This is a genomic window from Gammaproteobacteria bacterium, assembly GCA_028819075.1.
Taxonomy (GTDB): Bacteria; Gemmatimonadota; Gemmatimonadetes; order Longimicrobiales; family Gaopeijiaceae; genus BD2-11.
Genome location: JAPPMM010000065.1, coordinates 173014 through 230269 on the forward strand (window position 1 = coordinate 173014; position 57256 = coordinate 230269).

The window sequence follows — 57256 nt, forward strand, 5'->3', positions numbered from 1 at the left end:
CAATCCTTCCGCCAGCCCGATGGGAACGGACATTGCGGGTACCCCGGCCAGGTTGGCGGTCACGGTGAAGACATCGGACAGGTACATCTGGTAGGGATCGTGGATGCGCTCTCCCAGCTTGAAGGCGGGGGTCGGCGCAGTCGGGGTGAAGAGCACGTCCACGCCATCCCCGAATGTCCGCTTGAAATCCCGGGCGACGGCAGCCCGCGCCTCCTGCGCACGGCCGTAGTACGCGTCGTAGTAGCCTGCCGACAGCGCGTAGGTACCGAGCAGGATGCGCCGCTTGACCTCGGTGCCGAAGCCCTCGGAGCGGGAGAGTTCGTACAGTCGCTCGGTAGTATCCGCCTCCCGGCAGCGGCGCCCGAAGCGGACACCGTCGTACCGGGCCAGATTGGACGAAGCTTCGGCGGGCGCGATGATGTAGTAGGCGGGAATTGCGTATCGGGTGTGCGGCAGGGACACCTCCCGCAACTCGGCGCCCGCTCCCTCCAGGGCACCGAGGGCGTGCTCCGCCAGCCGGCGCACCACCGGGTCCAGGCCGGCGGGGAAGTACTCGCGCGGAACGCCGACGACCAGCCCGCGCACCCCCCGCTCGCAGGCCGCCGTCAGAGGCGGTACGGGGCGGTTGACCGAGGTGGCGTCGCGCGGGTCGTGGCCGCTCAGGACTTCGAGCAGGGTGGCCGCGTCGCGCACAGTGCGGCCGAGGGCGCCCACCTGGTCGAGCGAGGAGGCGAAGGCGACCAGCCCGTAGCGGCTCACCCGCCCGTAGGTGGGCTTGATGCCCACCACCCCGCAGAACGACGCCGGCTGGCGAACCGAACCACCTGTGTCCGAGCCCACCGCGACCGGCACGATGCCCGCGGCCACCGCCGCCGCCGACCCGCCGGAGCTTCCGCCGGGAACCCGTTCCGCATGCCAGGGATTGCGCGTGGGACCGAAGGCGGAGTTTTCGGTCGACGACCCCATGGCGAACTCGTCCATGTTGGTCTTGCCGACGATGACCGCGCCCGCTCCGCGAAGCCGACGGACGGCGGTGGCTTCGTACGGGGAACGGAACTCCTCCAGGATGCGGGAGCCGCAGGTGGTGGGGAAGCCGGCCGTGGCCAGGTTGTCCTTGACCGCGACCGGTATGCCCGCGAGCAGGCCGTCGCGCGGACCGCGTTGCCGATCCGCGTTCGCATCCACGGCGATGAAGGCGTTGAGCGGAGCGGGGCCCCGCTCCCACGTCCCGTGCGCCTCCAGCGCCTGCGCCGCCATCGAGCCCCAGGCGAGTTTCCCGTTCCGGACCTCCGCGGCCCTCGCCGCCACGCCGCCCGCATTCGCCTTCACGGCGAGCTCTTCCGTTCGCCGGGTGCGCCCGCCACACCTGGAAGCCGGGGGACGATGAAGAGACCATCCCGCCAGTCGGGAGCGATGCGCGCGAGCGGCCGCTCGAGAGGATCCGGCGTCGTTGCACCTTCTCCGGCCGGAGGACCGCTCCGGTCCGAGGCTTCCCCGAATGGTCGCGTGGAGCCCTCGTCCTGCGGGACGCCGGATGTGGGAGCAGGCTCCGGCGCGACCCCGCTCAACACCGCCATGTGCTCCAGGATCGAGCTCATGTCGCGCGCCATGCGCTTCGCCTCCCCCTGGTCGAGGCGGACGCGAGCGAGGGCGGCGATTCGGTGAATCTCCTCAATGGTTACGGTCACGCCCGGCTCCGTCCCATCCGGTCTGTTCACTCGAACGCCCTCTCGAGACCCGCGAAGCGCGCTACCAGTTTCTTCCTCCCCACGTCATCGAAATCCACCGTCACCCTGAGGTCCGGACCGAACCCCGAGATATCCAGGATCGATCCGAAGCCGAAGGTCCCGTGAACCACGCGTTCACCTTGCCGGTAGCGGGGAGCGTCCTGGTTCAGATCATCGTATCGGGCCGGATCCGGGTCCGCATAGGCCTGGCTCCGGTCCAGGGACTCGCCACCATGCCTGCCCTCCCGGTACGCGCCTCTCGCGCGATACCGGTGGCGGGACAACTGCAGCCGCGACGAGCGCCGGTATTCCACCAGCGTGTCGGGAATCGTGCCGAGGAACGACGAGGGCCTCGATGTCATGCCCTCGCCGGCTCGCCATCTTCGCTCCGCGTAGCTGAGATAGAGTTTCTCCTCGGCCCGCGTGATGCCCACATAGAAGAGCCTCCGTTCCTCCTCCAGTTCCTCGGGCAGTTCCAGCGCCCGCGACAGCGGAAACAGCCCCTCCTCCATTCCGGCGAGAAAGACGCACGGGAACTCGAGCCCCTTCGCGCTGTGGAGGGTCATGAGGGTGACCGCGTCGGCCCCACTGTCGTGCGCGTCGATGCCCGTGACCAGCGCCGTGTGCTGAAGGAACAGATCCAGCTCGCTGGCCTTCGCGATCTCCTCCTCTTCGCCCAGATCATGCTCCGAGGGGTCGAAGCGGAAGGCGGCGGCGATCAACTCCGTCACGTTCGCGGCCCTGTCCTCGCCCTCCGGCCCCTCTTTGCGCAGCCGCTCCCGCAGGTCCAACCCGGTGACCACCGCCTCCGTGACCTCGCCCGCATTGCGTTCCCGGGCGAGGGAGCGCCAGTCACCGATCATGCGCGCGAAGCGCCCGAGCGTGCGGGCGGTGGACGGCCGGATGCCTTCCGCCGCGCGCGCCTCCGCCGCAGCCTCGAGCAGCGACACCCCGCGTCCTCGTGCCCACGCCGTCAACCGGCTGCGCGACACCGTGCCGATTCCGCGTTTCGGATAGTTGACGACGCGGTTGAACGCCTCTTCGTCCCGGGGGTTCGAGATCAGCCGCAGATAGGCCAGCACGTCGCGGATCTCGCGCCTCTCGTAGAAGCGCACCCCTCCGACGATCTGGTAGGGGATGAAGCGCCGCATCAGCTCTTCCTCGAGCGCGCGCGACTGGGCGTTGGTGCGGTAGAGGACGGCGAAACTCCCGAACGGCCATCCGTTGGCCTGCTTCAGCGACTCGGCCTCATCGGCGATGCAGCGAGCCTCGTCGGTCTCGGTCGCGGTGTGCAGAACGCTCAGCATTTCGCCGTCCGGGCGGCGCGTATGCAGCGTCTTCGCCTTGCGGGCAACGTTGTGCGAGATCGCGGCATTGGCCGCGTGGAGGACGTGTCCGGTAGACCGGTAGTTGCGCTCCAGCCGGACGACGCGGGCGCTGGGGAAGACCGACTCGAACTGGAGGATGTTGCGGATGTCGGCCCCCCGCCATCCATAGATGCTCTGATCGTCGTCGCCCACCACCATGAGGTTGCCGTGCGCACGCGCCAGCAGGTCGAGCAGCCGGAACTGGGCATGGTTGGTGTCCTGGTACTCGTCCACCAGCATGAACGCGAAGCGGTCCGAGTACCGGTACAGGATATCGGGATACGACTCCAGCAGCTCCACCGGCTTCATCAGCAGATCGTCGAAGTCGAAGGCGTTCTGGCGCTCCAGGGCAGCCTGATACTCGGGGTACACGAGCGCCGCGGCCGCCGCCAGCGGGTCGGCACCGTCCGCGTTCTCTTCATGAAACCGCTGCGGGCCGGCAAGCACGTTCTTGGCGGCACTGATGACGCCCTGCACCGATCGCGGATTCCATCGCTCCGGGTTGACGCGGACGGCCTTCTGGGCCCGCTTGACCTGGTTCAGGCTCTGCTCGGAATCGAAGATTGTGAACGGGGCCACCCGGCCGACCTCGCCCGCGTGGATTCGCAGAAGACGAGCGCCCAGGGCGTGAAAGGTGCCGAGCCACATCCCCCGCGGCTCTTCTCCCAGGTAGTTGGCGACGCGCTCCCGCATCTCACCCGCCGCCTTGTTGGTGAAGGTGACGGCGAGGATGCGATGCGGCGGAACGCCGTGCTCGCGCACCAGATGGGCGATCCGGCAGGTAAGCGCCCGGGTTTTTCCGGTCCCTGCGCCGGCGAGCACCAGCAGAGGCCCCTCGAAGTGGAGCACGGCGGCCCGCTGCTCGGGGTTCAGCCCCTCCAGGTGATCCACCGGATCAGGCCTCGGACGGAAGTCGTATGTTGAAGGTCGCGCCTGGCTCCCACTCCGACACCAGCTCGAGCTTCCCGCGGTGCACGCCCTGCACGATGCGGCGCGCCAGCGTGAGCCCCACGCCCCAGCCGCTCGCCTTGGTGGTAACACCGGGTTCGAAGATGTCGTCGCGCACGGCGGGATCGATTCCGGGACCGGTATCCGCGATGCGCACATCCACCCATCCCGCACCCGACCCGGAGCATGTGATCGAAATCCGGCCCCCGCGCCCGGCCAGGGCGTCGAGCGAATTCTTGAGCACGTTCTCGAGAGCCCAACTGAGCAGGACATGGTGTCCCCTGACCGCGGGCAGATCGGGGGGAACTTCCATCACCAGTTCCACTTCCGACGCCAGGCTGGGGAGGCGGGAACGGAAGTAGCCCTCCAGCTCCTCCAGCACGCGGGTCAGGTCGACCCGCCCGAGGGCAGGCTCCCGGCCGATCAGTTCGAATCGGCGGGTAACGCGTTCGAGGCGCTCGACATCATCGTCGAGCTCGTGCAGGATCTCGCGCTCGGACAGCTCTCCGGGCCGCTCGGGCGCGGGCAGCTTGAGGAGTTCGACCCAGCCGTGCAGCGAAGAGATCGGTGTACCCAGCTGGTGTGCGAGTTCCCGGGCCATCACCGTCCAGGCCCGCTCTCCAGCCACTCTGCGCTGGTATCGCACCAGTCCCGCCAGCATGAGCACGACCAGCGCCAGCCCCCCCGCCTGAAGCCATGGAATCCAGCGCAGGCGCGTCAGAATCGGAGGTGGGCCGTAGTGGATGAGCTGGACTTCGGGATCGCCGACCGGGGGACTGCGCTGATCCAGGGTGTTGATGTAGCCGCGCACCCGCTCCTGCCCCTGCGCCGAGCCGAGATCCACATCGAAGGGAAGGTTCTCGACGGCCAGCACGGTGTCTCCTGGTCCGGTCATTACGAACGGCACGCCCGACTCGGTGATCAGCAGTTGAAGCCCCCTGAGCGCCTGGATGGAACTGCCTTCCTCGGGGTCGGTCAGGCCTTCCATGACCTCGGCATAGATGCGCGTGAAGATCTCGCTGTCGGCCCGCAGTGCGCGCACGATCTGCTGCGTGTAGAGCAGATACCATCCGGCCAGTGCCACGAAGAGCGCCGCGAGCCCGACGTACCAGCGCTTCGGCGACACCCGCCCGTCGCCTCCTCAGGGCAGCAGGCGACCGGCCCCGAGTCGCTCGGCCAGCGGCTCCGGCAGGGTCACGCTGCCGTCCTCATCCTGGCCGGTCTCCAGCAGGGCCACCAGCAGCCGCGGCAGAGCGAGCGCCGAACCGTTCAACGTGTGCACGAATTCCGGCTTGCGGCCGGGATGGGGCCGATACCGCAGGTTCGCGCGCCGAGCCTGGTAGTCGGTGGTAGTGCTGACGCTCGACACTTCCAGCCAGCGGCGCACGCCCGGGGCCCAGACCTCCAGATCGTAGGTCATGGACGACCAGAAGCCCAGATCGCCCGTCGCCAGGCTGAGAACCCGATAGGGAAGCCCCAAGCGCTGCAGAACCACCTCGGCTTCCGCGGTCATCTCCTCGAGTGCCTCTCGGCTGCGCTCGGGGGTCTCGTAGCGCACCAGCTCGACCTTGTCGAACTGATGCACGCGCAGCAGGCCGCGGGTATCGGCGCCCGCAGCGCCCGCTTCGCGCCGGAAGCAGGGTGAATAGGCGGTGTAGCGAAGAGGCAGTTCGTCCGCGGAGAGGATCTCGCCCCGGTGCATGTTGGTGAGCGGCACTTCGGAAGTGGGGATCAGCCAGAGGTCGTCCAGGGTCGTGACGTACGCATCCTCCTCGAACTTCGGGAGATGGCCGGTGGCGGTGAGGCTCTCGCGGGTGACCATGTAGGGCACGCGCATCTCGGTATAGCCGTGCTCGCGGACATGCAGATCGAGCATGTAGCCGATCAGCTCCCGCTGCAGGCGGGCGCCCCGGCCCGTGAGAACCGGAAATCCCGAACCCGAGATCCTTGCCCCGCGCGCGAGGTCGAGGAGCCCCAGGCCCTCCCCCAGCTCCCAGTGTGGTCTGGGCTCGAAATCGAAGTTCCGCTTCGTCCCCCATTTGCGCACAAGCGCGTTGGATTCCTCCCCCCCATCCGGTACTTCCGGCAGCGGCAGGTTGGGCATCTCCAGCAGGATATCGCGGATGTGCGCCTCCGCATCCTGCACCACTTCGCCGAGCGCGTCGATGCGGCCGCCCACCTTGCGCATTTCGTCGATCAGCCCGTCCGCCGATTCACCCTTCCGCCTCAGTTCCCCGATGCGGCGGGAAACGGTGTTGCGGTGCGCCCTGAGCTCATCGGCTTCTCCGATCGAGGACCGGCGCCGCTCGTCGAGCGCGAGCAGGTGTTCGACCAGGGCGGCCCCGCCGGCGATGCCGCGCCGCGCTATTCCGGCACGAACCAGATCCGGTCGCGCCCGAATCATCCGCAGGTCGAGCATGGCCCAGGAAGGGTTTGGGGGCAGATGGGGTTCAGGGGAAGATGTCCGGCTGCATCTTGCGGCTGTTGCAGATCCCGTTGGTGTCGAACACGAAGACCACGGTGCGTTCAACACGGTCCACGTCCAGGGGGACCATCTTCGCGTAGTGGTTGCAGAGCTGCCCGTAGTTGGAGCGCAAGCGCCGCGTGCGCACCACGTAAAGGCTCCCGAGGTTCACCGGTACCGCCTGGTCCTCGATGTACACGTCATCGTCCTCGGGGGCTTCCTCGATGTCGTCGAAGTTCTCGTCGGGCAGCTCCACCAGCGCCGCATCCGAGTCGACGCCGAAGAATCCGGGGGTCAGGAAGACGGCCCTGCCGCCTTCGATGTCCACGGCCAGGTCCCAGGCTGAGGTGGTGGCGGGGGCTTCGATGCGGACCGCGTGCCGGGCACCGAAGTCGAAGCCTGTTTCGACGTTGGGCTCGGGGCGGGAGATCGCGTACAGGCGCACCGTATCGGCGGAGGCGATCCACTCGAGCGCGAAAGGATCTCTTCCGCACGCAGCGGTGGCAATCAGCGAAGGGAGAAGGAGGATGATCCCGAGCGAACGCATGACGACTGTTTGGCAACGGAGGAAGGGCTGGCTCCCGCGAACCGACAGCCTGCTCGCGGAGCGCGCAAAGACTACCCCGACGGCTCCGGCGGGTCAACCCCGGCGCGGTGAATTCCGTTGATTTTACACTGTGCCGCGGGTAAGTTTCCGCGTGCATTCCGACCCGCATCAGCGAGCGGCGTTGACCCCCGCCGACCCCCACCTCCGGGTCGTCATCCTCGCGGGTGGCGCCGGTTCCCGGTTCTGGCCCGCCAGCACGCCCACTCGCCCCAAGCAGCTCCTGCCGCTGGCATCGAGCCGCCCCCTCGTAGCCGACACGGTCCTGCGCGCGCTGGAGCTGGTCCCGGCCGGCCGGTTGCGGATCGTCGCGGGACGGCACCTGGAGTCACCACTGACTTCCGCGCTGCCGGAGTTACCTCCCGGTTGCTTCCTCTGGGAATCGCGGCCGCGCAGCACGGCACCGGCACTCACCTGGGCGACCTGGCGCGCCTGGCGAAGCGATCCGGACGCGGTGATCGTTTCCCTGCATTCGGACCATGTCATACGTCCCGCCGCCGCGTTCCGATCGCTCGTCGCGCGCGCGTTGCGGATCGCGGCCCGAGACGATGTCCTGCTGACCGTCGGGGCCCGGCCGGATCGTCCCGATACCGGCTACGGATACCTGCAACCCGGCGACGCGCTGGACGGATCCGCCCGTGGCGGGGCAGGCGAGCCTCCCCGGCGTGTGCTGCGCTTTCACGAGAAACCCGACGCCGGGCGGGCCGCCGAGTACATTCGCCAGGGGTTCCTGTGGAACACGGGCATCTTCGTCTGGCGGGCATCGGTGTTCCTGAAGGAGCTGCGCGCGCACGCTCCCGGCATCGCCGCCCTGCTTCCGCGACTCGAGGACGGCGACGTGAACGGCTTCTTCCGCCACGCGCCTACGGTCAGCGTCGACGAGGCCGTGCTGGAACGCAGCCGCTCGTGCGCCATGCTTCCGGTATCCTTTGACTGGGATGATGTGGGCAGCTGGGAGGCGCTCGCCCGGACGCGGACGCCCGACCACCGCGGGAACACCCGGGCCGGCGATGTCGTCTGCGTTGAGAGTGACGACAACATCGTGTACAGCGAAGGCGGGCGGGTGGTGTTGTTCGGCGTCCGCGAGATGGTCGTGGTCGTCGCGGGGGACGTGACGATGGTCACGACCCGCGAGCACGCCCGCGAACTCAAGCGCCTCGTGCAGCGGCTGCCCTCCTCGTCGCGCGCCCAACGGACGTGAGCGCCCGTCTCTACCTGTTCGACGACGCCCGCGCCCGGCGCTGGGAGCCGTTTGCCCTGACACGCCCCGCAGCCGAACTGGTGCTTGGCGCGCTACGGCTCTGGGAGCGGGCAGCCCGCGCGTGGGGTGTGGAGTACGGCGGTCATCTTGCAGGCGCCCGCCTCGCCGGTTTCCGGGAAGACGAAGCGCCCGAGGCACTCGTGGCCTCCGACGTGGGGCGCGGCCTCCACCGCATCCTGATGTCCAGCCGGGCCGTGGTGCGGAGCCGGCCGCGGCAGCTGCCTCCGGTCCCCGCCGAACTGCGCATCGACGGCACGACCGTCGGGTGGAGCCTCCCTTCCGGTGCCCCGCTTCCCCAACCGCTTGACATCGCGGATCCCGCTGCCGCTCCCCGGACGAAGGCCGGAATCGAGCTGGAAGGATTCGTGCTGGAGCACGTCTGGGAGCTGGTGTCACGGATGCCCGCGCAGCTCCGTGAAGACCTCGAGGCCGGGATGTTCGCCCCTCTCGCGTCCACGCCGTCGAGCCGGGCCGGGGGGCGGCCGGTGGGGGCGCGCGAGGGTGGAATGGCGATCCCACCCTCGGGGTCCTCCCTCCCCCCCGGCGTCCACCTGCTGGGAGACGGCCTCTTCACCCTGGGCCCCGGTGCCGCCGTCGAGCCGGGCGTGATGCTGGACACGGGCCCGGGGCCTATCGTCCTCGGCGAGGGCGTGCGCGTGTGCGGGCCGGCTCGCCTGGAGGGTCCGCTGTATGTGGGACCCGGCTCGACCGTCCTCGGTGGAAGGATATGCGCTTCCTACGTGGGTCGGGCATGCAGAATCCGCGGCGACATCGAGAAGAGCGTCCTGCTCGGCTACGACAACAAGGCCCACGGCGGCTTCCTGGGCCGCTCGTACCTCGGCCGCTGGGTGAACCTGGGCGCGATGACCACGAACAGCGATCTTCGCAATGACTATCGCGACGTGAAGGTCCGTACGGGCGAAGGCGCCGTGCCATCCGGTCTGGGCAAGCTGGGCTGCCTTCTGGGCGACCACGTCAAGACCGGCATTGGAACGCTCCTGAACACCGGCGCGGTCATCGGAGCAGGCTGCAACCTGTTCGGCGCAACGGCCCCGACGAGCCATCTCCCGCCCTTTCGATGGGGCGCGGCGCCCGAAGCGCCGCTCTTTGAGCTGAACCGCTTTCTGGACACGGCGGCGCATGTCATGAGCCGCAGGGGCGTTCGGCTTGCGCCGGAGATGCAGGCCGTTCTCGAGCGTGCCTGGCTCAGCGTGGCCGGCGCCGACTAGCCGGCGGGTCCGGAGCGGTCGTGCAGATCTGCGTGCTGGGCAGCGGCAGCAAGGGCAACTCGATTCTGGTCCGCTCCGGACGTGCGGCCGTGTTGGTGGACGCCGGCTTCAGCGCGCGCGAGACCGAGCGCCGCCTGCGGCTGGTCGGGGCCGAGGCGAGTGAGCTCGCGGCCATCATTCTCACGCACGAACATGGGGATCACACCCGCGGCAGCGGAGTGCTGGCGCGACGTCACGGTATCCCCGTCTGCCTCACCGAAGCCACCCGCAAGGCGTGCGGCCGCCTGTTCCGCGGGTCGGAACAGGTTGTGGAATACCGGCCCGGGCGAGCCTTCGGCGTCGAGGACCTGCGCGTGGAACCGTTCATGACCGTACACGACGCGGCCGATCCGGTGGCCATCGCCCTGGTCGATGTCGGATCCGGCGCCCGCGTCGGGCTCGCGACCGATCTCGGCCGGTCCACCGCGATCGTACGCCACGCGCTCGCGGGCTGCGACTTCCTGGTCCTGGAAGCCAATCACGACGAGACGCTTCTCCACCAGAGTTCCTACCCCGCCGCCGTCAAGTCGCGCATCGCATCCAGCCACGGGCACCTGTCCAACCGCGCGGCCGCCCGTCTTGCCCGGGATCTCCTCCATCCCCGCCTCGCCGGCATACTGCTCGCCCACCTCTCTGCGGAGTGCAACACACCCGAGCTGGCGCGTGAAACCGTCTCTCGGGCACTGGCCAGGGCGGGATACCGGGGCTTTCTGGGCGTTGCCCGGCAGGAGGAGCCTACGGAGATGCTGTGCGTCGACACCCTGCGCCGGGAACGCGGTCCCGAGCAGCTGTCGTTTCTCTGAAGCCGTCGTTCCAGGCCCTGCCGCCGGGGCGGTTCGGCGTCACAACCCCAGCACGCGCAGGATGTCGTTGGAGAGCGCCCAGACCATGATGCCCATGAGCACCAGGAAGCCGACCCGGCTCCAGCGCAGCCGCTGCTCCAGGCTGAGCGCCCTCCCTCTGACGGCCTCGATCCCGAGAAAAACGAGATGTCCGCCGTCCAGTATCGGAATGGGAAGCAGGTTCAGGATCGCCAGATTCACCGAGAACAGAGCCATGAAGCGCAGGAAGGTCTGAATCCCCGCCTCTGCCGCTTGGCCGGACAGCGTTCCGATGGTGACGATGCTGCCCACATTGCGCGGGGAGACGCTCCCGGTCACGAGATCGCCGAGGAACGCGAGGATCATGCGGGTGGTGCCCACGGTGTCCCGATATCCGATGACCGCAGCGCGGGTCAGCGGAACGGGCACGTACACCGGATCGGCCACCGGAGCCAGAATGCCGACCTGACCTACGGTCCTGATCTCCCCGTCGGGCCCCCTTTCCTCACGCGTTGCGAGGGGCACCGCGATCTCTATCAGAGCGCCGTCGCGCGCCAGTTGAAGTTCGACCGTGCGACCGGGACGGCGCATGATCTCCTGCCGGAACAGCGCCCAGTTATCCACGGCTACACCGTCCACGGCCAGCACGCGGTCCCCCGGCTGCACGCCCGCGCCCGCCGCGGGCATCCCGAGCTCGACGTCCAGGACTTCGGCTTCGATCCAGTAGTCGAGGGCCAATGCCAGGCGCTCGCGCGCGGAAGGATCGTCGGGCACCGGCACCGAGACCGTCACGCGCGGGGACTCGGTTTCCACCGTGATCGTCTCGCCCCGTGCCGACAGGAATCCCTCACGCACATCCCCCCAGTGGACCACATCGCGGTCGCCCACCCGCGTAACGCGCGCGCCGACGGGAAGCCCCCCCAGCGGTTCCGCGCCCGGGGGCAGCAGCTCCATGTCCACGTAGCCGAGCCGGGTCTCGTCCGCCTCCACCCGGCCCCAGCCCGCGGCGATCGTAGTATACGCCGCGAAGGCGAAGATCATGTTCATGATCACGCCCGCCGACAGCACCAGCGCGCGCGCCCAGACCGGCTTGCCGTCGAAGTCCGTTGGCGCGGGTCCCCGCCGCACCTCGCCGCCACCTCCCTCCACCTGGTCCATGACCTCATCGGCCATGCCGCTCATCTTGACGTACCCGCCCAGCGGAATCGCCGAGATCACGTATTCGGTATCGCCGCGGCGAAAACCGAGAACCCGCGGCCCCAGCCCGATGGAGAAGCGCAGGACCTTTACGCCCACGGCCTTGGCCGCCCAGAAGTGGCCAAGTTCGTGGACGAGGATCAGAACGCCCAGGACAACGATTGTCGCCAGCAACGCCATCATCCCTCTCCCTGTATGCGCCCGCTCACGAGCCGCGCGCCATTACGCGACCACCGCCTCGATGGATTCCCGGGTCACGCGCCGGGCCTCGGCATCCACGCCGAGCACGTCTTCGACCGACCTGATCCTTCCTGGAGGAGTTCGCTCCAGCGCCGCTCCCACCACCACCGCCATCTCTCTGAAGGGTAGCACGCCCTCCAGGAATGCGTGCACAGCCACCTCGTTGGCCGCGTTGAAGACCGTCGGCGCCCAGCCACCGGCGCGCCCGGCCTGCACGCCCAGTTCGAACAGGGGGAACCGCGGCCGGTCCAGTTCCTCGAACGTGAGATCCGACAGGCGCGAAGGACGGAATGTTCGCAGGCGGACGTCGTCGATCCGTTCCGGATGTGTCAGCGCGTACAGGATGGGCAGTTCCATGGTGGGAAGGCCGAGTTGCGCCACGACCGAGCCGTCCGTGAATTCCACGAAGGAGTGGACGATCGATTGCGGATGAACGACCACGTCGATGCGTTCATACTCCATCCGATACAGGAAATGTGCCTCGATGACCTCCAGCGCCTTGTTCGCGAGCGTGGCCGAGTCGATGGTGATCTTGGAACCCATGTTCCAGGTGGGATGGCGCAGCGCGTCGGCGGGCGTGACGTCGTTCATTCGCGACGCGTCCCAGCGGCGAAAAGGACCGCCCGAAGCGGTCAGCACGATGCGGGCCACATGCCCGGGGTCGCTGCCGGCGAGACACTGCAGAATCGCGCTGTGTTCCGAATCGACCGGCACCAGCTCACCGCCTCCCGAACGCGCCGTTTCGTTGACGAGTTCGCCTCCGGCCACCAGCGACTCCTTGTTGGCCAGCGCGAGACGCTTGCCCGCCCGCAGCACGGCGAGGGTGGGCTCCAGGCCCGAGACTCCCACCAGGGCATTGACGACCACATCCGCGTCGCTGTTCCCCGCGAGTTCGATCAGAGCCTCGCGGCCGTAGGCGGACGACACGCCGGGGAGGTCGAGCCTCCCGGCGCCGGGGTCGGCGACCACCACCCGGCGCGGCCGATGCAGCGCCGCCTGCTCGCGAAGCACGGCTACCGAGCGGTTGGCGGCCAGCGCGACCACGCGGAAGCGCTCCGGATGCCGGCCCATGACCTCGAGCGCGCTGCGCCCGACGGATCCCGTGGATCCCAGGATCGCGACCCGGATCACGTCGACGCACCCTTCGCCTCGGGGACCGCCACCCGGCTCATGGCGACACCGAACCGGCGAGCTGAAGCGCCGCGTAGGCGAGCGGCAGCGTCACCAGCACGGCGTCGAGCCGGTCGAGCACTCCGCCGTGGCCGGGAAGCATCGACCCCGTGTCCTTGACGCCGGCTTCGCGCTTGAGCAGCGAAACGGCCAGATCCCCCGCCAGTCCGCCCGTGCCGATCAGGAGCGCGATGCCGACGAGCCAGCCCGGCCCAACCCCCAGCAGGACGAACGGCTCGGCGGCCGCCACCGCGAAGAACAGGCCCGCCGCCCCGGCGGCAAGGATTCCGGCGACGGTGCCTTCCAGCGTCTTGCCCGGGCTGACGGCCGGAAACAGGCGGCGAGTTCCCCACAGGCTGCCCGCGAAGTATGCGGCGATGTCCCCGACCCAGGTGACCGTCAGCGGGAAGAGCAGCAGCAACGGGCCTTCGAGCGGGCCGGGGGCTCTGACGGCGACCCCCGTCTCCGGCAGGTGGCGCAGCAGCACCGCGAAGCAGAGCCCGCCTCCCACATAGAGAGCCGCCGTCAGCGTCGAGCAGACGGACGCGAGCGGCTTGTCCGTCACCTTGCGCGCGCGCACGGCGGCGACAAAGAGCGCTACCGTGGCCCCCATGAGGACCGTCAGCGCGAGCGGGGCGAAACCGGTGAAGAAGGGCTCCGCCGTCGCTGCCAGGACGAGCGCTGCCGTGACGGCCATGGCCGTGCGGGTAAAGGTCCGTACACCCGTCCGCCGGGCCAGCAGGCAGAACTCGCGGGTGGCCAGCATGGCCAGCGCCGCCGCAAGCGCACCCATGAGCCACCCGCCCCGGTAGATGACCGGAAGGACGACGAGCAGCGCGACCACCGCCACCACCGCGCGGCGCGAAAGGTCGGCCATCGCCATCAGCCGGAAGTGATCCGGCCGAAGCGGCGGTCGCGGCGCTGGTAGTCCAGGACGGCCGCAAGGAGGTCGTCCCTGGAGAAATCCGGCCACAGCACGGGGGTGATGTGGATCTCCGAGTACGAAATCTGCCAAAGCATGAAGTTGGAGATTCTGCACTCCCCGGAAGTCCGGATGAGAAGGTCGGGATCGGGGATGCCGCTCGTCAGCAGCGCCCGCTCCAGGCACGCTTCGTCGATCTCCGCGGGATCCAGTTCTCCGGCCCGGGCGCGCGCGGCCAGACGGCGAACCGCGGTCAGGATGTCTTCCCTTCCGCTGTAGGAGATCATCAGATTGAGCCTGAGCGTCGTTCCGCCCTCGGTCTCCCGCATGATGCGCTCCACGGCCTCGCGCGCTGAAGGCTGCATTCTGGCCAGGGTCCCGAGCACACGTACTTCGACGCCCTTCTCGACAAGCTCCGAGCACTCCCGCTCCGCATACGCCTTCAGGAGCGACATCAGAGCCGACACCTCCTCCGACGGACGATTCCAGTTGTCGGTGGAAAACGCAAAGAGGGTGAGGATCTTGATGCCGGCGTCGACCGAAGCCTCGATGGTCGTGCGTACGGCGTTCATCCCGGCCTCGTGCCCCGTCTTGCGGGGCAGGCCCTGCCGCCGGGCCCAGCGTCCGTTGCCGTCCATGATGACGGCCACGTGACGCGGCATGGGCCCGCTCATGTCAATCCGGGCCGGCACGTTGGACTTCATGGCTAGATGGCCATGACCTCCTCCTCCTTGGCCTTCATGAGCTCGTCCAGCGAGGCCACGTAGCGGTCGGTGAGGTTCTGAATCCCGCCCATCATCTGGTGACCCTGGTCCTCGCTGATCTCGTGCTCCCTGATGCGACGCTTCACCTCGCCATTGCCCGCACGCCGGGCGTGGCGGATCGAGATCCGGGTATTCTCCGACATCTTGTGGATGATGCGCACGTATTCCCGGCGTCGTTCCTCGGTGAGTGGAGGAATCGGTACGCGTATGAGGTTGCCGTCGTTGGAGGGATTAAGCCCGAGGTTGGCGGACATGATCGCCTTCTCGACGGAGGACATCAGCGACTTGTCGTATGGCTGCACCACCAGCAGGCTCGCGTCGGCCGCAACCACCGTCGCGAGCTGATTCAGGGGCATGCTGGCCCCGTAGGCGTCGACCCGGACGCTGTCCAGCAGAGCCGGGGTCGCCTTGCCGGTTCGAACGGTTGCGAACTCGCGCCGGGCAGCATCGAGCGCGGCGTCCATGCGCTCCGTGAGTTCTTCCATGAGTCCCATGACAGCCTCCCGCGCGCGTGTGATACCGATCGGAGAGCAGATACCCGGTCAGGATACCAACGTGCCTATGCGCTCCCCTCTGATGGCGGCCCCGACCGCTCCTCTCTCGCCGAGATTGAGTACGATGATGGGCAGCTTGTTGTCCTTGCAGAGCGACACCGCCGGGGCATCCATGACCCCCAGTTCCCGCGCGATCACTTCCTGAAAGCTGATGCGCCGGATGAACTGCGCGGTCGGGTCCAGGAGAGGATCGGCGGTAAAGATTCCCGCCACCTTGGTGGCCTTGATGATCACGTCGGCTTCCATCTCGATCGCCCGCAGAGCGGCCGCGGTGTCGGTCGAAAAGTACGGGTTCCCCGTGCCTCCGGCGAAGATCACCACCCTGCCCTTCTCCAGGTGGCGAATCGCCCGGCGGCGGATGTAGGGCTCCGCGAGCTTTTCCATGCGAAAGGCGGTCAGCACGCGCGTGGTGACGTTCTTGCGCTCGAGCAGATCCTGAAGCGCCAACGCGTTGATGACGGTGGCGAGCATGCCCATGTAGTCGGCTGTGACGCGGTCCATGCCCTGACGGCTGGCCAGCGCCCCGCGCATGATGTTGCCGCCCCCGATGACGATGCCGAGGGCCACGCCCAGGTCGGCGAGCGTCCCGATCTCGTCGGTGAGCCGGTCCACGACCGGCGGAGAGATGCCGAATCCCTCCTCTCCCGCGAGCGCTTCGCCGGAGAGCTTCAGGAGAACCCGCGAGTACCGGAATTCCGACGAGCCGCTCATCGTCCCGCGGGCGTGCGCCGTCAGCCGCGCTGCCCGACCGCGAACCTCGAGAAGCGGGCGACTTCGATCCTCTCGCCGGTTTTCGCCGATACCTCGGTCACGAGCTCGCCGATGGTCCGGTCCGTGTCCTTGATGAAGGGCTGCTCCAGCAGCACCTGATCCTTGTAGAAGGCCTTCAGCTTCCCCTGGACGATCATGTCCTGAATGCGTTCCGGCTTCCCCTGGGCACGCACCTGCTCCCGGTAGACCGCCTTCTCACGCTCGACCACGTCCTGCGGCAGATCTTCCGCGCGCACGGCAATCGGGTCCTGGGAGGCGATGTGCAGGGCGATGTCCTTGGCCAGCGCCCGGAAGTCGTCCGTGTTGGCGACGAAGTCGGTCTCACAGTTGACTTCGACGATGACGCCCACCCTTCGGTCGAAGTGGACGTAGCTGCCGATGGTTCCCTGGTTCGTATCCCTGCCCGCTCGCTTGGAAACCTTCGCCGCACCCCTGGCACGGAGGAGATCGACCGCGGCCTCGAGATCGCCTCCCGTCTCTTCGAGAGCGCGCTTGCAATCCATCATGCCCCCGCCTGTACGGTCGCGCAGGGCCTTCACCATCTTTGCGGGAATCGTCATGTGGAGTATCCGCCTGGTGATCGTTTCGAGGTTACGGGACGCGGGATCCGGTGGCGACGCTTTCCCGCGACCCTCGTCCATACTTCCCTGTCCCGGCAGTCGCCGGCAGGAAGGATCAACTGGTCCGGGACGCTACCGGCTTGGGAGGCGCGCGCCGGACCCGGGACGGCTTCGGTTCGGCTTCCTGGCTGGTCGACGGCTTCGCGGGCGCTCCGCCGGAATCCGATTCGGCCGCGTCGCCCCCCGGCTTCCTGACCAGAACGCGGGCCCTCCTGACTCGCTTTTGCGAATCCCCTCGACCGGGGCTGCCCGTCTGGCGTTCCGCGATGACGCCCGGACGGGGCCGCCGGCGCGCTCGACGGCGCGGATGCTCCTCCACCGCGGCGGCCTTCTCGCCTGTCTCGGTCGAATACGTCGTGGCCTCCAGGTCCTCCACCCGACGGCGTTCATCTTCCGGCACCTCTTTGCGGGCCTGGCTGATGGCCTCGGCGATGGCGCCGCTGATCAGGCTGACCGAGCGTATCGCGTCGTCGTTCCCCGGAATCGGGTAGGTGATGAGATCCGGATCGGCGTTGGTGTCGGTGATGGCGATGATCGGGATACCAAGCCGGTGGGCCTCCCTGACCGCGATCGCCTCGCGCCGGGCATCGACGACGAAGATGGCGCCCGGGAGCCGGGCCATGTCCTTCACCCCGGAAAAGTACTTCTCCAACTTCAGCCGCTCGCGCTCGAGCAGAAGGCGTTCCTTCTTGGTGTAGAACTCGAAGGCGTTCTCCTCCTGCCCCCGCTCCAGCTCCTTCAGGCGGCGGATCTGGCGACGAATGGTCTGGAAGTTGGTGAGCATGCCGCCCAGCCAGCGCTCCGTCACGAACAGGCTGCGGGACCGGGCGGCGTCCTCTTCAATGATCCCGCGCAACTGCGGCTTGGTGCAGACGAACAGGAGGCGTTCGCCCGAAAGCACCAGTTGGCGTGCGATCTTCCGGGCCGCGATCAGCCGATCGAACGTCTTGCGCAGGTCGATGATATGGATGCCGTTCCGCTCCGTGAAGATGAAACGGCGCATCTTGGGGTTCCATCGGCGCGTCTGGTGTCCGAAGTGGACCCCGGCCTCAAGCATCTGGTTCAGAGAAACCTGCTCCATGCGTCTCCAGGCAGTCCTCGGGTTTATCGCTTGCTGAACTGGAAGCGCTTGCGGGCCTTCGGACGGCCGGGCTTCTTGCGCTCCACCTTGCGCGGATCACGTGAGAGAAACCCGCCCTGGCGAAGCGGGCCCATCGCGTCTTCGTCTTCCTCGACCAGCGCTCGGGCAACCCCCAGGCGGATGGCGTCGGCCTGACCGGTCATCCCGCCCCCGTGCACGCGCACGACGACATCGAAGCGGGCGTCGGCGTCAACGACCTGCATCGGTTCGGTGGCGCGCTTGCGATGCACCAGCCGCGGAAAATAGTCGTCCAGTTCCCGGCCGTTGATCAGCCACCTTCCGATTCCCGGTCGCAGCATGATGCGCGCTACGCTGCTCTTGCGCCGGCCTACGGCCTGAACCTGTTCTACGTATGGCAATGAACCCGTGACCTCAGAACGTGAGTTGGCCCGGACGCTGGCCATGATGAGGATGCTCGGCCCCGGCATAGACGCGCAGCCGGCGGCGTAGTCGGCGACCCAGGCGTGCTTTCGGGAGCATGCCGCGTACGGCGCGCTCGATCACCCGCTCGGGATGCCGCTCCAGCATCGTCCTGAAGGGAATATGGCGCTCGCCGCCCATGTAGCCCGAATGACGGAAGTAGGTCTTCTGCGCCGCCTTGTTGCCGGTGAGCTTCACGCGGGCGGCGTTGATCACCACCACGTTGTCCCCCGTGTCGAGATGAGGCGTGAAGATGGGCTTGTGCTTGCCGCGCAGCACGCGCGCGACCTGCGCCGCCAGACGCCCCAACGGCTGTCCCGCAGCATCAACCACCCACCACTGGTGCTCGATGTCGCTCGCCCTGGGCGTATATGTCTTCACGTACGGTTCACCCGCGATTTGCCGGGGAGACGTTCTTCCGCGGTCTCGTCCTCGTCGTCGAACCCACGGAGTGGAGTAACAAAGCAGTCAAGGGTATCAGACAGGCCGCATGGTGTCAACCAGGCCGCATGGTGTCAACCAGTACCCGCGCCCGTGTCTACCGGACAATCCCGCCGATCCTGCCCCAGCGCACGTCCCTCATCCACGCAGCCTCCCCATCGGAAGACGCGTCGAAGGAGTAGTAGACGAACCAGGGCCGCCCCCGCACCGAACCCTTGTCGACGAATCCCCAGTAGCGCGAGTCTTCGCTGTTGTCGCGGTTGTCGCCCAGGACGAAGTAACTGTCCTCCGGAATCCGGATCGGACCCCAGTTGTCCCGCGTCGGCCGGTAGGACGCCGGGTCGCGGCCGTCGGCGAGGAAACCGGCCTGCCACGCCATGTCGGGATGATACTCGTCACGCCGCGGGTCCACGTGGCGAACGTACGGCTCGTCGAGCTGCACCTCGTTCAGGTACAGCGTCTTGGCCCGCATCTCAAGGACATCCCCGGGCACCCCGACCACGCGCTTCACATAGTTCTTTCCGGGGTCGTGCGGAGGCGTGAACACGATGACGTCGCGCCGCTCGAGCTCCGCGAATGCGGGAAGGTGCAGCGCCGTCCCCGGAACCTCGGCGCCGTACACCGCCTTGTTGACCACCAGGAAATCTCCCACCAGCAAGGTGTTCTCCATGGAGGCGGTGGGAATCTTGAAGGCCTCCACCAGAAACGCTCTGATGATCAGGAAGAGCGCGAACGCAATCAGAACCGACCGGCACCACTCCCACGCCGTCCGGGCCAGCGACTTCATGGGTGCTTCCGCCGACGGTTCGGAGTCGCGTCCGCCATCCCCCGCCCCGTCACCGGTCCGCAACGGATCCTCCCGTTCTCCGTCCCGTCCCGCTGCCCGCCTCACGACTCCCGCTCCAGCCCGTACTTGTTGATCTTCTTGTAGAGGTTGGAGCGCGGCATGCCCGCCGACCGGGCGGTCTCGGTGATGTTCCAGTCGTGCTCGCGCAGCTTGTGCTCGATGAACGCCCGCTCCGCGCGGTCCTTGAAGTCGGCGAAGGAAGGCGCGGCCAGCAGTTGGTGGACGACCGCGCCCGGGCTGCCTCCGGAGAGCAGTCGGACGTCTTTCGTGCGGATCTCGTCGCCCTCCGAGAGAATCAGAAAGCGCTCCACGGCGTTGCGCAGTTGGCGCACGTTGCCCGGCCAGTCCATCGCCTTGAGCCGGTTCAGGGCACCCTCCGTGAAGTGCTTCCGGGATGCCCGCCCGGTCCGCACCATCAGCGTGGTGAAGTGCTTCACGAGCATGGGAATATCACACCGACGCTCGCGAAGCGGAGGAAGCTCGATGGGAACGACGTTGAGACGATAGTAGAGATCCTCGCGGAACCGGTCGTTCCTGATCTCTTCGGCGAGGTCCTTGTTGGTGGCCGCGATGACGCGCACGTCCACCTGCAAGGTCCGGGAGCCTCCCACGCGGACCACGACGCCCTGCTCCAGGACGCGCAGCACCTTCGCCTGGGCCGCGAAGGACATGTCTCCGATCTCGTCCAGGAAGAGCGTGCCGCCGTCCGCCTGCTCGAACTTCCCCGCGCGGTCCGCCACCGCCCCGGTGAACGACCCCTTCATGTGGCCGAAGAGCTCCGATTCGATGAGCTCCGAGGGGATCGCGGCGCAGTTCACTTCCACGAACGGCCGGTCGCGCCGGTCCGACAGCCTGTGGACCGCCCGCGCCACCAGCTCTTTTCCCGTGCCGTTCTCGCCGGTGACGAGCACGCGCGCCCGGGTCGGCGCCACCTTCTCGATACGCATCAGCATCTGATGAATCCGGGGCGAGGAACCGACGATTTCGTACCGGCTCTCCACTTCGGTCTGCAGCGATTCGACGCCGCGCTTGAGCCCGTGCATGTCGAGGGCGTTGCGCAGGGTAACGAACAGGCGCGCCGTGTCGAGGGGTTTCTCCAGGAAGTCGTACGCGCCCCTGCGCGTGGCCTCCACGGCGGTATCGATGTTCCCGTGCCCGCTGATCATGATCACCGGGGTGCGGGAGTCCAGCTTCCTCATCCTCGACAGGACTTCCAGGCCGTCCATCTCCGGCATCTTGACGTCGAGAAAGACGACATCGGGATTGTCGTCGACGAGGCGCTCGAGGCCGACGGGGCCGTTGGGGGCGATCGTCACGCGATGCGACTCGTACTCGAAGACCTGACGCAGCGCGCCGCTGACCGAGGCGTCGTCGTCGACGATCAGGATGTTTGCCATGAAGTCGGGTCAGGGGCCGAGCATCGGGGAGCCCGCGCGGATCGTGGCCATCAGGCGTTGGGCTGCGCCGGTTCCGGCGTCTCGAGCGCCGCCGAGGATACGACACTGTAGCGGGCGCCGGCGCGGGAGAGATGACTGCGCATGAGTTCCACCGACGTCACGTCGATGTGATGGCGGAAGTCCAGGTCGGCAACCAGGGCATCCAGTCCGCGGAAGGCGCCGGCGCCGGTCTCCGCCCTGGCGCGGCCCACGGTGATGTGAGGATGGAAGGCGCTCGTCTCCCGGCTGAAGCCCAGGCTGGCCAGCCCCCACTCCACATCCTGCTTCAGACAGCGCAGGGCGAGGACCGGCTCCACCCCGGCCCACAGCACCCTTGGGCGGCGAATCGTGGGAAAGGCGCCGAAGGCGCGGATCTCCATCGAGAAGGACCGGTTCTTGCCCCCGACTTCGTCGATCGCCTCCGACACGCGGGGCGTAAGGTCCGGATGTGGATTCCCGAGGAACTTGAGGGTCAGGTGATACGTTTCGGGATCCAGCCACCGCACCGGCAAGCCGGCCTCTCTGAGGGGCCGAGCGGCGGCGTACACGCCTTCCTTCGCGCCATCGGAGAGATTCAGCGCGATGAATAGTCGCATGCGGGACTCTTGAAAGGAGGGTGGTCGGGGATTGTGGCGCCGGCGCGCCGCGATACCGCGATTAATGTACCCGTACCCGCAGGACCGAATCAAGGAAATCGCCGTTCCCCGCCGGACTCGTTTCCTGCGCCTATTCCCAAATCAGGCCGCGGAGGGAATCTTTCTGGCGCATCCGCGAGCGCCGAGTTGTTGCGCGACGAATCCGTCGGCCTCCGACGCTGGCGTCCCGAAACCATGGACTATCCCCTGCCAATGACCGATCACGGCCGCAATACCTCGCTCCAGATTCGTTCGCCCGTCCCCTCCGACATCGAGATCGCGCAGGAAGCCCCGCTCACCTCCATCGCCTCCATCGCCGCGCAACTCGGCCTCGCAAGCGGGGAGCTCGAGATGCACGGGTCGCACAAGGCGAAGGTGAGGCTTTCCGTGCTCGACCGGCTCTCCGCCGTGCCGGAGGGCAAGTACATCGACGTGACGGCGATCACCCCTACGCCCCTGGGCGAGGGCAAGACCACAACCACGGTGGGACTCGCCCAGGCAATGGGCGCCCACCTCGGCAAGCGGACGATCGCGTGCATCCGCCAGCCCAGCCAGGGCCCGACCTTCGGCATCAAGGGCGGAGCGGCGGGCGGCGGCTACAGCCAGGTCATCCCGATGGAGGACTTCAACCTGCACCTCACGGGGGACATCCACGCCATCACTGCGGCCAACAACCTGCTGGCGGCGGCGATCGACATACGGATGCTGCACGAGTCCCGCCAGAGCGACGAGCTTCTCTTCGAGCGTCTCTTCCCGGTCCGCAACGGAAGGCGCTTCTTCGCCCGCGGCATGCATGTGCGCAAGGAGAAGCTCGGCATCGCCACGAGCGACCCGGACCGGATGACGCCGGAGGAGCGCAGCCGCTTCGTGCGCCTGGGAATCGATCCGGAGACCATCACCTGGCGGCGCGTGATGGATACCAACGACCGCATGCTCCGCGAGATCACGGTCGGGCAGGGTCCGGATGAATTCGGATTTACCCGCACCACCGGGTTCGACATTACGGTGGCCAGCGAGATCATGGCGATTCTCGCCCTGACCACCGACCTGGCCGACATGCGCCGAAGGCTCGGGGCCATGGTGGTCGGGGCGACGGGCGACGGCGAACCCGTGACCGCCGAGGACATCGGCGCCGCGGGCGCGCTCGCCGTCCTCATGCGCGACGCGGTTCAACCCACGTTGATGCAGACGCTCGAGGGTACTCCCGTCTTCGTCCACGCCGGACCGTTCGCCAACATCGCGCACGGCAACAGCTCCATCATTGCCGACCGCATCGCGCTCAAACTGAGCGACTACGTCATCACGGAATCGGGATTCGGGGCCGACATCGGCATGGAGAAGTTCTTCAACATCAAGTGCCGCTACTCCGGGCTGGTCCCCGACGCGGTGGTGCTGGTGGCCACCATCCGGGCCCTGAAGACGCATGGCGGCGGACCTCCCGTGGTGGCGGGACGGCCGCTCGACCGCGCATACACCGAAGAGAACCTGGAGCTGCTCTCCCGGGGAATCGCCAACATGGAGCACCACATCCGCACGGCACGCAAGTTCGGAGTTCCGGTGGTGGTGGCCGTGAACCACTTCGCCACCGACACGGATGCCGAGGTGGACCTGGTGATTCGGGCGGCGCGCGCCGCCGGGGCCGTGGACGCGGTGGTCTCGAAGCACTGGGCCCACGGGGGCGCGGGAGCGGTCGCGCTGGGCCGGGCCGTGGTGCGGGCCACCGAGCAGCCCTCCGATTTCCGCTTCCTCTATCCGCTCGACCTTCCGGTTCGGGAGAAGATCGAGATCATCGCGCGCGAGGTATACGGAGCAGACGGGGTGGAGTTCGAACCGCTGGCCAGCGACCGCATCGATCTCTTCACGCGCCAGGGCTTCTCCGACCTGCCGATCTGCATGGCCAAGACCCATCTGAGCATCAGCCACGACCCGCGCCGCAAGGGAGTGCCACGAGGATACACGCTGCCGATCCGCGACGTGCGCGCCTCCGTGGGCGCCGGGTTCCTCTATCCGCTGGTGGGTCAGATGCGCACCATGCCGGGACTCCCGACCCGTCCCTCCTTCTACGATGTCGACCTGGATCCTGACACCGGAAGGGTGATCGGCCTATTCTAGAAGGCGCGACTACCCCCGATCGGCCATCGGCGGTGCCGAGCCAAATCAGGCACGGCCGGACGTAGCGACTACGACAACCGCGACACCACCTCCCAGGAGGCCATGATGCCGGCGCACCAAAAGACGACGATCACGGCAGGAGCGGCACCGAATTTCCATTCCGACCCGCACCCGGGCACCCATGGCGGCAAGCGCCGGCGGAAGCGGCGGCCGGATTCGAAGGCATCCGCAAGGACGGCGCTCGGAGGCATGCTGCTCGCAGCCATGGCGTTCTCCTCCTCCGCACTCCAGGCCCAGGATCCGCCCTTCCGGTCCTATGGCGGCTCCAGTGTCTCATTCGATGCGCGCGTGCACGCGCAGTACGAGGCGCCGAGCACCGAGGGCGCCGTCTCGACGTTTTCCATGCGGCGCGCCTGGATCACGCTGGACGGGCGCTACAACGACTTCGTCAGCGGTCGCCTCCAGTTCGAGGCGCTGCGCGGAGGCACGGTGCTGGACGCGTGGCTCACGTTGAGCTTCTCGGAGGCCTTCGTGCTCAACATGGGTCAGTTCAAGCGCGGCATCTCGTACTTCTGGCTGGTGCCCAACTCGGACCTGCCGCTGATCGAGCGGGACGCGAGGGTATCAGGGATAGCAGAGGAGCATGCGTGCCCCGGGATTGGAGGAGTCTGCTCGTTCGGCAACCTTGCCTTCAGGCTCGGCCTGAACGGGTACGAGCCCGGGTTGCTGATGACGGGCCGCCTCGGCAGCCGCGCGAGCTACCGCGTCACGCTCACGAACGGGGAAGGCATCGACAACCGGGACGCCAACAACTGGAAGTCGACCACCACGCAGCTGTCCTTCGACCTCACCGAAGACAGCCGTTTCGCGGCCTACGCCTCATTCGACGAAACCCACTTCGACCACGGGTCGGCCTGGACCCCGGCCTACGGGCTCGAGTTCGAGGCGGGGACATGGCGCGACGGGGGCCACCTGCTGCTGGGGGCGATCCGGGGGCGGAACTGGAGGGTGTCCCAGAACACCCCGTTCACGGCGTTTCAGGCGATGGGCCTCTGGTATGCGCGGCTGCCGGAGACCGCCCGCTTCGAGGCCATCGAGCCTCTGCTGCGCCTGAGTTGGGCCAGGACCGAGGATGGCGACGGCGGGGACTTTTCCGGCTTCACGATCACCCCCGGCTTCATGCTTTATGCCTTCGGGAAGAACGGCATCTCCACCAACCTGGATATCTACCGGTCCTCGCTCGACCGCACCGAATGGTCCCTGAAGGTCCAGGCGTTCACGTACTTCTAGCCTGAAACCGAAATCTGCGGGCTCGGTGGCCGGGTCGAGCCTCGCCCCCCCCTGCCAGCCGCCTTCAGAAGCTGTCGATCGCCTGCTCGACGGTGTCACGAACCGTCATGATGCGCGTGAAACCGCTGACCTCCAGCACCTCCCGGACGTGGTCCTGCACTTGGCACAGCGCCACTCCCCCACCCTGCGCACGGGTCTTCTTGACCGCGAGGAGGAGAATGCGCAGGCCGGCGCTGCTGATGTACGACAGCTCGCCGCAATCTACGACCAGACGGCTGGAACCGCCCTCCATGGCCTTGCTCAACTCCTGTTCGAAGGAGGTCGCGTTTACCGAATCAACGCGGCCGCTTACGGCCGCGATCACGGCGTCCCCGGACTGACTGGCTGTGACTTTCACGGATTTGGATCCCCTGTCGCGCCCTGCAGCGGCTGTGTGAGGGTCAGGCAATTTCGCTTTTTATCGCGTCGATAGGATATGTCGTGCACGAGGTTCTTGGCAAGGTGGATGCCGAGCCCTCCGATGGGTCGCTCGTCCACCGGCAGCGTGAAATCCGGGAGCGGCGCGTCGGCCAGCGGATTGAACGATCGTCCGTTGTCTTCGATGCGGACTTCCAGCAGTTCGTCTCCCAGCCCGAAGTCCACGCGAATCCTCGGTTCCTCCGGCGCTTTCTCGAACCCGTACGAGATGACGTTGGTGAGGATTTCGTCCAGCGCCAGACAGAACCTCTGCACTACGAGATCGCTTACGCCGTTCGCTGTGGCGAAGCGCTCGAACACCTCCACGACCCTTCGAGGCTCGTGCTGGTCCGTCCCCACATCAATCCCAAGCGTGACATCCATGCGTCGATCCGCCGCTGTGCCCCAACGACTGCGCCATTCTCCCTTTGTTCCGCACCCGGTTCCTCCGCCGACCTGTGCCGGGCGCCGACGGCTTCCGGATTTGCCGGCCTAACAACCTATCACGGCAGGCTCGAATGCGCATCCCTCGATACCCCGGCGTCACCACCACGCGCCGGCAACGCCAAACCGGAAGCTGATCTCGAACATTTGCGAGCTCGGACAAGTGCGGATCGTTGTTGCCAACGGGCGCGCAAAGAGTAGTTTTGGGCGACGCCAACGCCCGATCAGGCTCCCGCGCCAGCCGGCCGCCGGCCCCAGCGGAATGCATCGGGATCGCTTCTCTTTCGGGAGGACGTATGAAGAAGATTCTTGTGGTGGACGACGAGCCGGATCTCGAGCTTCTCCTCAGGCAGAAGTTCCGCCGCAAGATGCGCCGGCGGGAGATCGAACTCGTCTTCGCCAGCAATGGTGTCGAAGCGCTCGACAAGCTGAACGAGCAGGACGACATCGACATGGTCCTGTCGGACATCAACATGCCGGAGATGGACGGGCTGACGCTCCTCAGCCAGATCAACTCTCTGGACCTGGACCTGCGCGCGGTGATCGTCACGGCGTACGGCGACATGGAGAACATCCGCACCGCCATGAATCGCGGCGCGTTCGACTTCCTCACCAAGCCGATCAACTTCGACGATCTCGAGACCACGATCGACAAGACGATCCGTCATCTGGAGGTGATGCGCGAAGCGCTTCGGTCCCGCGACGAGCTCGTTGCCCTGCGCCAGGAGCTGGGGGTGGCGGCTCAGATGCAGGACTCGATCCTGCCCAAGGTCTTCCCGCAGCATCCCCGTTACGGCCTGTTCGCCTGGATGACCCCGGCCAAGGAGGTGGGCGGCGACTTCTACGACTTCTTCCCGGTGGAGGATGAGGGGTTTGCCGTGGTGGTCGCGGACGTCTCCGGCAAGGGAGTTCCCGCCGCGCTGTTCATGATGGTCAGCCGGACCCTCGTCAAGGGATCCGCCCTTGGCGAACGGGAACCCGTAAAATGCATAACCGAGGTCAACCAGCTACTCTACGAACAGAACAAGGAGTCGATGTTCGTAACCATGTTCTACGCGGTGCTCGATCCGGCATCGGGGCTTCTGCAATACGTAAACGGAGGCCACAACCTCCCCTGTCTGGTCAAGCCCTCGGGCGAGGTGACATGGCTGCCGGGGGACAGCGGCATCGTTCTCGGCGTGATCGACGAATTCCCCTATCAGCAACACTCGATGCAGCTGGAGGAGGGCGATGTCGTCTTCTTCTACACGGATGGCGTGACGGAAGCGATGGACGAGGCCGGAAACCAGTTCGGGGACGATACCCTGCTGGATGTCCTGCGAAGGGCGGCCGGCGCGGACCCCGAGGACATGACGCGCCAGGTGGTCGATGCTGTCCATGAGCATGCCGGCGGCGCACCCCAGTCCGACGACCTGACCTGTCTGGCGCTCCGATACGGGGGAGACTGATGAGACGCGGGACGGGGTGCCGGCGCGCAAGGCCCGCGACCCATGCTGTGACGCCTCGCCATGCTGCCACCGCGGTCTTTCTGGGGGTCCTGGTCGGCGCTCTGGCGGGCTCGCCGCTGGCGGCCCAGTCGGAAGCGGAGGGCGTCTTCGCGGATTCGATCGTGTTCGGGCAGTCGGCCGCCTTCACCGGCCCCACGAGCGAGCTTGGTTCCAACATGAGGCTCGGGATACTCGCGGCGTTCGAGGAAGCCAACCGGCGCGGGGGCGTCCAGGGACGGATGCTTCGGCTTCGTTCGCGTGACGACGGATACGAACCGGAAGCCGCTTCCGACAACACGCACACGCTTATCGCCGAGGGAGTGTTCGGGCTGGTGGGCGCGGTGGGAACTCCCACCTCCACCGCGGCCGAACCGGTCGCGAGCGCCGCGGGCGTCCCCTACATCGGGCCGTTCACGGGCGCGGAATTCCTGCGTGAGAACCGCGACTTCGTAGTCAACCTGCGCGCATCCTACTTCCAGGAAACCGAAGAGATGGTCGAGCGCCTGACCACGGACCTCGGGTTTACGCGCTTCGCGGTCCTGTATCAGGACGACAACTACGGCAACGCCGGACTGACCGGCATGCGCCGCGCTCTGGGCAGGCGCGACATGGTCCTGGTGGCCGAGGGAGCATACGTCCGCAACACCACGGCGGTGAAGCGGGCACTTCTCGACATCCGCGAAGGCAGCCCCCAGGCCGTGATCATCATCGGCGCTTACCAACCCGCAGCCACGTTCATCAGATGGGCGCGCCGCATCGGCGTGAACGCCATCTTCGTGAACATCTCGTTCGTGGGCAGCAACGCGTTGCTCAACGAACTGGGGGCAGCGGGCGAGGGTGTCGTGGTTACCCAGGTCGTCCCGTTCCCCGGGGACACTTCCGTTCCCGTGGTGGCCCGCTACCACGAGGCGCTGGAAGTCGTGGACCCGGATGCGAGTCCCGGCTTCGTCTCGCTCGAGGGCTACCTGGCCGGACGTCTGATTGTCGAAGGGCTGGACCGGACGGGCCCGGAGCCGACCCGCGAGAGCTTCCTCGGGACGCTGCGGGAAGCAGGGCCCATCGATCTGGGCGGGTTCGAGGTGGAGTATGGCGAGCGGGACAACCAGGGCTCGGACCGCGTGTTTCTGACCCGGATCCAGGCTGGCCGTTTCCGGGCCATGGAGCGGCTCTCGCGATGACTCCTCCGGTTCAGGAGGGTCTGGACTCCAGAATCCATTCCACCTTCGAGTGGGTTCTGGCAAAACTGCCGTCCGGATGGGGGACCAGGGTCCGCAAAGCCACGGGCAACCGTTTCGGGATCGCGAGTCAGATCTGGGTGGGGCTGGGTGGGGGCGTGACCCTGACTCTGGTGGCGAGCGTGCTGGCGCTGGGTCTCATGACGATCGTCAACGCGAGCCAGCGGGATGTCACCGGCACCTATATGCCGGGGATGATCGCCGCCTTCGACGTAGCGCAAAGCAGCTCGGAACTGGTGCGTGCTTCGCCCAGGCTGATCGCGGCCGATACGCCGGAAGACCTGGCGCTGGTCGAAACCGACGTGATGCGGGAGGAGGAGTTCCTGCGAACCCGCCTTGGGGAAATGACCGGGACCGGCATGCAGGGCGCGCTGCAGGATTCGGTGGTGGTGCTTGCATCCAACCTGGTGGAAAGCATCGACCTCATCCGGGAATCGGTGGCCAGGCGCCTGACCTATCGCGCCCGGGTCGGCGACCTTGAGCGCGAAGTGCTGGAGCTCACGCTGGGAGCCGAACTCCTCCTGGTCGCCGCAATCGACGATCAGGACTTCTTCATGGCAACGGGATTGCGGGAGCTCACGGACCAGCCGGCGCCGACTTCCGCCAGGAACGCGCCCGAGCAACTGGACCAATACAGAGGGCTGCTCAATTACCAAACGAATCAGAACGCGGTTTCGTTGCTCATCCAGCGAGCCCTTACCCAGGACGACCCGGGTCTCCTGCAGACCAACCGGGAGCGGGTAACGGCCGCCATGGGCAACCTCCAGAGTGACCTGGATGACCTGTTGCCCGCGACGGCGGCCCTGCTGCGGCCTTCCTTCGAGCGTCTCGGGGATCTCTATTCGGCCGCGAACGGGATATACACCATTCGCACCCTCGAGCTGGCCGAGCTGGCCGAGTCCGAGGAGTACCTGGCCCTCAACGAAGCGACCACCAACGACCTGAACGCGCTCGTTCAACCATTGGTGGAGAACGCGGAGATCTCGACCCGGGAGGCGGCGGACCGGTCGGCCACTCTCCTGCAGATCGGCTGGTGGACGATCCTTGCGGTCAACGTCCTGGCTGTGCTGGCGGCCGTCTTCGGAGGCTGGAAGTTCTTCGGTGAGCGCCTGCTGGTCCGGCTGCGCCACCTCTCCGACGTGATGCGCCGCATGTCCAGGGGCGAACTGGAAGCGAAGCTGGAGATTGCCGGCAACGACGAGGTCACCGACATGGCGGGCGCTCTCGAGGTGTTCCGCCAGCACGCCATCGAAGTTCAGCGCCTGAACCTGGTGGAGGCGCTTGCCACCGAAGTCCAGGACAAGAACGCCGAGCTTGAGAGCACGCTCGACGAGCTGCGGCGCACGCAGGAACAGGTCATCACCCAGGAGAAGCTGGCATCGCTCGGCGCACTGACGGCGGGCGTAGCCCACGAGATCCGCAACCCGCTCAACTTCGTCAACAACTTCGCGGCGCTCTCCGTCGAGTTGATCGACGAGTTGCGGGAGGAACTCGGCATGGAAGGAGAGAGCGGCAACGGTGACGGCGCGGGACCGCTCGCCGCCGCCGGCGACGAAGAGTTGACCGAAATCGTGGACGAGATCCTGGGCGACCTCCAGCTCAACATCTCCAAGGTCAAGGAGCACGGCGACCGGGCGAACCGCATCGTCGACGGCATGCTGGCCCACTCCCGCGACGAGGCCGGCCAGATCGAGTCCATCGACATCAACCTGCTGGTGGAGGAATACACCAAGCTCGCCTACCACGGGATGCGCGGCACCGACGCCACCTTCAACGTCACCATCACCCGCGAACTCGACCCCGAGGCAGGCCGCGTCGACGGCATCGCGCGCGATCTCAGCCGGGTCATCCTGAACATCGTCACCAACGCCTGTCAGGCCACCCAGATGCGCGGCAAGGCGGAAGGCCGCGGGTACTCGCCCACCCTGCTCGTGTCCACCGAGGGACGGGGCGACACCGTGTGCATCAAGGTGCGGGACAACGGCACCGGCATGCCCGAGAGCGTCGTGCGCAAGATCTTCGACCCCTTCTTCACCACCAAGTCCGGCACCCAGGGCACCGGCCTCGGGCTGTCGATCTCGCACGAGATCGTCCGCGAGCACGAAGGGCAGCTCGCCGTGGAAACCGAAGAGGGCGAATTCACGGAGTTCACCATCATCCTCCCGCGGGTGAAAGGGAAATAGGCACCCGGCTTCGGTACTGGATGGCCTCCCCGACGTGTGAAGCACCTACGCGCTCGCTCCCGCACAGGTCGGCGATGGTGCGAGCCACGCGCAGAATCCGGTGATGGCCGCGTGCCGAGAGACCCAGATTACGCACGGCACCGCGCAGCAGCCGGCGACCTTCCGACCCCGGCAGGCACCAGCGTCGCATCTCCCTGGATCCGAGGCGACCGTTGAAGAGAGCGGTCCCGTTCCGGCTTCTGCGCTGTTGTTGCCGGCGCAGGGCGCCCGCGACCTGCGCACGTGACTCAAGGCTCGTCATCCCGGCGGTGCGCCCATGGAGTTCCTCGATCGGCACGGCCGGGATGTGCACATGGAGGTCGACGCGATCCAGCAACGGCCCGGACACCCGGTTGCGATAGCGGCGGATGGTGGCCTCGGTGCAGGAGCAGCGTCCCGATCCATCACCGTGGAACCCGCACGGACAGGGGTTCATCGCGGCGACCAGGGTGAAGCGGCAGGGATAGGTGACCGCCTGACTGGCGCGCGAGATCGTAACGGCTTCGTCCTCCAGCGGTTGCCGCAGGGCTTCGAGCACGTTCCGGCGGAACTCCGGAAGCTCGTCGAGAAAGAGAACCCCCTGATGCGCGAGGCTGACTTCGCCGGGTCGCGGCACGCGGCCGCCGCCGACCAGCCCCGCGTCGCTGATGGTGTGGTGGGGGGCACGGAACGGGCGGCGCGTCACAAGCGCCTCTCCGGGGGGCAGGCGTCCGGCCACGGAATGCACCTTCGTCGCCTCCACCGCCTCCTGCAGCTCGAGGGGCGGGAGGATTCCCGGCAGGCGCCGCGCGAGCATGGTCTTGCCCGCTCCGGGCGGCCCGGTCAGCAACAGATTGTGCCCTCCCGCGGCCGCCACCACAAGCGCGCGCTTGGCGTGGGCCTGACCCCGGACGTCGGCCAGGTCCGGCGCGTCCCCGGCGCTACCGCCCAGAAGAGCGACGCCGTCCACGGTGGCCGGGCTGATCGGGCCGCTCCCGGTCAGATGCCGGATCACCTCCGGCAGACACGACGCCCCGATCACCTCCACCGCCCCCGCCACCGCGGCCTCGCGCGCGTTCGCGGAAGGAAGCATCAGGCCCTGCATCCCGCGGCAGCCGTTTGCGATGGACAGCGCTCCGCGCACCGGGCGCAACTCGCCGTCGAGCCCTAGTTCGCCGACGAACACAAGGCCGTCGGCTTCCTCCGCCCGCAGGTGGCCGCCGACGATCAGAAGCGCGATCGCGATGGGGAGGTCGAAGGCGCTGCCGGTCTTGGGCACGTCGGCCGGCGCCAGGTTGATGGTGACCCGGCGATGCGGGACCGGGAATCCCACGCTGGCGAGCGCGGCGGTCACCCGCTCGCGGCCTTCGCGCACAGCGCCTGCCGGCAGACCGACGATCGAAAACGACGGGAGGCCGGACGTGAGGCTCGCCTCGACGCTGACCGGAAAGCTGTCGACTCCGCTCAGGGCGGCCGAACGGACCTGAGTGAACATCGCCCCCCGCTGCCATGCCTGACGTGGTGCCGGACGGCGGGGCCTTTCCCCGCGCAGGAGAAAGGTGGCGACGTTACCGGGGCGTCCCCATGGCGAAATGGGAAGACTTGGCTACCTGCCGCTACGGAGCCGGGTTGCTCAGACCGAGCGAGAGACCCAGGCGGAACGAGAGGAAGTTGGTCTCGCCCAGGCGCGGGAACATGTCGATGCCCCCTCCGGGGAGGTCCTCGATATCGACCTCGGTCAGGTACTCGGCCACCCCGTTGCGATGGTAGAAGGCCGCCATATCCAGATCCAGAAAGACCTCTCCGCGCACCAGCCTCAGGAGGATTCCCCCGCCCGCGCGCCAGGCCAGCGAGGTATCCTTGAAGTTGGTGGTCTCGCCGAAGCCGTCCTCGTCGTGCTCGTCCACGCCCTTCAGGTACGAGTGCGTGTAGAAGTGGGCTAGCCCGACATTGCCCGCCACGTAGGGCCTCGCCGGCCCGCCCGGCAGTACCCACTCCGGGCCGAGACTGAACAACAGGATGTCGTTCGCCGTCACCACGTCCAGCTGGATCCGGCACCCCACGGTCACGCTGAAGCAGGCGGGCTGGGTATTGGACCCGTAGCGGATGAAGCCGAAATCGGCGCGCAGGCCGAATCCCGCCCCTCCGGACGGGTTGTAGCGGACGTTCACACCCAGGCCCGGCGCCGTCCCCACGGCCTCGGCGAACGCTCCCTGCGGCTCGCTGATGATGCCGCCGAGGCCCAGGAACCATTGCGGGGCGGGCTCTTCGAACACCTGCGCGCGCAGGTGCCCGGTCAGGATGAGGACCGCCGCAAGCTGCACCAGAACGAAACGCATGCCGCGCATTTCACACCTCCGCGCATCAGGGACCGGTGCCCCGCCGGGGATGGTCCCGGGAGGGTTCCGGGAAACGTCCCTGCAGAAGTCGTGCCGGACGAGCGGCAACCCGCGTGCTTCAGACCTCCTTGGTCTCGCGCACCAGGTCCACCATCGAACCCTTGGCATCACCGAAGAACATCATCGTGCGGTCGAGATAGAAGAGCGGGTTGTCGATCCCGGCGAAGCCCGGGCTGAGGCTCCTCTTCATGACGATGACGTTGCGCGCCCGATCGACGTCGAGGATGGGCATGCCGGCGATCACGGAGGAGGGATCGCGCGCGTCGGGATTCACCACGTCGTTGGCTCCCACGATCAGGGCCACGTCGGTGGTGCTGAATTCGTCGTTGATCTCGTCCAGGTCGAAGAGCTGGGTGTAGGGCACGTCGGCTTCCGCAAGCAGCACGTTCATGTGCCCGGGCATGCGCCCCGCCACCGGATGAATGGCGAACTTGACGGTGACGCCGCGTTCCTGAAGCAGGTCCGAGAGCTTGCGGATGTCGTGCTGCGCCTGGGCCACCGCGAGGCCGTAGCCGGGGACCACGATCACCGACTGGGCGTACGCGAGCACCATGGCTGCCTGTTCGGCGTCCACGTCCCGTACGCTCTTCCCTTCTCCGGGAGTGATTCTGCCGCCGGTCGAATCGGCCGCGCCGAAGGCGCCGAAGGCGACGTTGGCCAGCGACCGGTTCATCGCCTTGCACATGAGGTTGGTGAGGATCAGCCCGGCGGCGCCCACCAGCGCCCCCGAGATGATCAGGATCATGTTGCCGAGCACGAATCCGGCCGCCGACGCCGCCAGCCCCGAGTACGAGTTCAGGAGCGAGATCACGACCGGCATGTCGGCCCCGCCGATGGGGGTGACCAGCAGGATCCCCAGCACGAGGGCGAGCCCGGTCAGGACCAGATACATCGTGACCGTAGCTTCGCCCGTCACCTGCATCGCGCCGATGACCAGAATCGCCGCGAAGAGCAGGGCGTTCAGGGTTCTGGAGAAGGGAAACGTGAGCGGCGCCCCTGAGATGAAGCGCTGCAGCTTGCCGAAGGCGATGAAGCTGCCCGAGAGCGTTACCGTCCCGATCAGGGTCGACAGGAGAATGGTGATCCCCGCCTCCAGGCCGAGCTCCCCGCCGCCCCGCCGGAAGAACTCGGCCGCCGCCACGACTCCGGAGGCCCCGCCGCCGAGCCCGTTGAAGATCCCCACCATTTGCGGCATGTCGGTCATCCTGACCGTGCGCGCCGCGATTGCACCCGCGAGCGATCCCAGGATGATCCCGAGGGCGATGAGCTGCCAGTTCAGGATCTCCTGCTCGACCAGGGTCGCGACGATGGCGATGAGCATGGCGAGTGCGGCCATGCGGTTGCCCTGCCGGGCAGTGGCGGGCGAGCCCAGCCGCTTGAGCCCGAACACGAAGAGGGTCGCGGAAAGAAGGTAGACGAGTTGCAGCAGGGTATCGGGGTTCACCGTGACTCCTCGGAAATCCGGGTATGCATGGGAGTTTGCCGGGTGGCGGGCGCGCAGGACCCGCCCGGGCGGTCAGGGCCCGACGCTACTTCTTCCGGCCGGGCTTGAACATCTCGAGCATGCGGTCGGTGACCATGAAGCCGCCGACCACGTTGACCATCGCCATGACGATCGCCACCACGCCGAGCACCTGCCCGGTGGTTTCGCCTGCCTGGGCGGCCACCACCAGTGCGCCGATGACGGCGATGCCGGAGATCGCGTTGGCTCCCGACATGAGCGGCGTGTGCAGCGTCGGGGGCACCTTGGTGATGACTTCGAATCCGACCATCACGGCCAGAACGAACACATAGAGACCGATCATCAACTCACCCATGGGTTCTCCGCTGGGTTGGGGGTCAACTCGACATACGCTCCAGAGCGCGGGCGTGCACGACCTCGCCGTCGTGCGTCACGCACGAACCGGAGACCACCTCGTCGTCGAAGTCGAGCTTGAGTTCCCCGTCCTCGACGATGTCCTGGAGAAAGGAGGTGACGTTGCGCGCGTACATCTGGCTGGCGTGCGTGGGCAGTTCGCTGGGAAGGTTGTCCGGGGCGGCGATGATCACCCCGTCGTGGACCACCACCTTTCCGTGCTCGCTCAACTCGCAGTTTCCGCCGGATTCGCCCGCGAGATCGATGATGACCGATCCGGGACGCATGGTCGCAACCATGGCCGAGGTGATGAGCACCGGCGCCCGCGCACCGGGGATGTTGGCGGTGGTGATGACCGCGTCCATGTCCGGCAGCCGGCCGCCGATCAGCTCGAGCTCCTGCTGGTGCTTTTCCTCCGACAGCGCGCGTGCGTAGCCGCCCTCGTCCTCGGCCGACTCGTCCAGCTCGGCCTCCAGGAACTTGGCGCCCAGGCTCTGGACCTGTTCCTTTACCGCGGGGCGGATGTCGAAGGCTTCGACCACGGCGCCCAGACGGCGAGCGGTCGCGATTGCCTGAAGGCCGGCCACGCCGGCGCCGAGAATCAGGACCTTGCCGGGGGGTATGGTGCCCGCCGCGGTCATGAACATGGGCAGGAACTTGCCCAGGTGGGTCGCCGCGAGCAGCGAAGCGCGATAGCCGGCCACCGTGGCCTGCGACGAGAGGGCATCCATCTTCTGGGCCCGGGTGATGCGGGGCACCTGGTCCATGGCCAGCGTCGTAACGCGGGCTTCCGCCAGCCGGCGTACGAGCTCCAGGTTCGCTACCGGCGAGACGAACGAGATGAGCACGATGCCTTCGGGGAGGGCGGCGACTTCGTCGGCGCTTCCGTTGGCGCCGGTGGAAGGCGGGTTGATCTTCACGACCACGTCGCTGCCTTCGAGCGCCTGGGCGGCACTCTCGCACACCGACGCGCCCGCCTCACGGAAGGCATCGTCGAGGAAGGAGGCCTCTTCCCCCGCCCCGGACTCCACCGCGACCTCGACGCCCACCTTCGCCAACGCGGCCACTTCAGCGGGAACCAGCGCCACCCGGCGCTCTCCCGCGCGGCTCTCCCGCAGTACGCAAACCCTCATCCGCCTCTCCGCTGGAATGTCAGAACGTGCCCTCTTGCGGGTCCGGAGACCCGTCCCGCCGCCGTCCCCCGGGGAAAAACCCCCCATTAGATAACGAGCCCGCGAGATGGCCGCAACGGGCGCGCGGATGCCGCCGCAGCACGGTTTCTATTTCAACCGCGCCGCCTCCAGTTCGAGCCTGCGCCACGCCAGTTCCACATGCTCGCGCCGGGTGCGCAGGTTGCCGACGGAAAGGCGGAGAACGTAGCGCCCATCGAGGACCGTATGCGACAGGAAGACGTCTCCGGAGGCGTTGACCGCGTCGAGGATGCGCTCGTTGGCCTGGTTGTTCCGATCACGTCCCATCTCCGGATCGCGGTATCGAAAGACGACCAGGCTCAGCAACGTCGAACTCATCAGTTGCCACCGGTCCGAAGCCTGCACCCACCCTGCGAACCGGCGCGCCAGGCGACAATGTTCGCGAAGCCGGTCCGCAAGCCCGTGGCCGCCGAAGTAGCGCAGCACGAACCAGAGCTTGAGCGCGCGAAAGCTGCGGCCGAGCGCCACGCCGTAGTTCATCAGGTCACGCGCCTCGTCCGCTTCGGGGGTGCGCAGGTAGGGCGGGACCAGGGAGAACGCGTCGGCGAGAGCCTCCGGACGCCGGCAATAGAGGAGCGCGCAGTCCATGGGCGTGAAGAGCCACTTGTGCGCATTGAGCACGATGGAGTCGGCGCGCTCCCACCCGGCCAGCAGCGGGCGGAGTTCCTCGACGATCGCCGCCACGCCCGCGTACGCGGCGTCGACGTGCAGCCAGATCCCGTGCTCCTCGCAGATGCGGGCGATCTCCGGCATGGGATCGATGCTCGCCGTCGAAGTCGTCCCGGCGACGGCCACCACCGCCACCGGACGCACCCCGGCGGCCAGGTCTTCCGCGATCGCGGCGCGCAGGGCTTCCGGCTTCATGCGATAGCCGTCGTCGGCGGGGAGGTGGCGCACGCCCCGGCGGCCCAGCCCGAGGGTAACGACGGCCTTGTCGATGGAGGAGTGGACGTGTTCCGAGGCGTAGATCCGCCCCGCCGGCAGTGAATGAAGCCCCTGCTCGCCCGCTTCCGGAAACGCCTGGGCACGAGCGGCGGCGAGCGCGTACAGGGAGTTGTGCGAAGCCGTGTCGTTGACGAATCCGGCGAAGCCGTCCGGCAGGCCGAGGAGCTGCCGGAGCCAGTCTGCCGTCAGGCCTTCCAGCTCGGTCGCAGCGGGAGACGTCCTCCAGATCATCGCGTTCGCGTTGACCGCCGCGGCCAGCAATTCGGCGAGAATGGCCGGGGAGGAAGCCGTATTTGCGAAGTACGCCAGGAAGCCCGGATGATTCCAGTGCGTGAGGCCCGGAACCACCCGTTCCTCGAAGTCACGCAGGATGTCGTCCAGGGACTCGCCCTCCCGCGGAGGAGAAGGCGCCAGCGAGGCACGCACCTCCCCCGGCCGCACGCGGGCCAGAACGGGATATCGTCCCGCGGAGCCAAGGTACTCCGAGATCCATTCCAGGATGCGCCCGCCCTGGACCAGGAATTCCTCGGGAGGCATGTCTCCCAGCTCCGCGACAGGCAGGGCCGGAAGGCCGGCTTCGGAAGATCGCATGGACTTCAGCCGCGGCCGCTTCCCACGATGTCGCGGAATTCGCGTCGGATCGCGCGAAGCTGCTCGGCGACCCGGGTGAGCAGTTCCTCCGTCACCGATTCCGGAACACCCGGCCCGGCAACCAGCGCCGAGACCAGACTGTCGGTGTAGCCGATGGACGCATGCGTGACGCCCTGGTCAACGAGCCGGTTCAGGCGCAGCACCTCACGCATCCCCGGCACCACGTCACGGGGCATGCGCGGTTCCGCATACAGGACCCGGATGAGGGACACGCGAAGAACCTGAAACTCCTCGATGACCTCCCCGGCCACCAACCCCCGCTCGGCCGCGAGTTCGCCGTAGAGATTCGCGGCTTCCTGCCAGACAGGCCGCACCCTGCGCCGGTACGGCCCCAGGATTTCGGGAAGGATGCTGACGAAGGTCTCGTAGAAATCGTGGAGCAGCTCGACCAGCTGTCGTGGTCGCCGTTCAAACCGCTTGGTGACCTCGGAGAGCCAGCGGGCGACGATCTTGTCGCTCCTGGCGATCACCCAGGCCTGCATTTCGACGGGGTCGAGCTGGGCGAGTGAGGGTCCCGCCCCCGGGGGCTGCATGGGGGACTCGAGTATGTTCGTGGCGGAATCGCGGATGGGGATGATGTGCCGGGGATCGGGGTGATGTGCAGGCCGTGGTCGCGAACCTGGCCAACTCCGGGCGGTCCGCACTCAATCTTGCGGGTTCGACATCGTCCGTCCAGTGCCCGCGGCCGAGACCAGCGCGCGCGGCCCCGGCTCCCACGCCACGAAGCGAATGGACATCGTCGTGCCGACCCGGGGCGTGCTCTCCGCCCACACCCGGCCACCCCAGGAGCGTACCAGCCGCTGCACGATCGCGAGGCCGAGACCCGTGCCGGTGGAGCTGGTGGAGAATCTCGGTTCGAAGATGCGACCCAGAAGCTCCGGTTCGATGCCGCGGCCGTCGTCGCTGACCTGAAGGCACACGCCCCCATCCTCGGCGGAGGCCCCGATGTGGACGTGGCCGCTGGGCTTGACGGCTTCTCGCGCGTTCTCGAGCAGGTTGATCAGGACCTCCTTGAACTCGGACTCCCGGGCGCGGACCCGGGGGAGTGCGGCCGGGAAGGCGGTATCGATGACGATTCCCTGCTCGTTGCTCTGGTAGAGCGCGAGGATCTCCTCTACCGCCCTGTCCAGGTGCATGCCTTCCAGGGGGAGTTCGCTCGCCTTCCTGGGGGAGCCGTAGCGCGAGAAGCTGCGGGCAATCTCGGCGAGCCGATCGATTTCCCGAAGGATCGACTCCACGTTGCGCTCGAGAATCTCCGAGAAATCGCGCCGACGATCGTGCCAGGCTCGACGGACGTGCTCGATGCTCAGCTTGATCGGCGTAAGCGGATTCTTGACTTCGTGGGCCACCTGACGAGCCATCTGTCCCCACGCCACGATACGCTCGCTGCGCAGCTCGTCGGTCACGTCCTCCAGGCTCAGCACGGCCCCCCGCGGGCGACCGTCGCGGGTGATGCGGCGTGCCCGCACCCGCACTCTGCGCGAAGAGTCCCGGGAACCGGGAGCGGCTGCTGCGAGTTCGGTTCCGGGCAACTCGAATTCGTGATCGGCTCCCTCGCCCCCGTCGCGGTAAAAGCGCTCCACCCAGCGCGACAGGTCGCGCGCAAGTCCCGGGGTCGCCGGCAGCGGCTCTCCCGGCCCCACCGAGGCTCCCAGCAGCGCCTGGGCCTGCGGGTTCACCAGGGTTACCGCCCCCGCCTGATCCAGGGCGATCACCCCGGTCGCCGCCTCGTCCACGATGGCCTGCGTGCGCTGCGTGGTGCGCACCAGGGCGCCGCGCGCCCGATGAAGCCGCTGCACCATTCGGTTGAAGGCCAGGAAGACGGTGCCGAACTCATCGGTGCGCGTCTCCGGCAACCGCACCCCCAGGTTCCCCTCCCCCACTCGCTCCGACGCCAGCCGCAGGGTGCGAATGGGGTTCGCCAGCCGACGACCCACCAGCAGCGCCAGCCCAAGCGACAGCGCGATCCCGGTGACGACCGCGAACGCCAGCAGCAGGATCAGATCGTTTTGCTCGAACGCCGTCGCGCCGGCATCCAGCGGGGCCGCCGAGGCCAGCACCTGTCCGGTCTGAAGTCGCCGGTACGCAAGCACGTATTCCCCGCCCCAGCGACGCACGTTGGCGTGCACGAGCACCGCTTCCCCGTCCTCGAGCGACCGATGGACCTGCGCGGGCAGCCAGGAATACTGGACGCCCAGTTCGAGGAACGCCGGCCGGGAGCTTCGGATCAGCTCGCCGTCCTGAAAGAGAAGGAGGACCGTGCCGGTGCTGGTGGGCAGCAGTCCCACCTGCCCCTGCAGGGCGAGGAAGTCCTCGGCGGCGTCCGCCACCGCTCGGTCCGCCAGCGCCTCGGCGGTTCGAACCACGGCCCGGTCCAGGGTCCTGGAGGCGATGGCGGCAAACGCGAAGGCGGGGATGAGAAAGAACAGGAACAGGGCGAACGTGACCTGCACGCGAAAGCTGCGGCCCGCCCCGGGACCCAGCCGCATCGGCGCGCGCGGGATCCCTCGGCTGCTGCACCAGCCAACGCCCCACAGACCGGCCACGATCAGCAGATCGAGCAGCAGGACGAGCACGGTTCCCGCCACGAGCACCGCCGTCCCGGGGAGTTCCACCTCGTAGTGTGCGTTGTACCATCCCTCGGGGAACAGGATGGTCTGCTCGCCCTGCCATCCCTGGGAGGTCCGCTCCCACCGCGGGGCCTCCCGCGTCGGCGACGGATCGTCCTCGTTGAGCGGCAGCAGGGTGACGGTCCCCTCGTCCGCCCGGTCCCGCCCGAACGGCACATCCGGGAGGAGGGCCGTGCTGAAGCCTCGCCGCGGGGGCACCGCGACGGTGATCACCGATCGGTCCGGCAGCATCGCGAGACCGAGGTAGTGTACATCCTCCGACTGAAGTCGCAGGACCGTGGTTCCGAGCGCGGCTTCGTCCAGATAGTCGTCCACGATCAAGGGACGGGGACCGGAGACGCCGATCCGCAAGGCGGCGCTGGGCAGTCCGCCGGGAGTCCAGCGGTCGATCCAGGCGGCGACTCCCTCCTGGGCAAGACCGCTCACGCGCCAGGTGCCGTAGAGGAGTCCGGTGCCGCGGGCTCCGCTCTCGAACAGGGAATCCGTCCTCTCGGACAAGCCCTCGAGGAGAAACTGCAGATAGGGATTGACCTGGTTCCCGAGGGTCGAAAGACGTTCCTCGGCGACCTCCCGCTGCGCCGCGACGCGCCCGCCCCAGGTGAACGGCAGCGCCGCGCTCGCGGCGAGCAGAACCGCGGCCGCCCCCGTCGCCATCGACCCGCGCCACGTGGTGGCGGGTTGTCGGCCCAGGCCGATCAGGGCCACCGGGAGCGCCCACAGGACACCAGCCCACGCGGGGGTGGGAGGCGAACCGAGGGACACGCTGTGCACCAGCAGGCCGAGCACCAGCGCCAGAAGCAGGCCGGCCGCGACCAGGGACGGTCTCCCCGACGCAGGCGCGGGCCGGGTGGCGAGTCGAAGCGCCAGCGCGGCCACGACCACCAGCACGGAGGTCAGGGCGCACTGATAGATCAGCCAGTAGCCCGTCGTACCACCCAGTTGCGATGTCGTCGGCGCGAGCGAGAACCAGTGAGTCACCGCGGCGAACCCGATGCCGGCAAGAGCCGCGCCGATCAACGGAGCGCCGCGTCCGCGGACGCCCCCGGGCAGAAGTCCCGCGATGAACGCCCCCGCCAGCCCGAGCGCCAACACGCGGCCCAGCGTTCCCCCGGTGGTCCCGGGGAGAAGGAAGCGAGCCGGCGAAAACAGGCCGGAGACGCCCAGCAGATCGCCGAAAGGCAGGACGGTCGCCAGCAGGGCCAGGGTCGCCGCGGCCAGGACGGCGTGATATGGCCTGGCCCTGAGGCCGATGAGCAGCAGCAGCCAGGCCGTCACAGCGAGCCCGGCGACCACCCGGCTCCATGCCCTCCGAACCGACTCGAACGCCTCCCCCTGCGTCACCTCCTCGGAGGAAATGGAAAAGAGCGTCCGCTCCTGCCAGTTGAAGTCGCGTATTGCGGGACCCGTCGCCTGTTCGGAGTGCGTGATCCGGATCGCCCGTCCGACATCGGACCGGAATCGGGTGGCGAAGGCGGCCTCTTCGTCGGGTACGTCGGGGGGCATGTCGCTCTGGAGCAGCGCGGCGGCCACCGCGGTCGCGCCGCTCGCGCCGATGCGTTCCGTGAAGTACAGATAGCTGTAGACCGGGCCTTGCCCGAATACGTACCGGTCCCAGCCCGAGCGGGCATCGAGGGGCACAACCCCCTGGTGATTGCCCGCCCAGGCGACCAGGTCCGTGCGCGCGTCGAATACCGCGATTGCATGCAGGTCGGCTTCGCGCCGCACGTCTTCCAGAAACGCCCAGTAGCCGGGCGAGCCCCCATCGAACTCCCGGCCGGCGACCTGAGAGGCCGCCACGGTCCCGCGGTCGATCAAGGTCTCGAAGCGCTGGTCCAGGGCCGCTTCCAGGCGGGCCTCGCGTCCGCTCCGGAAGCGATCCCAGTCGCCGGCCACCAGCGCGAAGCGCGCGGAGCCAAGCATCCCGCTCGCGATCCCGGCCAGAAGGACAAGGGCGGCGGCGAGCGTCCAGGGATTGCGACCGGACCGGCGGGACACCATCCGGAGCAGGCCTAGAACAGCCGCCAGCGCACTCGCCAGCAGCCATCCGGGCGCGGACCAGCGCGTCCACACCGCCAGCGCCGCCACGCTCAGCCACAACAGCGCGGACACGGCGGACTGTCGTGACTCGGCCCGCAGGAGGCCCCTGAGCAAGGAGGAAACGCCGTTCATCGTGGCGTCAGCGCGGGTTGCGCATCCGCTTCCCAGCCTCCGGAGGACCGGACCGCGAGGCCCGCGGCTGCTCCGCGATCGCTGCAATCGGTGACATGCGGGAATCGGTTTGCAGGATCCGTCCCCCGGCTGGGGTGTAGTCGGATGTCGTTTCGATCACTTGCGACCGAGGCTCCGTCCGTGCGACGCATTCTCTTCCCTGTACTTCTTTTCACCCTCGCCGGGTCCCCTCCATCCAGCGGCGCTTCCGCCCAGATCACCATCCTGGACCGGGGCGAGTTCGAGGTGGCCGTCAACGGCCGGGGAGTGGGGACCGAGACCTTCTCGATCCGCCAGGTGGGCACCGGGAGCGAGGCCCGGGTCATCGCCGCGGGGCAGATTCGCGCCGCCCTCCCCGACGGCGCGAACACGATGGACATGCTCATGGAGCTGACCGGCGCCGGCTGGATGCCCTCCGCCTATCAGAACAAGGTAGGAGGCGAGGGGGCCCGGGAGATCGGCTTCGAACTTCGCGGCGCCCGTTTCGAGTCGCGCGTCACATCCGATATCGGGGAGCAGGTGAAGGAGTATCGGGCCGCCCCGGGCACCAGGATCCTCGAGCGGGGCACTGCGCATCATTTTCACTTTCTTGTGCGTCCCGCGGATCCGGGTCCCCTGTCCATTCCCGTCATCGTGCCCCGGGACGGATTTCAGGCCGAGGCCCAGGTCATCCTCGCCGGAACCGCCGAGTTGCGCATCGGCGGGGAGGTGATGCCGGCGCGGCACTACCGGGTGCGAGCCGGAGAGCTGCGCTGGGAGGCATGGCATGATGCCGAGGGCAGGGTCTTGCGGGTCGTGGAGAGTTCCACGGGATACTCCGCCGTCCGCCTGACCCGCCCCGGGTCCTGAGCCGTCCGTGTCGGGTACATCCTGCGGCTCCGACGAGTGGCCGGATCCCCGGGGCATCGGCTCAGCGGTGAAACCCCATCGGACACGGGCTCGTATGTTTCGCGGCCGCAACAGGCCGAAGACCGCCATCCACGCAAGGGAGAAAGATACGGTGTTCAGGATGATCCCGATTGCCAGGTGCGCGCTGGCGCTCCTGCTGTGTTGCGCGACGTCGTCCTGGCTGCAGGCCCAGGAGGTGCCTTCCCGCCTCACGCTCGACGAAGCAATCCGCATCGCCCGGCTGCAAAACCCCGGCTTCCAGTCGGTTCGCAACGACTCGCGCGTTGCGGACTGGTCGGTTCGTTCCGCCTACGGCGACCTGCTGCCCTTCGCCAATCTGAGCTCCAGCCTCTCCTGGCAGGGAAGAGGTGAACAGCAGTTCGGAAGCCTGACGACCAGCCAGCTGGGGTTCGGCAACGAGCCCTCCTACTACTTCTCCAGCTACAACGCGGGCCTCAGCTACTCCATCGGCGCCGAGTCGCTGTTTCGCCCGGGGCGAGCAAAGGCAGCCCGAAACGCCACGGTCGCGCTCATCGACCAGGCCGAAGCCAACCTCGTTCGCGACGTCACGATCGTCTACCTGGACGTTCTGCGCCAGCAGGAGGGGTATCTGCTTGCCCAGCAGGAGCTGGAGCGCGCGCGTTTCAACCTGCGCCTGGCCGAAGGGCAGCTGGAAGTGGGCACGGCGACCCCGCGCGACGTGCGCCAGGCGGAAGTGTCGGTCGGCCGCGCCGAGGTCACCCTTCTCCAGGCCGAATTCGCGGTAAGCAATGCGCGCATCGCCCTCCTGGTCGTGCTCGGAGCGGAGGTGCCGCAGGAATTCACCGTCGTGAGCGCGTTCGAGGTACGCGAGCCGGTCTGGTCGGAAGCGGAACTGGTGGCGATGGCGCTCGAGGGCAATCCCGGGCTCATCGCCGAGCGGGCGAATGAGGCCGTTGCCGCAAGCGACGTGAAGATGGCGCGGTCCTCGTACTACCCTTCCCTGTCCCTCAGCGCGGGGCTGAGCGGGTTCACGCGCGAAGCGTCCAGCGTGGAATCAATGATCAGCCAGTCCAGGGCCCGGGTCAGTGGCCAGCAAGAGCAGTGTCGCGTGCTTAACCAGCTGTACGGCATCTTGGGCAATCCTCGGACGGAGGACTGCGACAGCATCGTCTTCACGCCCGATCAGGAAGAGGCCATCATCGCGCAGAACAACGCGTTCCCGTTCGACTTCACCCGCCAGCCGGCCCGGGCCTCCCTCACGGTGAGCGTGCCCGTGTTCCAGGGCTTCAGCCGGCAGCTGCAGGTGGAGAACGCGCGGGCCGCCCGTGAAGACGCGCGCCATCGGCTGCGAGGCGCGGAACTGGATCTGCGGGCGCAGATCGCCTCCAGTCTGGCAGCCGTGCGCACGGCGTACGAGACGGAACTCATCGAGCAGCGCAACCAGGCGGTGGCGGCGGAGCAGCTGCGCCTGGCCACCGAACAGTACCGCGTCGGTTCCGCGAGCTTTCTGGACCTTGTCGAGGCGGAGACCGTCATGGCGCAGGCCGACCGCGAACGCGTCGCCTCCATATATTCATATCACGACCTGCTCGCCAACCTGGAAGCACTTGTGGGCGCGAGGCTGCGGCCCTGACGCCCGTCGGAATGTGCGGGGAGGCGACGGGGCACAGGTGCCCAGGGTCCTGGACCGGAATTCGGGAACAACATCCAAATGACGCTTAGAGCAAAGATCGCCATCGGCGTTCTCGTGGTAACCGTCCTCGTGGTCGCCGGAGTGCTGACCACGCTGCAGACACGCAACACCGGTACTCAGGTGCGCACGGAGGAAGTAGGCCGGCGCGACCTGGAAGCGATCGTCACCGCGAGTGGCAACATCCGGGCGCGGCGAACCGTGGACATCAGCTCCGATGTCTCGGGCCGCATCGTCGAACTCAACGTCGACGAAGGCGACGATGTGCAAGAAGGACAAGTACTTCTGCGCATCGACCAGACGCAGTTCCAGGCCGCCGTGGCCCAGTGGCGGGCCGGGCTGTCCCAGCGGGAGGCGCAGGCGGCCCAGCAGAACGCCAGCCTCATCCAGGCGACGCGCGAGTACGACCGCATGCAGGGGCTCTGGACGCGCGACTCGACGCTCGTCAGCCGGCAGCAGGTCGACGACGCCGGGACGCAGGCCGAGGTCGCGCAGGCTCTCTTCACCGCCGCGGAGCACGGCGTGGACCAGGCCCGCGCAACGCTCGCCGAGGCCGAGGATCGGCTTTCCAAGACCACCATCCGGGCTCCCATCTCGGGCAGGGTCACCCGGCTCAACATCGAGCTCGGCGAGACCGCCATCGTGGGCACGATGAACAACCCGGGCAGCCTGCTGCTCACCGTCAGCGACCTGTCGGTGATCGAGGCGGTGATGCAGGTCGACGAGACCGACGTGCCAGAGATCAGCATAGGCGACAGCGCCGCGATGGAACTGGACGCGTTTCCGGACACGGAGTTCGCCGGGACCGTGACCGAAATCGGGAACTCCGCCATCCGGCCTCCCTCGAGCACGGCGGGCACGGGCCAGACCCCCACCATCGACTTCGAGGTGGTGATAACGCTGGACGACCCGCCGGTCGAGTTGCGGCCGGACCTTTCGACCACGGCCGACATCGTCACCGAGACTCGTGAGCAGGCGCTCGCGATTCCGATCATCGCCCTCACGATTCGCGACCGCTCGGAGGACGAGGCGGACGAGGACGATTCCAATGGCGACGAGGAGTTCGGCGACGGTTCGACGGAATCGGAGAACACGCGCGCGGAAGACGAGGAGGAGGAGGAGGAGGAAGAGGAAGGCGTCTTCGTGGTGCGCGACGGCGAGGCGCATTTCGTTCCGGTCGCCGTGGGGATCGCGGGACAGGAGTACTTCGAGGTGCTCTCCGGACTCTCGGAGGGCGACACGGTGGTGAGCGGCCCGTACCAGCGCATTCGCGAACTCACCGATGGCGAGGAAGTGCGGACCGACAGTGCCTCGGTTGAGCCGGACGAGCCGGCCTCGTGACCCGCGGACGGACCTGAGGCGGTCATGCAGCTCTGGGAAGGCGTACGGCTGGCGCTGGGCTACATCCGCAGCGAGAAGCTGAAGAGTTTCTTCAGCCTCCTCGGCGTCATCGTCGGCATCATGTTCCTGATCGTCGTGGTCAGCATTATCGAGGGCGTCGACCGCTACATCCGGGACGATCTGTCCTCCATGGTCTTCGGCGTAAACACGGTGTCCGTGCAGCGCAGCCGGCCGAACGTCGTGGACGGCGATCCGGTTTCCCTGCGCCGCGCCGCGCGCCGGCCCTGGATCGAACTGGGTGACGCCGAGGCCATTCGTGCACGGCTGGAGACGCCGGCCCTGGTGGGGACGGAGACCAACATCGGCGGCGAGGTCGAAGGACCGGGCGGCCGCAAGCTGGAAAACGCATGGCTCATCGCGGCCTCCCCGGAGATCTTCACCATTCGTGACTACGGAGTGGAGCTGGGCCGCCCGTTTTCGCAGGAAGAGGCGGGCCGGGGGGCGTCCGTCGCGGTTCTGGGCAAGGGTGCGGCCGAGCTGCTGTTCGAGGACGCGGATCCCCTGGGAGCAACGGTACGCATTCGCAACGCTCCCTATCGTGTCGTCGGCGTGATCGAGGAACAGGGATCCATGCTCGGCTTCTCGCGAGACAACATGATCGTCGCACCCGCCCGTTCGCCGTTGCGGCGGGTCCTGCGCCGGCGGGACTTCGTGAGCCAGGTGGTCGTCCAGACCGAGACTCCGGAATCGCTCCGGGAGGCTCAGTCCGAGCTCGAAGGGATCATGCGCGCGCGGCACGGCCTGCGGCCGAGCGAGCCCAACGACTTCGACCTGGAAACGGCCGAGGAAAGCCTGAGCTTCTGGGACACCATCTCGCGCGTGCTCTTCGTCGCGTTCCCCGGCCTCGTGGCGATCTCGCTGGTCGTGGGCGGCATAGTGATCATGAACATCATGCTGGTGTCGGTCATGGAGCGCACCCGCGAGATCGGGGTGCGCAAGGCCATCGGGGCGCGGCGCAAGGACATCCTGTTCCAGGTGCTGGTTGAAACCGCCACGCTCTCGGGGGTGGGAGCGGTGATCGGAATCGGGATCGGGATCGGGCTCACCTTCATCGTGCGCGCGGTTTCACCCCTGCCGGCGGCGGTCGCGCCCCACTGGATCGCGCTGGGTGTCGTGTTGGGGGTGTCGGTAGGCGTGATCGCCGGGGTCTACCCGGCGGCGCGGGCGTCCAAGCTCGATCCGGTCGATGCCCTGAGGTACGAGTGATGAAGGCGAACCTGAACACGCTCGGCGAGGGTATCCGGATCGCCCTGAGCGCGATCGGGGCGAGCAAGGTGCGCGCAGGGCTCACCATCCTCGGCGTAGCCATCGGGGTCGCGGTAGTGGTCACCATGGCGGCGATGATCACGGGAATCCGCAGCAGCATCTTCGAGTCCTTCGAGGCCGCGGGCCCGGAGAACTTCTTCGTCATGCCGTTCGACTTCAGCGAAATCCGTCTGACGGGGGACGGGAGCGGGCGGCCGCCCTGGTGGAACCGGCCCGATCTCACGCACGAAGAGATCCGCCGTATCGAACGTTTGCCCGCGGTGGACGAGGCGACGGTGGACTTCGACTTCAGCGTCACCATGTCGTTCGAGGGAAACCGCGTTACCAACATTCAGTCGAGCGGCAACTCGGCCGGCTGGCCCAGCTACACGGCGGGAGACTTCTCCGCGGGCCGCAACTTCGTTCCCAGCGAGGTACAGCAGGCGCGGGCGGTCGTTGTCCTTTCGCGCCCCCTGGCCGAAGAGTTGTTCGGCCAGCGCGATCCCGTTGGCAGGAGTATCCGGGTTTCCGCAAGGACGCGGGGCGTTAACCCGCTCTTTCGGGTCATCGGCGTCTTCGACCTGGAGGGCAACGTTTTCGCGGAGGTCGTCGACCACTTCGCCATCTTCCCATGGACGAGCGCCGAGAAGCGACTCAAGGCCAGGAACCCGTTTCAGAACTTCCTGTCGCTCGTGGTGGTGCCCAGCCCCGATTTCGATCGTGACGAAGCCAAGGACCAGGTCACCACCGTTCTGCGGTCCATGCGAGGGCTCGGCCCCGGTGACGACAACAACTTCGCGCTGATCGAGTCCCAGCAGATGATCGACACGTTCGATCAGCTCACCGCCGTGTTTTTCCTGGTGATGATCGCGCTCTCGTCCGTCGCCCTCATGGTGGGCGGTATCGGTGTGATCGGGATCATGATGATTTCGGTGACTGAGCGGACGCGGGAGATCGGCATCCGAAAGGCCGTCGGCGCAACCCGGAACGAGATCCTCTGGCAGTTCCTGGTGGAAGCCGCGGTGCTGACCTTCATGGGAGGCGCGATCGGGCTGGGGCTGGGAGCGGCGCTGGCGACCGGAATCGAGGCGCGGACGCCGCTCCCCGCGGCCATCCCCCTCTGGTCGGTCATCGCGGCACTGGTTTCCGCCATTGTGACAGGGATGCTGTTCGGCCTCTTCCCGGCTCTGCGCGGCGCGCGCATGACACCGGTCAGGGCGTTGGGCTTCGAGTAGAAAGACCCGAGGCCTGCCCGTCTGCGACGAGGCAGCGCACGTCCACCACCAGCCGCCGCCAACTGGGCACGCGGTCATTTCCAACGCGCAGGGCGGTCGCCCGGGTGCGTCCGCCCGCCCGCAGCCAGGGTCCCAGCCAGCCGCCGATCTCGGGAGGCAGGTAGCCCACGGGATCGCCGGCGGGCAGGTGCACCCACACCGCGCCGTGGCGGCCGTCCGCTGGATCGGGGATGAGCACCAGCGCGTCGCCCGGGTTGAGGGCGTCGAGATGCCGGTCGCGGCCCCCGAATACGGTTCCGTGAACGGTCGAGCGGAACCGCGCCGGCGGGCCCGCGGGAAGTCGTGCCTGGCTCATCGGCGATTCCCTGTTGGATGCACACCTTCAATCGAAACCCCGGGGCGGCTAAAGTTAGGCGCCGGAACCCGTCCCGCCATGAGCAGGCTGCGCCGTTTCCGATGAACCGTCCCGCCCTCTATTTCGACCACGCCGCCACAACGCCCCTGCGGCCGGAGGCGCTGGATGCCATGCGTCCCCACCTTGGCGGCGTCTTCGGCAACCCGTCGAGCGCCCACCGGTGGGGGCGGCAGGCGCGCGCGGCCCTGGACGAGGCGCGGGCGGAGTGCGCGCGCGCGGTCGGGGCCGAGCCCGCGGAGATCGCCTTCGTGCGGGGCGGCACCGAGGCCGACAACATGGCCGTGCTCGGACGGGCCGCGGTCGCGCTGGCGGCGGGAGAGCGCCCGCGCACGGTAGCGACCACGATCGAACACCCCGCGGTGCGGGAGGCGTGCGACGAGGTGGCCGCGCGCGGCGGGGAGAGCGTGCACGTCGAGGTCGACCGGGCGGGCGAACTCGACGAGGACGCGCTCGCGGGCGCCTTGTCGCGGGGGGCGTGCGTGCTCTCGGTGATGTGGGTCAACAACGAGGTCGGCACGGTGCTGCCGGTCGAGCGCGTGGCGCGCCGCGCGCGCGCTGCGGGAGTGGTGGTGCACTCCGACGCGGTGCAGGCGGTGGGCAAGGTGCCGGTGGACTTCGGCCGGGCCGGACTCGACCTGGCCTCCATGACCGCCCACAAGATCGGCGGACCCCGGGGGGTGGGGCTGCTCTACCGCCGGCGCGGCGTGGAGCTCGCGCCCCTCCTCTTCGGCGGCGGGCAGGAGCGCCGCCTGCGGCCGGGGACAGAGGACGTTGCGGGGGCGGTGGGCCTGGCGAAGGCGCTCACCCTGGCCGCGGAGGAACAGGCCGCCGAGGCGGAGCGGCTCGCGGCGGAGCGCGACCGCCTGCAGGCCGCCATCGTCGACGCGCTCCCCGCAGCGCGCGTGTTCGGCGCGGAGGGCGAGCGAGCCCCGCATCTGCTGAACGTGGGGTTCCCCGGGCTGGACGCGGCCACCCTGGTGATGGCCTTCGACCTGGCAGGGGTGGCGGTCTCCGGGGGATCGGCGTGCGCGTCCGGCAGCACCACCACAAGCCCGGTGCTGCGCGCCCTCTACGGCGACGACGCGGAGGGACTGGCTTCCGTGCGCTTCAGCCTGGGCCGCACCACCACTTCCGCAGAGGTGAGCGAGGCCGCGCGCCGGACGGTCGAGATCGTGACCCGCGCCGGCGCGCTCGCCGGCGCAGGAGCAGTCTGACGATGCCCGCCGAGCGGATCCTGGTCGCCATGTCCGGTGGGGTCGACTCGTCGGTTGCGGCCGCCCTGCTCGCCGAACAGGGCCACCAGCTCGTCGGCGCGACCATGAAGACCTTCTGCTACCAGGAGGATCCGGGACCGTCGCGCACCTGCTGCGGGCTCGACGGCATCATGGACGCGCGCCGGGTCGCCGATGCGCTGGGCATCGCCCATTACGTCTTCGACGTGGAGGAGGAGTTCACCCGCGACGTCATCGACGACTTCGTCTCGGAGTACGCGCGCGGACGCACGCCCAACCCCTGCGTCCGGTGCAATTCCAACACCAAGTTCCGGGACCTGCTCCGGCGGGGAGAGCTGCTCGGGTGCGATGCCGTCGCTTCGGGGCACTACGTGCGGGCCGGAGTGGTGGACGGGGAGGCGGCTCTCTTCCGGGGACGCGACCCGGCGAAGGATCAGTCCTACTTCCTGTGGGGCCTTCCCCGCGCGCTGCTGCCCCGGCTGAGGTTTCCGCTGGGCGAACTCACCAAGCCCGAAGTCCGCGCCCGCGCGCGCGAACTCCGCCTCGTCACCGCCGCCAAGCCCGAGTCGCAGGAGATCTGCTTCGTGCCCACCGGCGACTACCGCGATCTGCTGCGACGCAGGCTCGGCGAGCGCCACGACGCGCTCCGGGCCGGCAACCTGGTGGACACCCGCGGACGGGTCGTCGGCCGCCACCAGGGCTACGCCTCCTTCACCGTGGGCCAGCGCCGCGGACTGGGCGGGGGCTTCGACCAGAGGCTGTACGTCGTCGAGATCCGCCCGGACTCGCGCGAGGTGGTGGTGGGCGCGAGAGAGGCGCTGGAGTGCCGCGAGCTCCGGGTGGCCGAACTCAACTGGCTCACTGCGGAGCCGCCCGCGGACGGAACCGTCGTGCGCGCCCAGCTCCGCTACCGGGCTCCGGCGGTGCCGGGCCGCGTTCAGCACGGCGGGGACGGTCTCAATCTCGAGCTGGAGGAGCCCGTGCTCGCGGTCACGCCCGGGCAGTCGGCGGTCTTCTTCGACGGGAGCGAGCGGATTCTCGGCGGCGGACGCATCGCCAACGCGGCCATGGCGGGCGGGACCGCGGGCGGACTCGAGGAGGCGGCCGGAGACCTGGCGCATCGCCCCTGACCCGCGCGTCAATCCAGCGGCTGGGCTCCCTCCAGCAGCCGGAGCAGCTCGCCATCGCTCGCGCCGTTCACGAGAGCTTCCGCTCCGGCCTTGCCCGCCGGAACCTCGGCGACCATCGGGCGCCTGGCGGGATCCGAACAGCAGCGGAAGACCACCCGCCCGGGATGCGCGAGCCCGTGGCGGCCGGTGGTGGCGAAGGCCTCCCACGTGCGGAACGACCCGTCGCGAATCACGCGCTGCATCTGCCGGGCCTCAGTAGCTGAGTTCGGCCACTTCCGCGAACTGCCGGATGGCCTCCTGGGCGTCTTCCGAGAGCGCCTCCGGGACCTGGACCTGGATTTCGACGATCTGATCGCCCACGCGCGCTCCCTTCCGAATCCCGTGCCCACGGACGCGAAAGCGCGCGCCCGGCTGCGTGCCCGCCGGGATCTTGAGCACGACCCTCTTGCCGTGCACGGTCCTGACCCGAATGCGGGTGCCCATGGTGGCCTGCGCGATGTTGAGGGGCACCGTGACGTGGATGTCGCGCCCGTCCCGCCGGAAGAACCGGTGCGGCTTCACCTTGAAGGTGATGATCAGGTCCCCGCGGGTCCCTCCCCTGGCGCCGCGCTCGCCCTGCCCGCTCAGCCGCACCTTTGAGCCCGAGTCCACACCGCGCGGCACGGCCACCCCGATCTTGCGGTTCTGGCGCACCGTTCCCGTCCCCTTGCAGGCGTCACACGGATCGGTGGGAATCCTGCCCCGGCCGAGGCACGCCGGGCAGGGTCGCTTCACGGCAAATCCGCCCTGGCCGAAGGAGACGGTCCCGGTTCCCGAGCACTCCTTGCAGCGGGTGGTGGTCGTTCCCGGCCGAGCCCCGTTGCCCCCGCAGGTGGCGCACTCCTCGGTCATGGGAACCGTGATGGTCACGCGTCCGCCCGTCACCGCCACCTCGAAATCGATGTCCACAACGTACTCTACGTCGTTGCCCTTGCGCGGGCCGGTCGAGGTTTCCCGGGCGGTCTTCCGGCCTCCACGATCGAAGATGGAACCGAAGAGGTCGCCGATCCCGCCCAGATCGTCGAACGAAAACCCCTGTCCGGCACCCGCCGGCCCGGCCCCGGGGGACGCGGGCCCCCGCCGGTTGCCGCCCAGACCGAAGGCGCCCAGGCGCCGCATCTGGTCGTACTGCTTGCGCTTGGCGGAGTCGGAGAGGACCGAGTAGGCTTCCCCCACCTCCTTGAACCGCTCGGACGCCGCGGCGTCGCCCTGGTTGGCGTCCGGGTGATATCGCTTCGCCAACCGGCGATACGCCTTCTTGATCTCCTCGGGCGTCGCCTTCTCCGAGACGCCCAGGGCCTTGTAGTAGTCTTTCGTCGCCGGCGACATCGATCGCAGCCGATCTAGCCGTGCTTGCGCACGCTGACGCGCGCGGGCCGCACCAGGTGGCCTTCAAGCAGGTACCCCCGCTGCAGAACCATGTCCACCGTGTCGTCATCGTCCTCCGAGGAGGCGGGGGCCGTCATGACGGCCTCCATCACGTTCGGGTCGAAGTCCTCGCCGGCCGGGTCGAGCACCTCCAGGCCCGCCTCCGCAAGCGCCCGCAGCAGCTTCCGTTCCACCATGTCGACGCCTTCCACGATGTCCTGCACGGACGCCGTCTTCGGATCCAGAAGGGCGACCCGCTGAAGGTCGTCGACCGACTCCACCAGGCGGCGCACCAGGTCCGCCTGCGCGCGCGCCCAGGTTTCCAGCTTCTCGGCGCGCACCCTCTTGCGATAATTCTCGAATTCCGCTGCGAGACGCAGATGGCGGTCGTTGAGATGGTCGATCTCGCGTTCGAGATCGCTTCTGGATGGGCCCGGCTCGTCAGGGGCGTCCGCGCCCGCTCCGTCCTCGCGCGTGGATGCCTCCCCGTCGGCTTCGCCCCGCGACCCGCTCGCCGGGAAATCCTCGTCGCGGGACGCCGCCGGCCCCGGACCATCGGCGCGCGCGTCATCCGGCGGGGCGCCTTCTTCGGGTTCTACCCGCGGGGCTTCGGAATCGGCCTCGGAAGCCGGGTCTGCCTGGTTGTCGAAAGTCCTGGGGCTCATCTATCTCGTTTGGAGTTGAGGCGTTGACGGCGCTGCGGGCCCGCAAACGATACCCCGCTACCGAACGAGATGTCCAGTAGGCGGGATTCAGCGCCACCCGTGGGATCGACCAGCGTTCCAAAGGGTAGATTCCGGCATTCCCCACGGGCGGCATCCGTTCGTCCGGAAGCAGGAACGTGGAAACAGCGGAGGAAGGGCGTGGCACGTCGCGCCGGCGCGGAATCGCTACGCATCGTGATCCTCGGATGCGGAAGGATGGGCCGGTCGATCGATGCGCTCGCGCGGACCCGGGGCTTCGACGTGCTGGCCAGGCTGGAGCGCCGCGAGGTGGAAGGACGCCGGGAAGCAACGCGCGACCGCATCGCCGGAGCCGATGTGGCGCTGGAGTTCACCACATCCGCGTCGGCTGCCTCCAATATTCGCCTTTGCGTGGAGGCGGGGTGCCCCGTCGTCTCCGGCACGACGGGATGGTCCGAGCAGTTGCCCGCGGTCGCCGCCTGGGTGAAGGAACGGGGCGGGGCGCTGCTATGGGCCCCCAACTTCTCCTTCGGGGCAGTCGCCCTCCAACTGCTGGCGCACCGGGCGGGCGAACTCTTCGCCGGCGCGGGCGGCTTCGACGCGCATGTGGTTGAAACCCATCACGCCGGCAAGCTCGACGCCCCGTCCGGCACGGCCATCGCTCTGGAACAGTCGCTGGAAGAAGGATTGGGACGGAGCTCTTCGATTACATCGATCCGGACCGGGCACGTTCCCGGCACACACGAGATATCGATCGACGGTCCCCGCGAGCGACTCGTCCTGCGCCACGAAGCCCGCGACCGCGGCGTGTTCGCGGAGGGCGCGCTGCGGGCGGCGACGTGGCTGGTCGGTCGTACGGGGGTATACACCATGCGAGATCTTCTCGCGGGAGAGGCAGGGTGAAGCACGAGACGCTGAGGGGATGCGGAACGGCGCTGGTAACGCCGTTCCGGGAAACGGGAGAGGTGGACGAGGCGGCGCTGCGGTCGCTGGTCGATTGGCAGATCGAAGAGGGCATCGATTTCCTTGTGCCCGCGGGCTCCACCGGGGAGGCGGCGACGCTCTCGGTCGAGGAGCACGAGCGGGTGGTGGCGGTCACGGTCGAGCAGGCCGCCGGACGCGTCCCCGTCGTGGGGGGGGCGGGATCGAACGACACTGCCGAGGCGATCGAGCTCTCGCTCAGGATCGCGTCGACCGGCGTGACCCACCTGATGCACGTCTCGCCCCCGTACAACCGCCCGCAGCAGCGCGGGCTGATCGAGCACTTCACCGCGGTCGCGGACGCGGCTCCCCGCCCGGTGGTGCTCTACAACGTGCCGGGCCGCACGGGCAGCAACATCGCCGCCGCCACCACCCTGGCGCTGGCCGCGCACCCCAACATCGTGGGGACCAAGGAGGCCGCGGGCAGCTGCGACCAGGTCGCGGAGATCGCCCGCGGCCGGCCTCGCGGATTCGGGCTGCTGTCGGGCGACGATTCCATGACGGTGCCGTTCATGGCGCTCGGCGCCGACGGCGTGATCTCGGTGGTCAGCAACGCCACCCCGCGCGCCATGGCGGAGCTGGTGGGGGCGATGGCGTGCGGCGACCTGCAGCGCGCGCGGGCCCTGCACTACCGCCTCGCCGACTGGATGCGGGTGGCGTTCGTCGAGTCGAACCCCGTGCCGGTCAAGGCGGCGCTGGGGATGCTGGGGCGCATCCATCCCCGGGTCAGGCTGCCGCTTGCTTCCCTTGCCGAGACCCACCACGAAACCGTGGCGGCGGCCGTGCGAGCCGCGGAGGGGACATGAGCCCATCCATCCCGGGCCTCGGGACAACGCTGCAGGAGCGCATCGACGCGCTCCATGCCTGGCCCGCCGGCGAGGCTCTTCCGGAGGCCGCCGAAAAGGTCGTGGGCGAACTGCTGGGGCGCCTGGAGGGGGGATCGCTGCGCTCCGCCGTGCATGAGGACGATGGCTCCTGGGCGGCGGTGCCCTGGGTGAAGCGGGGGATCCTGGTGGCCTTCCGCAGCGGGCGCGTCACCCCGGTCGCCGCCCCCGGCGGCAGCGCGGTCGACGCCCGGGCTCCATCCGCCTTCCTGGACAAGCACAACCTGCCCGTGCGCCGCTTCGCCTCCGGGGAGGGCGTCCGGGTGGTGCCGGGCGGCTCGGCCGTGCGCCGCGGAGCCTACCTCGGTCCCGGGGTGGTGTGCATGCCGCCCATGTACGTGAACGTGGGCGCCTGGGTGGGGGCGGGCAGCATGATCGACTCGCACGCGCTGGTGGGCTCGTGCGCCCAGATCGGGGAGCGCGTGCATCTGAGCGCGGCGGCCCAGATCGGCGGCGTCCTGGAGCCCGTGGGCGCGGCCCCGGTGGTGATCGAGGACGACGTGCTGGTGGGGGGCAATGCCGGCGTCTACGAGGGGACGGTGGTGCGGCGCGGGGCGGTGCTGGCCGCGGGAGTCATCCTGACGCGCGGGACCCCGGTCTTCGACCTGGTGCGCGAGGAGGTGTATCGCGCCGGCCCCTCGCGGCCGCTCGAGATTCCCGAGGACGCCGTGGTCGTCCCCGGGGGGCGCGCGGTCACCGGCAAGTGGGGCCGCGCGCAGGGGCTGTCGCTGTATGCCCCGGTCATCGTGAAGTACCGGGACGCCGGGACGGATCTGGCGACCACCCTGGAGGACTGGCTGCGGTAGCAGCCCGCCGACGACACTTCCCGGCATTCGGGCGGCGCTGCATCCGCGCCGGACCGCGTCGCTCCGCCATGCCGGACTGCCGAATACACTGCCCGTGGTGGTCTACCCACTACCGGTAGTGGGTATCGCCGGCAAGCGGCGCCCCTGCGCCGACCCTCAGCCGCCCCGCAACATCCGGTACAGGAGCGCGAGCACGGCCTGGGCGCTGCGTTCGCGGACCGCCCGCCGCCCGCCCGGAAACAGGCTCCGGCGCGCCCGGGTGCGGCCGTCCAGGTGAACCGCGTACCACACCGTGCCCACGGGCTTCTCCGCCGATCCCCCGCCCGGCCCGGCCACACCGGTCACGGCCACCCCGGCGTCGGCGCCGAAGGCCCGGGCCACCCCCTCCGCCATGGCGCGCGCCACCTCCTCGGATACCGCGCCCTTCCGGGCCAGCAGGTCGCGGGACACCCCCAGATGGGCGCGCTTGGCATCGTCCGCATAGGTGACCATCCCCCCCGGAAAGTACTCGGAGGACCCCGGCAGCTCCGTGATG

52 protein-coding genes (2 of these 52 running past the window's edge) are annotated in these 57256 nt (G+C 68.2%); 18 read left to right on the forward strand and 34 right to left on the reverse strand.

Features of this window, described 5'->3' with window-relative positions; genetic code table 11:
- The 6 genes from gatA to OXU32_17590 form a co-directional block, all read right to left on the reverse strand.
- A protein-coding gene (gene gatA, locus OXU32_17565; protein ID MDE0075763.1) for an Asp-tRNA(Asn)/Glu-tRNA(Gln) amidotransferase subunit GatA crosses the window boundary here: on the reverse strand, positions 1–1257 show its 5' portion. 129 nt of this gene lie to the left of the window's left edge; only the first 1257 of its 1386 coding nucleotides appear in the window; the start codon lies at positions 1255–1257; its stop codon lies beyond the left edge, outside the window.
- A 68-nt stretch (positions 1258–1325) separates the two neighbouring features.
- Complete coding sequence (locus OXU32_17570; protein ID MDE0075764.1) at positions 1326–1688, reverse strand: aspartyl/glutamyl-tRNA amidotransferase subunit C; 363 nt, start codon at positions 1686–1688, stop codon at positions 1326–1328.
- A 26-nt stretch (positions 1689–1714) separates the two neighbouring features.
- Positions 1715–3985, reverse strand: coding sequence for a UvrD-helicase domain-containing protein (locus OXU32_17575; protein MDE0075765.1), 2271 nt, complete (start codon positions 3983–3985; stop codon positions 1715–1717).
- A gap of 4 nt (positions 3986–3989) precedes the next feature.
- On the reverse strand, positions 3990–5168 hold the full coding sequence (locus OXU32_17580; protein ID MDE0075766.1) for a HAMP domain-containing sensor histidine kinase: 1179 nt from the start codon (positions 5166–5168) through the stop codon (positions 3990–3992).
- 15 nt (positions 5169–5183) lie between these two features.
- Positions 5184–6461, reverse strand: a complete 1278-nt coding sequence (serS, locus tag OXU32_17585; protein MDE0075767.1) for a serine--tRNA ligase — start codon at positions 6459–6461, stop codon at positions 5184–5186.
- 31 nt (positions 6462–6492) lie between these two features.
- Positions 6493–7053 (reverse strand): hypothetical protein, encoded by a 561-nt coding sequence (locus OXU32_17590; protein MDE0075768.1) that lies wholly within the window; start codon positions 7051–7053, stop codon positions 6493–6495.
- A 181-nt stretch (positions 7054–7234) separates the two neighbouring features.
- Between OXU32_17590 and OXU32_17595 the strand changes: the two genes are divergently transcribed.
- From OXU32_17595 to OXU32_17605, 3 genes are read left to right on the forward strand one after another with little or no spacing between them, the layout of a single operon-like run.
- A complete protein-coding gene (locus OXU32_17595; protein ID MDE0075769.1) occupies positions 7235–8311 on the forward strand; it encodes a sugar phosphate nucleotidyltransferase in 1077 nt (358 codons plus the stop codon).
- A complete protein-coding gene (locus OXU32_17600) occupies positions 8308–9600 on the forward strand; it encodes a putative sugar nucleotidyl transferase (protein MDE0075770.1) in 1293 nt (430 codons plus the stop codon). Before OXU32_17595 ends, OXU32_17600 begins: the two co-directional genes overlap by 4 nt.
- Positions 9601–9620: 20 nt before the next feature.
- Positions 9621–10442 (forward strand): MBL fold metallo-hydrolase, encoded by an 822-nt coding sequence (locus OXU32_17605; GenBank protein ID MDE0075771.1) that lies wholly within the window; start codon positions 9621–9623, stop codon positions 10440–10442.
- A 39-nt stretch (positions 10443–10481) separates the two neighbouring features.
- Here the strand turns inward: OXU32_17605 and rseP are convergent, their stop codons facing one another.
- The 13 genes from rseP to thpR form a co-directional block, all read right to left on the reverse strand.
- Positions 10482–11840, reverse strand: coding sequence for an RIP metalloprotease RseP (gene rseP, locus OXU32_17610; GenBank protein MDE0075772.1), 1359 nt, complete (start codon positions 11838–11840; stop codon positions 10482–10484).
- A 39-nt stretch (positions 11841–11879) separates the two neighbouring features.
- Positions 11880–13028: a 1-deoxy-D-xylulose-5-phosphate reductoisomerase gene (gene dxr, locus OXU32_17615; GenBank protein MDE0075773.1), complete on the reverse strand. Its 1149-nt coding sequence runs from the start codon at positions 13026–13028 to the stop codon at positions 11880–11882.
- A gap of 37 nt (positions 13029–13065) precedes the next feature.
- On the reverse strand, positions 13066–13950 hold the full coding sequence (locus OXU32_17620; GenBank protein ID MDE0075774.1) for a phosphatidate cytidylyltransferase: 885 nt from the start codon (positions 13948–13950) through the stop codon (positions 13066–13068).
- Positions 13950–14663 (reverse strand): polyprenyl diphosphate synthase, encoded by a 714-nt coding sequence (gene uppS / locus OXU32_17625; protein MDE0075775.1) that lies wholly within the window; start codon positions 14661–14663, stop codon positions 13950–13952. The genes OXU32_17620 and uppS overlap by 1 nt, the downstream gene beginning before the upstream one ends.
- Before the next feature lie 32 nt (positions 14664–14695).
- Positions 14696–15247: a ribosome recycling factor gene (gene frr / locus OXU32_17630; protein ID MDE0075776.1), complete on the reverse strand. Its 552-nt coding sequence runs from the start codon at positions 15245–15247 to the stop codon at positions 14696–14698.
- A 48-nt stretch (positions 15248–15295) separates the two neighbouring features.
- Positions 15296–16018, reverse strand: a complete 723-nt coding sequence (gene pyrH / locus OXU32_17635) for a UMP kinase (GenBank protein MDE0075777.1) — start codon at positions 16016–16018, stop codon at positions 15296–15298.
- A gap of 20 nt (positions 16019–16038) precedes the next feature.
- Positions 16039–16638: a translation elongation factor Ts gene (gene tsf, locus OXU32_17640; GenBank protein ID MDE0075778.1), complete on the reverse strand. Its 600-nt coding sequence runs from the start codon at positions 16636–16638 to the stop codon at positions 16039–16041.
- Positions 16639–16753: 115 nt separating this feature from the next.
- Complete coding sequence (rpsB, locus tag OXU32_17645) at positions 16754–17779, reverse strand: 30S ribosomal protein S2 (GenBank protein ID MDE0075779.1); 1026 nt, start codon at positions 17777–17779, stop codon at positions 16754–16756.
- Between the two features lie 23 nt (positions 17780–17802).
- Positions 17803–18243, reverse strand: a complete 441-nt coding sequence (rpsI, locus tag OXU32_17650; protein MDE0075780.1) for a 30S ribosomal protein S9 — start codon at positions 18241–18243, stop codon at positions 17803–17805.
- Positions 18212–18640 carry a 50S ribosomal protein L13 gene (gene rplM, locus OXU32_17655; protein ID MDE0075781.1) on the reverse strand — a complete coding sequence of 143 codons (429 nt, stop codon included), beginning with the start codon at positions 18638–18640 and terminating at the stop codon, positions 18212–18214. The genes rpsI and rplM overlap by 32 nt, the downstream gene beginning before the upstream one ends.
- Before the next feature lie 157 nt (positions 18641–18797).
- The gene (gene lepB, locus OXU32_17660) at positions 18798–19487 is read right to left on the reverse strand and encodes a signal peptidase I (GenBank protein MDE0075782.1); all 690 of its coding nucleotides are present in this window, start codon (positions 19485–19487) and stop codon (positions 18798–18800) included.
- 101 nt (positions 19488–19588) lie between these two features.
- Positions 19589–20944 carry a sigma-54 dependent transcriptional regulator gene (locus tag OXU32_17665; protein ID MDE0075783.1) on the reverse strand — a complete coding sequence of 452 codons (1356 nt, stop codon included), beginning with the start codon at positions 20942–20944 and terminating at the stop codon, positions 19589–19591.
- A gap of 50 nt (positions 20945–20994) precedes the next feature.
- Positions 20995–21579 carry an RNA 2',3'-cyclic phosphodiesterase gene (thpR, locus tag OXU32_17670; GenBank protein MDE0075784.1) on the reverse strand — a complete coding sequence of 195 codons (585 nt, stop codon included), beginning with the start codon at positions 21577–21579 and terminating at the stop codon, positions 20995–20997.
- 252 nt (positions 21580–21831) lie between these two features.
- Between thpR and OXU32_17675 the strand changes: the two genes are divergently transcribed.
- Together OXU32_17675 and OXU32_17680 are read left to right on the forward strand one after the other, a co-directional pair.
- On the forward strand, positions 21832–23730 hold the full coding sequence (locus OXU32_17675; GenBank protein MDE0075785.1) for a formate--tetrahydrofolate ligase: 1899 nt from the start codon (positions 21832–21834) through the stop codon (positions 23728–23730).
- Between the two features lie 249 nt (positions 23731–23979).
- The gene (locus tag OXU32_17680) at positions 23980–25020 is read left to right on the forward strand and encodes a hypothetical protein (protein MDE0075786.1); all 1041 of its coding nucleotides are present in this window, start codon (positions 23980–23982) and stop codon (positions 25018–25020) included.
- A gap of 64 nt (positions 25021–25084) precedes the next feature.
- Here the strand turns inward: OXU32_17680 and OXU32_17685 are convergent, their stop codons facing one another.
- The gene (locus tag OXU32_17685) at positions 25085–25417 is read right to left on the reverse strand and encodes an STAS domain-containing protein (GenBank protein ID MDE0075787.1); all 333 of its coding nucleotides are present in this window, start codon (positions 25415–25417) and stop codon (positions 25085–25087) included.
- Positions 25414–25860 (reverse strand): ATP-binding protein, encoded by a 447-nt coding sequence (locus OXU32_17690; GenBank protein ID MDE0075788.1) that lies wholly within the window; start codon positions 25858–25860, stop codon positions 25414–25416. The genes OXU32_17685 and OXU32_17690 overlap by 4 nt, the downstream gene beginning before the upstream one ends.
- A 356-nt stretch (positions 25861–26216) precedes the next feature.
- Between OXU32_17690 and OXU32_17695 the strand changes: the two genes are divergently transcribed.
- The 3 genes from OXU32_17695 to OXU32_17705 are packed head-to-tail and all read left to right on the forward strand — an operon-like array spanning position 26217 to position 30825.
- A complete protein-coding gene (locus OXU32_17695) occupies positions 26217–27368 on the forward strand; it encodes a SpoIIE family protein phosphatase (protein ID MDE0075789.1) in 1152 nt (383 codons plus the stop codon).
- On the forward strand, positions 27368–28585 hold the full coding sequence (locus OXU32_17700; protein ID MDE0075790.1) for an ABC transporter substrate-binding protein: 1218 nt from the start codon (positions 27368–27370) through the stop codon (positions 28583–28585). The genes OXU32_17695 and OXU32_17700 overlap by 1 nt, the downstream gene beginning before the upstream one ends.
- The gene (locus OXU32_17705) at positions 28582–30825 is read left to right on the forward strand and encodes an ATP-binding protein (GenBank protein ID MDE0075791.1); all 2244 of its coding nucleotides are present in this window, start codon (positions 28582–28584) and stop codon (positions 30823–30825) included. Before OXU32_17700 ends, OXU32_17705 begins: the two co-directional genes overlap by 4 nt.
- Here OXU32_17705 and OXU32_17710 read toward each other — a convergent pair.
- The 8 genes from OXU32_17710 to OXU32_17745 form a co-directional block, all read right to left on the reverse strand.
- A complete protein-coding gene (locus OXU32_17710; GenBank protein MDE0075792.1) occupies positions 30797–32338 on the reverse strand; it encodes a YifB family Mg chelatase-like AAA ATPase in 1542 nt (513 codons plus the stop codon). The genes OXU32_17705 and OXU32_17710 overlap by 29 nt on opposite strands.
- Before the next feature lie 121 nt (positions 32339–32459).
- The gene (locus OXU32_17715) at positions 32460–33191 is read right to left on the reverse strand and encodes a hypothetical protein (protein MDE0075793.1); all 732 of its coding nucleotides are present in this window, start codon (positions 33189–33191) and stop codon (positions 32460–32462) included.
- Positions 33192–33300: 109 nt separating this feature from the next.
- Positions 33301–34686, reverse strand: a complete 1386-nt coding sequence (locus OXU32_17720; GenBank protein MDE0075794.1) for an NAD(P)(+) transhydrogenase (Re/Si-specific) subunit beta — start codon at positions 34684–34686, stop codon at positions 33301–33303.
- An 85-nt stretch (positions 34687–34771) separates the two neighbouring features.
- The gene (locus OXU32_17725; GenBank protein ID MDE0075795.1) at positions 34772–35059 is read right to left on the reverse strand and encodes an NAD(P) transhydrogenase subunit alpha; all 288 of its coding nucleotides are present in this window, start codon (positions 35057–35059) and stop codon (positions 34772–34774) included.
- 22 nt (positions 35060–35081) lie between these two features.
- A complete protein-coding gene (locus OXU32_17730; protein MDE0075796.1) occupies positions 35082–36230 on the reverse strand; it encodes a Re/Si-specific NAD(P)(+) transhydrogenase subunit alpha in 1149 nt (382 codons plus the stop codon).
- Between the two features lie 147 nt (positions 36231–36377).
- Positions 36378–37844 (reverse strand): pyridoxal-dependent decarboxylase, encoded by a 1467-nt coding sequence (locus OXU32_17735; protein ID MDE0075797.1) that lies wholly within the window; start codon positions 37842–37844, stop codon positions 36378–36380.
- A gap of 5 nt (positions 37845–37849) precedes the next feature.
- Positions 37850–38437 (reverse strand): hypothetical protein, encoded by a 588-nt coding sequence (locus tag OXU32_17740; GenBank protein ID MDE0075798.1) that lies wholly within the window; start codon positions 38435–38437, stop codon positions 37850–37852.
- Between the two features lie 111 nt (positions 38438–38548).
- Positions 38549–42643: an ATP-binding protein gene (locus tag OXU32_17745; protein ID MDE0075799.1), complete on the reverse strand. Its 4095-nt coding sequence runs from the start codon at positions 42641–42643 to the stop codon at positions 38549–38551.
- A 240-nt stretch (positions 42644–42883) separates the two neighbouring features.
- On the opposite strand from OXU32_17745, the gene OXU32_17750 reads away from it, so the two are divergent.
- The 5 genes from OXU32_17750 (at position 42884) to OXU32_17770 (ending at position 49183) form a co-directional block, all read left to right on the forward strand.
- Positions 42884–43591 carry a hypothetical protein gene (locus OXU32_17750; GenBank protein MDE0075800.1) on the forward strand — a complete coding sequence of 236 codons (708 nt, stop codon included), beginning with the start codon at positions 42884–42886 and terminating at the stop codon, positions 43589–43591.
- Between the two features lie 160 nt (positions 43592–43751).
- Positions 43752–45245 (forward strand): TolC family protein, encoded by a 1494-nt coding sequence (locus OXU32_17755; protein MDE0075801.1) that lies wholly within the window; start codon positions 43752–43754, stop codon positions 45243–45245.
- Between the two features lie 78 nt (positions 45246–45323).
- The gene (locus tag OXU32_17760; protein MDE0075802.1) at positions 45324–46643 is read left to right on the forward strand and encodes an efflux RND transporter periplasmic adaptor subunit; all 1320 of its coding nucleotides are present in this window, start codon (positions 45324–45326) and stop codon (positions 46641–46643) included.
- A 24-nt stretch (positions 46644–46667) separates the two neighbouring features.
- A complete protein-coding gene (locus tag OXU32_17765) occupies positions 46668–47909 on the forward strand; it encodes an ABC transporter permease (GenBank protein MDE0075803.1) in 1242 nt (413 codons plus the stop codon).
- A complete protein-coding gene (locus OXU32_17770; protein ID MDE0075804.1) occupies positions 47909–49183 on the forward strand; it encodes an ABC transporter permease in 1275 nt (424 codons plus the stop codon). The genes OXU32_17765 and OXU32_17770 overlap by 1 nt, the downstream gene beginning before the upstream one ends.
- On the opposite strand, the gene OXU32_17775 is transcribed toward OXU32_17770, so the two are convergent.
- Positions 49161–49538 (reverse strand): hypothetical protein, encoded by a 378-nt coding sequence (locus OXU32_17775; protein MDE0075805.1) that lies wholly within the window; start codon positions 49536–49538, stop codon positions 49161–49163. The genes OXU32_17770 and OXU32_17775 overlap by 23 nt on opposite strands.
- A 101-nt stretch (positions 49539–49639) precedes the next feature.
- Here OXU32_17775 and OXU32_17780 point away from each other — a divergent pair, with 101 nt between their 5' ends.
- The gene (locus OXU32_17780; protein ID MDE0075806.1) at positions 49640–50812 is read left to right on the forward strand and encodes a cysteine desulfurase family protein; all 1173 of its coding nucleotides are present in this window, start codon (positions 49640–49642) and stop codon (positions 50810–50812) included.
- 2 nt (positions 50813–50814) lie between these two features.
- On the forward strand, positions 50815–51960 hold the full coding sequence (gene mnmA / locus OXU32_17785) for a tRNA 2-thiouridine(34) synthase MnmA (GenBank protein ID MDE0075807.1): 1146 nt from the start codon (positions 50815–50817) through the stop codon (positions 51958–51960).
- An 8-nt stretch (positions 51961–51968) separates the two neighbouring features.
- Here the strand turns inward: mnmA and OXU32_17790 are convergent, their stop codons facing one another.
- Genes OXU32_17790 through OXU32_17800 form a run of 3 tightly spaced genes read right to left on the reverse strand, consistent with a single transcriptional unit; the run spans position 51969 to position 54032 of the window.
- Complete coding sequence (locus OXU32_17790) at positions 51969–52202, reverse strand: hypothetical protein (protein ID MDE0075808.1); 234 nt, start codon at positions 52200–52202, stop codon at positions 51969–51971.
- Between the two features lie 10 nt (positions 52203–52212).
- Entirely contained in the window at positions 52213–53328 is a 1116-nt protein-coding gene (dnaJ, locus tag OXU32_17795; GenBank protein ID MDE0075809.1) for a molecular chaperone DnaJ, read from the reverse strand.
- A 14-nt stretch (positions 53329–53342) separates the two neighbouring features.
- Positions 53343–54032, reverse strand: coding sequence for a nucleotide exchange factor GrpE (locus tag OXU32_17800; GenBank protein ID MDE0075810.1), 690 nt, complete (start codon positions 54030–54032; stop codon positions 53343–53345).
- Between the two features lie 198 nt (positions 54033–54230).
- Between OXU32_17800 and OXU32_17805 the strand changes: the two genes are divergently transcribed.
- From OXU32_17805 to OXU32_17815, 3 genes are read left to right on the forward strand one after another with little or no spacing between them, the layout of a single operon-like run.
- Positions 54231–54953: a dihydrodipicolinate reductase gene (locus tag OXU32_17805; protein ID MDE0075811.1), complete on the forward strand. Its 723-nt coding sequence runs from the start codon at positions 54231–54233 to the stop codon at positions 54951–54953.
- Entirely contained in the window at positions 54950–55837 is an 888-nt protein-coding gene (gene dapA / locus OXU32_17810; protein ID MDE0075812.1) for a 4-hydroxy-tetrahydrodipicolinate synthase, read from the forward strand. The genes OXU32_17805 and dapA overlap by 4 nt, the downstream gene beginning before the upstream one ends.
- On the forward strand, positions 55834–56721 hold the full coding sequence (locus OXU32_17815; protein MDE0075813.1) for a 2,3,4,5-tetrahydropyridine-2,6-dicarboxylate N-succinyltransferase: 888 nt from the start codon (positions 55834–55836) through the stop codon (positions 56719–56721). Before dapA ends, OXU32_17815 begins: the two co-directional genes overlap by 4 nt.
- A 156-nt stretch (positions 56722–56877) precedes the next feature.
- On the opposite strand, the gene OXU32_17820 is transcribed toward OXU32_17815, so the two are convergent.
- Positions 56878–57256, reverse strand: the end of a protein-coding gene (locus OXU32_17820) for a competence/damage-inducible protein A (protein ID MDE0075814.1). 932 nt of this gene lie beyond the right edge of the window; only the last 379 of its 1311 coding nucleotides appear in the window; the start codon falls outside the window, past its right edge; the stop codon is at positions 56878–56880.

Excerpts from the sequence above, each read along its gene's own strand:
- OXU32_17690 (MDE0075788.1), bottom strand. The coding sequence starts at position 25,860 with ATGGATGTCACGCTTGGGATTGATGTGGGGACGGACCAGCACGAGCCT.
- OXU32_17800 (MDE0075810.1), bottom strand. The coding sequence starts at position 54,032 with ATGAGCCCCAGGACTTTCGACAACCAGGCAGACCCGGCTTCCGAGGCC.
- OXU32_17770 (MDE0075804.1), top strand. The coding sequence starts at position 47,909 with ATGAAGGCGAACCTGAACACGCTCGGCGAGGGTATCCGGATCGCCCTG.
- rpsI (MDE0075780.1), bottom strand. The coding sequence starts at position 18,243 with ATGGCCAGCGTCCGGGCCAACTCACGTTCTGAGGTCACGGGTTCATTG.
- frr (MDE0075776.1), bottom strand. The coding sequence starts at position 15,247 with ATGGGACTCATGGAAGAACTCACGGAGCGCATGGACGCCGCGCTCGAT.
- serS (MDE0075767.1), bottom strand. The coding sequence starts at position 6,461 with ATGCTCGACCTGCGGATGATTCGGGCGCGACCGGATCTGGTTCGTGCC.
- OXU32_17715 (MDE0075793.1), bottom strand. The coding sequence starts at position 33,191 with ATGCGCGGCATGCGTTTCGTTCTGGTGCAGCTTGCGGCGGTCCTCATC.
- rpsB (MDE0075779.1), bottom strand. The coding sequence starts at position 17,779 with ATGGAGCAGGTTTCTCTGAACCAGATGCTTGAGGCCGGGGTCCACTTC.
- OXU32_17755 (MDE0075801.1), top strand. The coding sequence starts at position 43,752 with ATGATCCCGATTGCCAGGTGCGCGCTGGCGCTCCTGCTGTGTTGCGCG.
- OXU32_17590 (MDE0075768.1), bottom strand. The coding sequence starts at position 7,053 with ATGCGTTCGCTCGGGATCATCCTCCTTCTCCCTTCGCTGATTGCCACC.
- OXU32_17700 (MDE0075790.1), top strand. The coding sequence starts at position 27,368 with ATGAGACGCGGGACGGGGTGCCGGCGCGCAAGGCCCGCGACCCATGCT.
- OXU32_17815 (MDE0075813.1), top strand. The coding sequence starts at position 55,834 with ATGAGCCCATCCATCCCGGGCCTCGGGACAACGCTGCAGGAGCGCATC.
- OXU32_17775 (MDE0075805.1), bottom strand. The coding sequence starts at position 49,538 with ATGAGCCAGGCACGACTTCCCGCGGGCCCGCCGGCGCGGTTCCGCTCG.
- OXU32_17780 (MDE0075806.1), top strand. The coding sequence starts at position 49,640 with ATGAACCGTCCCGCCCTCTATTTCGACCACGCCGCCACAACGCCCCTG.
- OXU32_17760 (MDE0075802.1), top strand. The coding sequence starts at position 45,324 with ATGACGCTTAGAGCAAAGATCGCCATCGGCGTTCTCGTGGTAACCGTC.
- dnaJ (MDE0075809.1), bottom strand. The coding sequence starts at position 53,328 with ATGTCGCCGGCGACGAAAGACTACTACAAGGCCCTGGGCGTCTCGGAG.
- uppS (MDE0075775.1), bottom strand. The coding sequence starts at position 14,663 with ATGAGCGGGCCCATGCCGCGTCACGTGGCCGTCATCATGGACGGCAAC.
- rseP (MDE0075772.1), bottom strand. The coding sequence starts at position 11,840 with ATGATGGCGTTGCTGGCGACAATCGTTGTCCTGGGCGTTCTGATCCTC.
- OXU32_17695 (MDE0075789.1), top strand. The coding sequence starts at position 26,217 with ATGAAGAAGATTCTTGTGGTGGACGACGAGCCGGATCTCGAGCTTCTC.
- OXU32_17735 (MDE0075797.1), bottom strand. The coding sequence starts at position 37,844 with ATGCGATCTTCCGAAGCCGGCCTTCCGGCCCTGCCTGTCGCGGAGCTG.
- OXU32_17765 (MDE0075803.1), top strand. The coding sequence starts at position 46,668 with ATGCAGCTCTGGGAAGGCGTACGGCTGGCGCTGGGCTACATCCGCAGC.
- OXU32_17665 (MDE0075783.1), bottom strand. The coding sequence starts at position 20,944 with ATGGCAAACATCCTGATCGTCGACGACGACGCCTCGGTCAGCGGCGCG.
- lepB (MDE0075782.1), bottom strand. The coding sequence starts at position 19,487 with ATGAAGTCGCTGGCCCGGACGGCGTGGGAGTGGTGCCGGTCGGTTCTG.
- OXU32_17740 (MDE0075798.1), bottom strand. The coding sequence starts at position 38,437 with ATGCAGCCCCCGGGGGCGGGACCCTCACTCGCCCAGCTCGACCCCGTC.
- OXU32_17725 (MDE0075795.1), bottom strand. The coding sequence starts at position 35,059 with ATGGGTGAGTTGATGATCGGTCTCTATGTGTTCGTTCTGGCCGTGATG.
- thpR (MDE0075784.1), bottom strand. The coding sequence starts at position 21,579 with ATGCGACTATTCATCGCGCTGAATCTCTCCGATGGCGCGAAGGAAGGC.
- OXU32_17710 (MDE0075792.1), bottom strand. The coding sequence starts at position 32,338 with ATGTTCACTCAGGTCCGTTCGGCCGCCCTGAGCGGAGTCGACAGCTTT.
- tsf (MDE0075778.1), bottom strand. The coding sequence starts at position 16,638 with ATGACGATTCCCGCAAAGATGGTGAAGGCCCTGCGCGACCGTACAGGC.
- pyrH (MDE0075777.1), bottom strand. The coding sequence starts at position 16,018 with ATGAGCGGCTCGTCGGAATTCCGGTACTCGCGGGTTCTCCTGAAGCTC.
- mnmA (MDE0075807.1), top strand. The coding sequence starts at position 50,815 with ATGCCCGCCGAGCGGATCCTGGTCGCCATGTCCGGTGGGGTCGACTCG.
- OXU32_17730 (MDE0075796.1), bottom strand. The coding sequence starts at position 36,230 with ATGAGGGTTTGCGTACTGCGGGAGAGCCGCGCGGGAGAGCGCCGGGTG.
- OXU32_17705 (MDE0075791.1), top strand. The coding sequence starts at position 28,582 with ATGACTCCTCCGGTTCAGGAGGGTCTGGACTCCAGAATCCATTCCACC.
- OXU32_17675 (MDE0075785.1), top strand. The coding sequence starts at position 21,832 with ATGACCGATCACGGCCGCAATACCTCGCTCCAGATTCGTTCGCCCGTC.
- OXU32_17790 (MDE0075808.1), bottom strand. The coding sequence starts at position 52,202 with ATGCAGCGCGTGATTCGCGACGGGTCGTTCCGCACGTGGGAGGCCTTC.
- OXU32_17620 (MDE0075774.1), bottom strand. The coding sequence starts at position 13,950 with ATGGCGATGGCCGACCTTTCGCGCCGCGCGGTGGTGGCGGTGGTCGCG.
- OXU32_17680 (MDE0075786.1), top strand. The coding sequence starts at position 23,980 with ATGCTGCTCGCAGCCATGGCGTTCTCCTCCTCCGCACTCCAGGCCCAG.